Source organism: Bacillus sp. D48C, assembly GCF_053345735.1.
The window spans coordinates 12,405-70,075 of record NZ_JBKFAQ010000010.1; the positions used below are offsets into that span (position 1 = coordinate 12,405).

The following is a 57,671-nucleotide window of genomic DNA, read 5'->3' on the forward strand; positions in this document are numbered from 1 at the left end:
ACCCAATCCAAAATCTTATTATATTAGTGCTTCAGAAAGAAATTTTACTTTTTAAAGTATGTTACCAATGGACTTCCTAAAAACAACTTTTAGGCATAGCTTTATATTGCTACTATGATCTAAGTAAGTATATAGAAACTACTTTGATATCTATCTCATTATTTATATAGAAATATTTAAATTGAAATTCTTTATAACATATACCAAACTACTTTTCTATATCGAACTCGAAAATAAAATTTATAGGTTTTATCACTTCGTAAACTATTTTTTCTTTAAAATTAACTTTAAACACTACTATTACAATGTTTAACGCTTTAAAAACGCCTAGTGTTCATCCGCTAAGTTCGCCAGATAAACACCATAATAACGTTTGTTTAGCAGATATATATGAATCTGTAATTAATCCTGTTCAATTTTTATATTCAAATCAAATTTCATAGATTCTCTATTCTTTTAAAGGAGTGCTGCAGATACAAATAGAACATATACAACAAAAATACATATTTTAACTTGATATGTAGAGGGTTAATTTGCATACTAATTTTTTAGTCTTTTAGTTATAGTTATTATCAAAATAGCTAAAAACAAACTTATATAATAAAGATCTCAGTTTAAAACCGTCTTTCAATGCGTTACTACACCAAAAAACATCTAATCTTCCAATCTCATTTTTTTATCAGCTATTTTTTTATAAAAAACATTTAAATCGTTGATATAAAGGGGTTTAACGCATTAATAACGCCTAGCGTTCACATAATATCAAACACCAAAATAACACCTTTATAACGTTTATTCGGCTAACCATTTTAACTATTCAAGTATGTATAAGTCATATTCGTAATTAATCTTATTTGCTTTCTAATTTTCTCCCTCCTGATTAAAATGTATACCTCATTCCACTAGATATCCCTTGGATTCCCAAAATATATCATCAATAGTCTATCCGTAAACCATAGAAACAACATGATATTTTAAAAGGCATCTTCGACAAACGTATTCCTCCCACCAATAACGCCTTTTATATTTTACAGATATCCAAAAGATATCTAATACATATCTGAAAATACAAAAGATCAGAAATATCCCGAAATAACCCAACACATCTCGATTTATTATCTATTTTATATTTATTTTATATCTATCTTATATTTTAATTATATTTTTTATTCATAAACCTTATAAAACCCTTGTTGTTAAAGGTTTTATAGGTTATAATATATTTATTAGATATAAATTAGAAATAAATTTCATAGAGGTGATGTATAATGGCAAGTTTAAAAAGCAAAACTCTTCATATAGACATAGAAGGTGATATTGGGAACGATTCATTTAAAGGTTACATCAATGGTGAATACATAAAAATGAAAAATGTATATCAAAGTGTTTACTCAATGCCTAATGTTACAGAGACAAACATCCAAAAAAACGTAGTTAATTTAGTAGATAATATGTTCGTGAATATTGCTAGTAAATCAATTCGAAGATCCGGAATGTATTTCATTGGTAATCGAGCGATGTTAACAGGGAAAAATCCTAAAAACATGAACATTAAAGTAGGTCAAAAATACAATGATGATTTACCTCTAATTAATATGCTAGGATTAATTGCAAACAAATCAGTTCAACTTGAATGGGAACGCACAGAAGAACTACCACAATCAATTAATGTGACTGTCGACCTTATTTCAGCTATCCCAGCAAGCCAATGGACACCCGTAAACGCTAAACATTTAGAACAGCGTTTTACTAATTCAAATCATGTTGTAGTGGTTTATGTAGGAGAAGAGCAGGTAACGGTTAGCTTAACATTTAATAGTGCAAACATTACACAAGAGGGTGTTCCTCCGTTATTTGCAATTCTTGAAGGGGAAGAGGAGATGTTTACTGATTTCACTAAACTATATGCAAAAAAACTTGAAATCAAAAAAATTGACGGCTCTTTCTTTAAAAACAAAAAGATTCTACATTCTGATATTGGGGATGGAACAACTGAGTATATCTATACAGTTGGCGTGAACCCAGTAATTGATGCTTGTAGCGGTGAAAGACGTGGTGTCGGTCATGCTACAGAAGAAGCTGTAAAATTATTAAATCAAGAACGTGGCACAAACATTAAACGCCAACAATTCTCTCAAATTCTTCAAGATATAGATCATAAATACCATGAAGAGGCAACAACCCACTTTAATATTACAAAAGTGGAACAAGCTGAACTAATCCTAGAAGATACAGATGAAAAATATGTAAACAATACAGCCAGTGAAGCTGAAGTTTTATGTGTGTATGGTGGGGGAAGTATTACTTTTAAAGATGAATTATATAATCAATTATTAGAGTATTGTGAGCGAGTTGGAATGTACTTATTGTGGATTCCAGAGAAATACGCTGTAGATATGAATGCTAAGGGGATGCAAATTATCAAGAAAATTCTTTCTCGAAAAAAGGTGAAATAGTATGTCCGACAAAAAAAGAGAATCCTTCTTCTGGAACCTCAAGAAGATTGAGAATGAAGAATTCTTTAAATGGTTCGAGTCACAAAGCAATATAGCCGATTCTTTGTATAAACTTGTTTGCTATTTTATTGATAAACACGGTTTACAAGACGTGGCTGATTATAAGATACAGCAACAAATGCAAAAAGAAATTTTACTTCAAGATAAAGACTTTTTAAATGATGTTAAGCGTATACTTTTAAATAATTCAAACCTTACTATTCAAAAAGAAAGCCAAGCAAATGAAGAAGAGATAGCCGATTCAAATAGAATAATCTCATCTACTGAAAAGAATTCTACTTCTAAAGATACACATATAGAAAATGAATCAACAACTGAAAAAGCAGTACTAAAAGATGAATATGAAGATCTGGATACGGCCAATTTATTTGGTAACTAGCGTTATAAATCCATGATAAAAAGAGTCCCTAAAATAGGGACTCTTTTTATCATAAATTTAAGCTTTTTCTACATCTTATCAATAATAATTTGTCTTTTGTACCACTGATTTAATTTATCTTTAGCCGTGCCTGAAAGGCGTTTTGTTTTCTTATTATAAAACCTAGAAAGGGTAGGTTGTGATATACCTATTTCTTTTGAAAGTTCTCGCATTGTAATATTTTTATTCATATGGAAGTATGATATTTTTTCTCTAATTGAATTTTCATACTCATCAACATCTAAAGTGTTATTTTCTATTTTCACAGGAGACTCTTCTTGTATGATCTCTACTGTTTTTTTCTTCACTATTTTTTCTATTGAATTCATTAATTCTTTCGGCGGTAAAATTATTATACCTAACTGAGCATAATAGTTCTTAAACCAATTCTTCTTTGTTAACATTTCCTCTTTTAAATCTTCACTGTACTCCCAATGTGATATTACCTTTTCCTTCTCTAAATCAATAAGAACATTTTCTAACTGTTCACGAATACGATTTGGCTTTTGATTTTGATTTATACCCATGACAGCCAGTAATCCCTTATCTCCTCCTATAGAGTAAGGCCTTTTTAAGCTAGAGAACATTTGACGAATTCTCCATTGCCAAGTTAAATAACGAATCAATCTCTTATGATATTTATGTCTATAACTATTATATTCTAACGCTTTTTTTGATAATAGTGCCGTTGTACTACTAGAACCATATAAATAACTTGATAAGAAGCTCCCTGGCTTAATCCTGCAAGATTCTATCCCCATATATTCGTTAGTGTTAGTATCTCTCCAGAGTACCACAGAATCTAATACAAAAAGCCTTTTAATAACTTCTCGCTTTACTTCATAATGTTTACCTGCTTCAGCTCGATCATTTAATACAACTACCTCATTATCATCATTTAAATAGATAAAAATACTTGCTAAGGCAGCAATTCGTTTGGCAACCTTTATTTTATCTTCTGCTCGATAATATTCTGTGTTATTAGCCTTTGCTTTAGGTATACTACACATTTCTAATACCTGATTATATGAAAAGTCTATGAATTCATCAGGGGACTTTGCCTCATTTAACCATTGGATAGTAATTGCATCTAAACAGTCAGCAGTTAAATCATCCATATTACTCATTACACCATCAACCAATGTATTCCAACGAGCAGCTTCTTCAATATTTATTAATCTTAAATCTTCATCTTTATGTGAAGAAAGTTGTGCAACTCCACTACTATCTTTCGTTTCAATTGGATAAGATTTCAACTTTGTATTTTCATCTTCTTCAAATTGATTCTTTGCTATACCATCTCTTAATTTATAATAAACCGCAGAATTATTCACTTCATAGTAATTCTCGTGCTCTAAACTTGTATTAGATTCCTTTGGTTCTTGCACGGTTTCATTGTTAGCTCTTGAAAACTCTTGCTCCACAAATAATCCTATCGCCACATCAATTTCAATTTGGTAAGCTTCTATGTTGGTGAATATTTCCAAAGAGGAGATTCCCTTTTTTTGTTGCTGTTCAAGCCACTGTACAAGCATTGAAAATGATGGGGAAAAATAGTCCGAAGTTACGATCCTACTAGTATCTTCTTTAACTTCTAAGTAATAAGCATTCCATTTATACCACAATTGTTCATTATGTTTATAGATAGGTGCTGATATTACTAATGCATCTTTAAACAATTGTAGAACATTATCCATATACATCCTTCTCCTTATTTAATTTACAATTGAGAATGATTTAAACTTAAATCTATATAGCCTTATGATGTTCCTATTCATGAAAATAAAAAAGAATACAGTAAGTTCTATCCAACCATCCCTTAGTGATAATCTAGCACGTATGCTTATAACCACCTCTTTTACTGATTATACAAGACTGTATCCATTTGGAAAAGGTAAGACGTTATATGAAAACCAATATTTTTCAAGGGATTAGCTGAAACATGAAATTCTTTTGCGATATCATGTCCCTTTTGACTAAACATGAAAAAGCTAGGTTATTCATGTTTTAACAGTTTCGCTGTATATATGGTAAAACTCATTAAATTTTGCATACAAAGTGAAAATTTATAGCGGTATCATGTCCCTTTTGATTAAAACATGAAAAAAATCCAGCCTAAAATGTTTCATGAAATTAAACTATATATTTTTTCATAATCTTTTCTATCCTTGATACAAAAGGGTTTCTTCTATATTCAAGGTATGAAACAAGAAAATTTATAGCGGTATCATGTCCCTTTCGTGTTTCATAAATCCTCTTAAATCCCTTATATACCATACATTTATACCACATCTTCTCAAATTTCAGGGGATTATAAAACATGAAAATTTATAGCGGTATCATGTCCCTTTCTATCTGAAAAGATGAATCACTCCTAGCGGTATCATGTTCCTTTTATAAATGCCAAATTTCATATAAATCCCTTTAACATCAATGTTTATTAACGATTTTCATGTGAATTGTAATAAATAGAAATATGAAAATCCACAGCTCTATCATGTCCCTTATATTTTTGTGAAAATAAGCTTCCAATCCCATTAGAACAACGTTTATTAGCAGTTTATAACTCATTTTCTTGTTTATTCGGAACATGAAAATCCATAGTGATATCATGTCCATAAAAAAAATAGAACAAAACCCGAAACCCCTTGATATGAAAGAGATTAACGTACATTTCATTTTTTCATGTTTGCTCTTAAAGGGGCCCATTTCATCGAATTTTGATTTGCTATAATTAAAATCGGTATATTTTATATTGTACGGATATGTATATTTTAATTTGTATAGGAGGTGAAAAAGATGAGCAAATCATTTGTTATTCGTAATCAACGTAGTCTAGATGGACAATCTACTAATGCGGTTATAGTTACATTAAAATCTTGGCAAGCACTTGTTGATGCATTGGAAGGAAAATACTATAGCTATAAAGATACATACCTTGAAGATATTATTAATCAAATGTCGTATGAAGAACGTATTGCGGATATCGATGGATTTGTTGCACAAGCAAAGCCATCTTTTTCACGTCATACTATTTCAAAGACAATGGAAAGAAAACATAAATTGTACGGTATTACAAATGCAGATCTTGAAGTATTCCTTTACCTACATAAAAAATGCTATACGAATGGTATTATTCCAAACGTAACAGTACATATGCTTTGGGAAGACTATAAGCAATACAAAGAAGAATTGGCATGTATACAGCATTCTCAATTCTATATTGCATTAAAAAAATTAAGCCTACATAACATTATTACGATTGAAAATGAATTAGATAGTCGATACACAATTAAAATAACTCATTTTATGAATGAAGAAACAGAAAAAGCAAATCCTTATGTTTACATAAGTCCTGTAGTCTTTACAAAAGCTTTCTTTGAACTTTCAGTAGCATCTAAGAAGCTATTCTTAGATATTGCTATGCAACAGCATAGAGAAACTACATTAAAACGTTCTTTAGACAAACAGGATGAAAGAGGTAATAAGACTCACTTTGGTGGGATGTACCGCTTTCTACATAAGAAGTATCCACATCAAATTCGTGCAGTTATGAAAGAACTAACGACTGTATTGCCTTGTACAGGAACTCCACTATTCAAAATCTGTAAACTACAAAAAGGGGTTCAAAACAAGAAAAAATACACGACTTTATTTTTATCTATTCATTCAGACTTCTTATGTGGAAAAGAATCAGGCGAACTACAGTATCGTGATCCTTTTACTCCAAAGGTTACGTATGCCCGTAAAGCCCGATTTATTGAATCTACACTACAAGAAATGCATATTGGGGAATTTACACGAGACATGAATAAATTTATTCATGTACTTAAAAATACCTGTCATCGACAAATCCGTAGTGTAATACATAGTTTGCGTGACATGATTGATCGCACTGAAAAATATCCAAGTAAGTTAGTATATACACTGAAAAAATTATTGAATCAAACATCACAGTATCATATTCTTGATACCGCAGCTAAAGAAGGGGTTTATCCTCTTATTACACAGCACGTACCCGCAAAACAAAAAGAACAAGCTATATTTGATTTCGGATTGCATTTCTCTATGTACTCTCGCCGAAGCATCAAGAAGCTGTTCCGTAAAACATTTGAGTTATTAAAGAACAAATTTGCCGTACCTGTTACAGAGGAATCTTACCATCGTAATTATCTAAGATATCAAGAAGAAACATTATTTAGAAAATACGCTTATGAACAAGGTGCAAATCTAAATGCTTATATGGCTTTAGAAATAGAAATGCGTGAACTTTTAAAGATAAAAGGACATAAGGAACGCTTTATTCCTAGCGATGTACGTGAATTGTTCATTGAAAAGATAGATAAATTACCAAAAGAAAAGCTAAGGGTAATTGAAGTACCTGATAGCATAAATTTAATTACCTTTATACGTGCCTTGGAAAAGCTGATACGTACTGGAATTCAAGTAACATCAACTGAACAGGTATTAAAAGTAATGGAAGAAATGTAATCATTTTCAGCTCTCTATATTTGAAAAAAAATCAAAGTAGAGGGCTATTCGTGTTGGCTCTATCATTCAAAGTCTTTCTATTAGATACATTTATATACTTTTCTAAAAGATTCTATTGAAAATAGAGTCTTTTTTTATGCACTTCTATACAATAAAAGTTATTCATCCTTCTTAATTTCCACAATAGTAACTTGAAAAGGTATCCAATACCTATATAAATAGAGATTTTACTCTACATAAAATCATAAGAAAAATTAAATTTTTAGTGGATATGTTTATAAAAAGTATCATTTGTGAATAAAAATATCATACTATTGTTGCTATATAAGGGTTCTATAAGTAAATCTACTAAAATTCATCAAGTTTTATGTGATTAAATATGAATAACTGAATTAAGTGGATTAAATTATGATCATTGTGTATAGATTGTGTACAAATAACTACAAATTGGGGACAACTATCAAGAATATCTTCTTATTTACGGTTGAATAAATATACTTATCAGTGAATTATTTTTCTTCATTTTTTATGTAGGAATAGTGGTATTATTTTATGATTTTATGTAGAAAGGATGGTACAACAAAGTCTATTTTTACACTCCCATTACATACCATTTATGATTTTTTACAGTAGGGCATGTTAAAAACATTGTCATAGCAAGCTTTATTCTATATTTTATGAACCTATAAAAGTTTTATCTTTATATTTTTAATATATATAAGATATATATTTATATAAGATTTTAAGAAAAGGGGGAATATTTTAGAGAGGATTGGGACAAACAAAATATTTTTAAATAAAAAAATAATTTATATTATATATACTAATGTTTTCAAAATTTATTAATAAAAATTTCTAACTACTATACACATAAAATACTACTAGATAAATTACATATAAGTGTTAAGTGTCTTCTTTAGTATAGTTATCACAACAAAGAGATTTACATACTATAACAAATTAATAGTCCTTTACAAGAAGATGAATTACTGTTGCTTTAGGAAATTAATAGTTATAAACTTATAGGCAAAGTCGAGATCCTAGCTATAAGTTTGTAAAAATAGAGTATAAATTTATTATACTTTATTAAATTTTTTATACATGAATAGGAGTGATATTTATGCAACTAAAAAATGTAACACCTATGGGATTAAATGATGAGGTATTCAAAACAATTATTAATAAAACTGAAAATACATTTCCATCATTTTTTTTCATTAATCCGTCAGGTAATGTTGTCATACCAAAATATTTGAACAAGGATATATGTATGTATGCAGTTTTCGGTGAAACAATGGTTATAATTGATAATGAAATTGAGATATTAAGGCATCAACAAATATTGTATTTTAATGCTGAGGTGTATATTGAATTGAGAAATAATACAACTGAGAATGTAATTGTATATATTGATGGTGTAAATAAGTAATTATTGATTAGAATTATTATAAATATTTGTGAAACACTTCACAAAAAATACACAATAAAAAATAGTCATTTCATGTATAGTAGGAGTAGTTGAAAATTTCATATTATCATTTGTGAAATACTTCACATGATTTAAGGCTTTACTTAATAGGCAAGATGAAAACAATAAGTTCCAACATTTTAAATCTATTTTTATAGTGATCTGGAGGCTTTAATATGACAAACAAGACAGATGAAAAAGAAGTACAAGCAATGGTCAACGTAGTAATTAAAGATGAAAATGATGTACAAGAAGTTGTTAATACTTTAGTTGAAAATGGAAAAGAAGCACTAAAAGCACTAGAATCTTATACGCAAGAGCAAGTAGATCATATTGTTCATGAAATGGCACTATCTGGATTAGATCAACATATGCCATTAGCAAAGATGGCGGTTGAGGAAACTGGTCGAGGTGTGTATGAGGATAAATGTACAAAGAACATATTTGCGACTGAATATATTTGGCATAGCATAAAAAAAGATAAGACTGTAGGAATTATTCATGAAGATCCACATGAAGAAGTCATCGAAATTGCCGAACCAGTAGGTGTAGTTGCTGGTGTGACACCAGTAACGAATCCTACTTCAACAACTATGTTTAAAGCAATTATTGCAATGAAAACACGAAATCCAATTATTTTCGCTTTTCATCCATCTGCTCAGCAATGCTCTGTTGCAGCGGCTAAAATTTTAAGAGATGCTGCAATTAGGGCAGGGGCACCGGAGAATTGCATTCAATGGATCGAAAAACCTTCTGTTGAGGCAACAAAAAGATTAATGAACCATGAGGGGGTTGCACTTGTTCTTGCAACCGGAGGTGCTGGAATGGTGAAATCAGCATACTCTACAGGGAAACCGGCCTTAGGAGTAGGACCTGGGAATGTACCTTGTTATTTAGAGAAATCAGCACATGTAAAACGAGCTGTAAATGATTTAATTTTATCAAAAACATTTGATAATGGTATGATTTGTGCTTCTGAACAAGCAATCATTGTAGATAAGGAAATCTATAATAGTGTAAAAACAGAAATGCAAGACAACAATTGTTATTTTGTTACCGAAGAAGAGAGAATAAAACTAGAGAAGCTTGTTATTAATGAAAATACATGTGCAGTAAATAGTGATATTGTTGGGAAATCAGCACATTATATTGCTTCATTAGTAGGCATTAAGGTACCAGAAGATACAAAAATACTTGTAGCTGAAATTAAGGGAGTGGGTGCAGAATATCCACTATCACGTGAAAAATTGAGCCCAGTATTAGCTTGTATCAAAGCAAATTCACGAGAAGAAGGATTTAAATACTGTGAAGAAATGTTAAATTTGGGTGGCTTAGGGCATTCAGCAGTTATTCATTCTACAAATAAAGAAGTACAAAAACAATTTGGTTTAAGAATGAAAGCTTGTCGTCTTATTGTAAATTCACCGTCAGCACAAGGTGGGATTGGTGATATATATAACGCATTTATTCCATCTTTAACATTAGGTTGTGGATCATATGGTAAGAATTCTGTTTCCCAAAACGTAACAGCTACACATTTAATAAATGTAAAGCGTTTGGCAAATAGAAAAAATAATATGCAATGGTTCAAATTACCACCTAAGGTTTTTTTTGAAAAACATGCGACACAATATTTAGCTAAGATGCCAAACATTTCGCGAGCATTCATTGTAACGGATCCAGGAATGGTAGACCTGGGATATGTGGACACAGTTACACATTACTTACAACAGCATTTAAATGATGTAAAAGTAGGTGTTTTCTCAGAGGTAGAACCAGATCCATCAGATGAAACAGTATTCAAGGGTGCTGAGATGATGAGAAGCTTCAAACCTGATGTAATTATTGCATTGGGCGGAGGTTCAGCAATGGATGCAGCAAAAGGAATGTGGCTATTTTATGAATATCCAGAAACAAAATTCTTTGGAATCAAACAAAAGTTTTTAGATATTAGAAAACGTACATGTAAGTTTCCAACATTAGGGCAAAAAGCACAATTTGTTGCGATTCCAACAACATCAGGAACAGGGTCAGAAGTGACACCATTCGCGGTTATTACAGATAAAAAAAATAATATAAAATATCCACTTGCTGATTATGAATTAACACCAGATGTAGCGATTATTGATCCACAGTTTGTAATGACAGTGCCACCTCATGTAACAGCAGACACTGGAATGGATGTGTTAACACATGCAATTGAAGCATACGTGTCTATTATGGCAAATGACTATACAGATGGATTGGCCTTAAAAGCCATTGATCTAGTATTTAAATATTTACCGCGAGCATATAAAAACGGAAATGATGAAGAAGCACGTGAAAAAATGCATAATGCTTCTGCAATTGCAGGTATGGCTTTTGCAAATGCATTTCTTGGTATTAATCATAGTTTGGCGCATAAGCTTGGGCCAGAATTTCACATTCCACATGGACGCGCTAACGCAATCTTAATGCCACATGTAATTCGCTATAATGCCATTAAGCCGAGAAAACATGCATTGTTCCCAAAATATGAGCATTTTGTGGCAGATGAACGTTATGCATATATTGCAAGAACATTGGGGTTGCCAGCAAGTACAGTAGAAGAAGGGGTAGAATCTTTGGTACAAGCAATTATCAGCCTTGGAAAAGAATTGAATATTAATATGAGTATTGCAGGACAAGGAGTAAAACAAGAAGCATTTGAAAATGTTGTGGATGTCTTATCGGAAAGAGCATTTGAAGATCAATGTACACCAGCAAATCCGAAACTCCCATTGATTTCAGAATTAAAAGAAGTCTATAAACAAGCATATAAAGGTGTGTAATAAGTTAAGTAGGTATAACTTTTTAAGTTCATAGATTTTGTATTTGATATTTGTAAATATATTGTATATGGGTGTTAAGGGGAAATATATATTATAAACAGCATTGTTTTAAATAGAACATCTAACAAAAATGCTGCCTAGATGACCTGTATGAAGGTAAGATGGGAGTGTACAAAGCTATGTCTAATTATAAGAAGTTAAATCAAGTAATTGAAAAAAAAGAGGAATTAATATCGCTTGTTAAGCAGTATGGATTCACTCATGAAAAGGTAATTTGTTATAGTAGAGAATTAGATTTATTACTAGATGATTTGATGAAATCTAATAGAAATAATAAGTAAATCGAATTTATATAAAAAAGCAATAAAATATAAATATTTAAGATATTTTTAAAATAAAAAGCACTCTCCTATAAATAGGAGAGTGCTTTTTTATCTTAATTTCATCTATTTTAGGAGGGATTTTTTAAATGCTAAAAACTTATGCGTGATAAATCTCACAACATAAATGCACATATAATTTTACAATATAGTATGTAAGTTGATGGGAGGCTTTCTTTTTGATAAATCGTGATTATAATAAAAACCCATTTATTGTAATATAGGAGTTAACAAGAGCATGCGAATTAAAATGTCTACATTGTCGTGCTGAAGCTCAGCATTATCGCGATCCTTTTGAGTTAACATTAGAAGAAGGAAAAAAACTAATTGATGATATATATGAAATGGATAATCCGATGCTGGTTTTTACTGGTGGGGATCCATTAATGCGTTCGGATATATATGATATTGCTGAATACGCGGTGAAGAAAGGTATTCGGGTTTCCATGACCCCCAGTGCTACTCCAAAGGTTACTAAAGAAGCGATTAAAAAAGCAAAAGATGTTGGGATTGCTAGATGGGCATTTAGTATAGATGGACCAACAGCTGAAGTACACGATCATTTTAGAGGAACAGAGGGGGCATTTAAATTAACAATGGATGCAATTCATCATTTAAATGAATTAAAAATCCCTATTCAAATTAATACAGTTGTTTCTAATTATAATTTGAGTGTACTTAAAGATATGGCAAATTTAGTAGAAGCATTAGATTGTGTGTTGTGGAGTGTATTTTTCTTAGTCCCAACAGGACGTGGTAAAGAGAAAGATATGATTTCACCAATTCAACATGAAAGAGTGTTCCGCTGGCTATATCAGCTTAGTAAAACTGTTTCTTTTGATATAAAAACCACAGCTGCTCAGCACTATAGACGCGTTGTTCTTCAAGAAAAAATGAAGGGAATTAAAAAGATAGATCAAATTATTCAATATAGAGATGTATTGATGGAAGGGATGACGGACGGAGTTAATGAATTTGGACGCGCTCCAAAAGGAGTAAATGATGGAAATGGAGTTGTATTTATTTCTCATATTGGAGATGTATACCCAAGTGGGCTATTGCCAATTAAAACGGGGAATATTAAATCAACACCGATAGCTGAAATTTATCGAAACTCTCCTGTTTTTCAAAGTCTTCGTAATCCAGACAATTATAAAGGAAAATGCGGTGTTTGTGAGTTTCGATATGTTTGTGGGGGATCTCGTTCTAGGGCATTTGCGATGACGGGGGATTACATGGAAAGCGAACCTTTTTGTATATATGTTCCAAAAGCATTGCGGAAAAAGTGTAAGAATTGAGCATGTCTCTTTTTTTAACCTGTTTTATAAATTTTTTTATTGTATATTTCCAGTACTTATGAGCAGATACTTTCCGCTCATAAATACTGGGTTAGTGATGACTAATAATTGAAAAAAAGCAAGGGAATTATACTTATTTTAGGCGTATAATACGTTGATTTGAGCTTCCGCGAAATGGAAGAGTCAAATCTCTTTTTTTGATTTCAAATCTTCCATCAACTAAAACATCTCCATAATGTAACAGCTCAATCATATCTTTGTTTTGTGAGTTTTGTATCTCTTCTAGTGTATAGCCAGTGTAAATCCAAAGATTTTTGTTTAAACTTTTTACAGCCTTTGCAACTTCTTTGACCTCGATAGCTTGAAAAAATGGGTCGCCACCTGAAAATGTTACATCAGTTAGAGGATTTGTGGAAATTTCTTTTATAATTTCTTTCACACTCATCTCGGTACCATTATAAAGATTCCATGATTTGGGGTTATGGCAACCTAAACAATGATGCGGACAACCGGCAAAAAACACAACTGTCCGTAATCCTTCACCATCTACTACACTATCATGAATAATATTCATTACCTTCATTTATGTTTCACACGATCTGCTTCTTCACTACGCTTTGCATTGTTCCATTTTGACATGTCCCCTACAAGATATCCAGTAATACGGCGAATTCTTTCAATATGATGATCTTCTATATTTCCACAGCTAGGGCACTCATTTTCAATCACTCCATTATAGTCACAACATTTACAACGATCCACTGGGTGATTAATTGAACCATATCCTACTTCATACTGTGCCATTGCTTGAACAATCTGTTTTAAAGCCATTTGATTATGCGCTGCCGCCCCATCTAGTTCAATATACGTAATATGACCACCGTTACAAAGAGCATGAAACGGTCCTTCTAAACGTATTTTATTAATTGCTTGAATAGGATAATAAACTGGAATATGAAATGAATTTGTATAGTAATCATGATCGGTTACACCTGTAATAGTTCCAAACTCAGCACAATCCTTTTTGATAAACTTCCCTGATAGTCCCTCGGCAGGAGTTGCAATTAAAGTGAAATTCAAGCAATGTTCTTCTGTTGCTTGGTCCATCTTATTTCTCATAAAGGTAACAATTTCTTTTCCAAGTTGCCATGAATCTTTATCTTCCCCATGGTGTTTTCCTGTTAAGGCAACCAAGCATTCCGCAAGTCCAATAAAACCAAGGCTCAATGTTCCTTGCTTTAAAATCTCAGTAACTGAGTCTTCCGGTTGTAGTTTTTCTCCATTGCGCCAAATCCCTTGTGAATATAGGAATTGAAAATCTCTTGCCTTTTTTGTGCATTGATATGAATATCTTTCTAGCAATTGACGAATGCCAAGTTTGATATAATGATTTAACGATTCGAAAAATCCCTCTTTTGAATCATTTATTAAAGCCAATTTTACTAGATTAATAGAGGTAAATGATAGATTTCCCCTGCCAATTGCTGTCTCCTCACCATGAATATTAGACATCACACGAGTACGACAACCCATATAACATACTTCACTTTCTGGGTGCCCATTATAATACGCTGCATTAAATGGCGCATCTAAAAATGAAAAGTTAGGGAACAATCGCTTTGCTGTTGTTTCTAATGCAAGTTCAAATAAATCATAATTTGGATCTTTTTCTTCAAAATTCACACCTTTTTTTAACTTGAAAATTTGAATGGGGAAAATAGGAGTTTCACTTTTTCCTAATCCCGCTTGTGTTGCCTGTAGTAATTGTTTAATTAATAGCCTTCCTTCCTTTGATGTATCTGTTCCATAATTAATTGAAATAAACGGAACTTGTCCACCACCACGGCTATGCATACTATTGGAATTATGAATAAATGCTTCACATGCTTGATATGTATCGTTTTCTGTTTCTTTCCATGCAAACACTTCAATTTGTTCCTTTGTTAGCGGATAGTCTTTTAACTTTTTCTTATTTTTTTCAAATGTTTTCCTAACATATGGTGCTAAATCTATATCAAACATGGCAAGAGATTGCCCACCATGCTGCATATTTTGATTAGCTTGAAGAATAATAGACGAGAGTGCTAATGCACTTTTAATATCTTGTGGTTGTCTCATATGGCCATGTCCAGTGTGGAACCCTTTTTTCAGCAATTGTGCTAAAGGAATTTGTGAACAAGTGGTTGTTCCTGTTGCATAAAAATCTAAATCGTGTGGGTATAAAATATTTTGATTAATAGCTTGTTTTACTTGTTTAGAAAGCAAATGTTCCCTTACATAAAGTTTTACGCTCTCTGATGCAAATGTTCCCATCATTCCCATTGGAGATCGACCATCAACATTTGCATTTTCTTGCATTAAGTCTTGATCGTTACTGTTTATAATTTTATCAAAAGTTGTCCATAAAGTATTTTTTTGCTGTTTTACATTGTCTGAGTTGTTCATAAAATTCACTCCCGCTCAATATATAGTATCTAACATCGATAAATAATACTATATACAGTGCATTTCTGCAATGGTACTAATAAATGAAGTATGTAATCTTTTCTGTTTAGAAGAGACTAAATCTAGAAGTTTATCGTATTACCTTGCTCATAAAAAATAAAAAGATATAGAATGATTCAATTATTTATAGATAAAAATTCTTTTGTTTTAGGTTCAAAGAGTGAGGATATGAATAGAGAGTAAAAACACACTGAACAATGTTTTATTTTATAAAATAAAAGGTATAAAAATAAAATGCAGTGATTTCACTCACAGTATTTTTTTAAAACATGGTTTATCTTATAAGAGAAGAGTGAGTATGAGAAATTCATTATATTTTACTATTTGGGATGGGTATTCCCTAAATTGGTGGAGTATGATTACCAGTGGGGGGATTCTCTCACTGGTAAAGTTTTTTATCTATAAATTTAATGATATACATGCTAATTCTTATCATTCTTACGTAACATTTTGATAAAAAATTAAATGTGAGGTGTGGAAGAATGAAGTTAATTATTCCAAAGCAGCATGGAGCCTGGGGAATGCTGCTTATTCCATTTGTTTTAGGTATTTTAACTGGTAAATGGACATGGTATTATATACCTCTTTTGTTAGCGTGGTTTTTTGTGTATTTAGCTACATATCCCTTATTAATGTATGTAAAACAGCCGCGAAAGAAGTATTATTTATATTATTTTTTTCTTTACTTTGGTGAGGCTTGTATATGTACAGCTATTGCTCTTAGTTATGAATGGCGTATAGTTTACTTTTCTATTATTATGCTCCCGTTTTTTTGTATAAACATTTATTTTTCTAGCAAAAAAAATGAACGAGCCTTATTAAATGATGTATGTGCAATTCTTTTGTTTTGTATAGGGGGCATTATAAGTTATTACTTCACAATGAAAACAGTCGATAAAAATATATTGATAATAGCGACTATAACATTTTTATATTTTATAGGAAGTACGTTTTATGTAAAAACAATGATACGTGAAAAAAAGAATCCAACGTATCGCATTCTATCATGGTGGTACCATTTATTACTTGTGATTGTTACGCTTATTTTATCACCAACGATTACCATTATTTTTATCCCAAGTTTGATACGGTCTATAGTACTGTATGGAAGGAATATTTCAATCTTAAAGGTGGGGATTTTAGAGAGTATAAATGCTATTTACGTTTTTATTACAACAATAATAGTATTTAAATATTTTATCTCGTAAAGACTAATAATGATTTATATTGCTTATATTATATTTATATATAATATTGTATTAATGTTTTCTTCAATACTGTATGTAGAAAGGAGTGTATAAATAATGACTTTTTACCAAAAATTAATGCCGTATTATGATGAAATTTTTCCGGAAAATGAAAAACAAGTGAATTTTATTGCTTCTTATTTACAAGAGGGGGACTCCGTAATTGATGTAGGTGCGGCAACAGGGAATGTGGCTAATGCATTAGTTGAAAAAGGAATGATTGTAACTGCGATGGAACCAGAGAAGAAAATGGCTGATAAAATTTCTGAGAAGGCTATAACCCATAGGGGAAGACTTTTTGTAAATACACTTAGAATGCAGCAAATAGACGATGTACCTGGGATATTTGATGGTATTTATTGTATTGGAAATACGTTGGTTCATTTAGACAATGTACAGGAAATTACTGATTTTATTCAAAGCTCTTTTAAAAAACTTAAGAAAAATGGAAAGTTCATAGTTCAAATTGTAAACTATGAAAAAGTATTAAATCAAAAAAAATTCATATTTCCAGTAATTAAGAAAGAACATTTCTCATTCAAACGAGATTATGCAATAGAGAGAACAAAGGTGCTATTTACTGTAACATTAAATACATGTGGTGAAGAATTCTCAAATAGTATAGAGTTATATCCAATTACAAAAAAACAATTACTTCCCATATTAATAGATTGTGGATTTGAGTCAGTAGAAACTTACGCTAATTTTGATAAAAAAATATATTCACTTGATGGTCCGGCATTAGTAATTGTAGCAACAAAATAAATTTTAAAAACACCTGAGTAGAAAGCTGTTACTCAGGTGTTTTTTTATTAATTTTTTTAAAATGTGATTCTAGTCCTCTTTTAATTATAAAAAAGTTTATATAATTCAGTGGTAAATCGAATCTGATTGAGGAGGAATTGAGTTATATGTGCAAAGAAATTCAGTTAACTAAAGATATATATTGGGTAGGAAAAGTTGATAATAGAGAAGTTCCATTTCATCGTTTAATCTTAGCAAAAGGAACAACTTATAACGCGTACTTGCTAAAAACGGAAAAACCAACAGTGATTGATACAGTTGATATAGAGTTTGGAAGAGAATTTGTAGAATCATTAAGTAAATTAATTGATCCACAAGAAATTCAGTATATCGTAGTGAATCATACAGAGCCCGACCATTCAGGGGGATTGGCAGCATTAGCATCAAGAGCTACTAATGCAACGATTGTATGTACAGAAATTGCAGTACCAGAAATACAAGAGATGTATAAGCTGCATAATCGAAAGTTTTTAATAGTAAAAGACGGTGATACATTAGATATTGGTGGAAAAATATTAACATTTAAAGAAACACCATATCTTCATACTGAAGAAACAATGATTACCTACTGTGTAGAGGATAAAATTTTATTTCCTTGTGATATTTTTAGTACTCATATAGCAAATGACGAGATTTTCAGTGATAAAGCGAATGTAGATATTACGGAAGATTTTATTGGTTATTATAATGCCATTATCCATCCACATAGAAGATATGTAAGAACATTAATAGAAGCTCTAAAAGATTTGGATGTACAAATGATTGCACCATCTCATGGCTACATTTTACGTCAGGATATACAGAAGTATATTAAATTATATGCGGATATGAGTAGAGATACGAATCAAGATAAGAAAGTAACAATTGTATATACAACAATTAAAAATAATACAAAAAAAGTGGCAAATATTATTAAAGAAACTTTAGAAGCAGATAATATTCATGTAACAGTATTTAACGCTGATAAATCAAAAAAATCAGAGGTTTTAAAGAGTATTCAAGAAGCAGATGCAGTCTTCATAGGATCTTCAACTAGATATGCAGATATGATTGGTAATTTAGAAGAAATTTTAAAAGAAATGACAGAAATGAACCTAGAAGGAAAAATTGCAGCTTCATTCGGTTCATATGGTTGGAGTGGAGAGGCAATTGAAGTGATACAAGATTACCTCAATGAAACAAATATGAATGTACAAAGCACATCAAAAGTTATCCAATCTACAGGTATGACTCATGTTGAATTTCCTATTCGGATTAGATTCTCTCCAAAAGATGAGGGGAAAGTAAAGAAAATCCAACATGCAACAACATTTGTTACAGATTTATTATTGAGTTCTATTTAATAGAAAAATGGAGGTGAAAACATGGAAAAGAATTTTGTTATTATTGGGAGTGGTGTAGCTGCTGTAAATGCAGCTAAAACTATTAGAGAGTATAATAAAGGATCAAATATATTTATTTTTGGTGAAGAGCCATTACTACCTTATAAAAGAATTAAATTATCAAAGGATCTGTATTCAGATTTACACAGTGAAAAAGTGTTAATTAAAAAGAAAAAGTGGTATCAAGATAATCACATATCAGTTTTTATAAATACAAAGGTGGTAAAAATTAATACAGATGAGCAATTTATTGTTACATCCAATGAAGCGGTATTTTCTTATCATAAACTATTAATTTGTACAGGAGCGAATAATAGAAGATTAGAGATAAATGGAATTAATAAAAAAAATATTTTTACTATTAGGGACATGAAAGAAGCAGATGAGCTTAAAGGTCATTTAGAGGACAAAGAAAGTGTTGTGACCATTGGTGGGGGTGTACAAGGGTTAGAAACAGCATGGTCTATTCTGAAAGCTGGTAAAAAGGTATCCATTGTAGAAGTAGCTCCTTTATTAATGAGAAGACAATTAGATACAAAATCTTCGCTTCTCTTGAAACGAAAAATTGAAAAGGAAGGAGTAAAGGTGTATTTAAATACTTCTATTGATTCTATTCTCGGGAAAGAATCTGTAACTGGCATAAAGATGAACGACAATTCTCAAATTAATTGTGATAGTATTGTTTACTCAATTGGCGTTACTCCGAACACTAAACTTGTACATGATACGGCTATTAAATTAAATAGAGGAATTGTTGTGGATGAGGAGATGAGAACAAATATAGACTCCGTATACGCTGCGGGAGATGTTGCAGAAGTAAATAATGAAATTGAAGGCTTATGGGGGACTGCCTTGGAACAAGGAAGAGTAGCAGGTAGTAATATGGTCTCTAAAACTGCTATTTATAAAAAAGAAATTCCAACTACTATTTTTAACGCATTCAATGTATCTTTATTTTCAATTGGAGTTGTTAATGAAGAGCAATGTGATACAACAATTGTTGAAGAAGACGGTAAGGAGAAGTATACAAGGTTATTTATTAAGGATAATAAAATAGTCGGTGTGATTTCATTAGAAGGAGTTGCGGCATCTATTCCTTACAAATCTGCGATTGAAAAGCATGTATCGTTAGAAGGAATAGATTTATTAAATACAAACATAAGTGAAATAATGAGCAAGTTAAAAGAAAAAATATAAAGCTGTACAAAAAGGAGAGGAAATCATGAAAAAATACATTTGTTTACCATGTGGATATATTTATAACCCAGAGGTAGGGGATCCAGATGAGGATATAGAACCAGGAACAAGTTTCGAAGATTTACCAGAGGACTGGGTTTGTCCTGTGTGCGGAGAAGATAAAAATCATTTTGCACCAATAGATGAATAAGAAGGAAAAAACAATGAGAATACTGCACAGTATTCTCATTGTTTTTTATATTTTTGAATGTGATTCTGGTCACAGAAATATTCTTTGAAAAATCCTATAATAGTTATGTAGCAGATACTTATACCGATTCAGCCATTCTCGGTACACTCTATAAGGCCCTGACGCCACCCTTTCTCCTCAGGGCCTTATTTTTTCTATGCCATATTCAAAATATGTTTATGTAGATAGTGTATATCACTGTCTACATAAACATATAGTTGTGATTTGGGTCACTGCAATTTTTGATAAAAATGTCTATAATAATCTTGGATATCAGTATATTTTTTATTCTATATTTAAAGTAAGGTGAGAAAATATGGACGATAATCATAAAAAATCAAGAGAGCTTTGCCCAAGAAAAGTACTAATTTTTAAGACCCTTTCCGAAGAGGAAATTAGTAATATAGCTTCAATGACAAAACATAGGAAGTTTAAAAAGGGTCAGCCATTAATTCTTGAGGGAGATAAATCAGATACATTATTTATTATTAATAGTGGACAAGTAAAGCTATGTACATTAACTCTTCAAGGGAAAGAGCAAATATTGCATATACTAACAAGTGGTGAATCCTTTTGTGAATTAAATATATTTAATTATGATGAAAAAAGTAATTTTAGTGCGTATGCTATAGAAGATACTCATATCTGTATGCTAAAAAAAGAAAATATGGATTATATAATGGAACGAAATCCAAGTATTGCATTAAAGTTGTTAAAAGTTGTCACAAAACGTTTAGCTAAGATAGAGAATTTAGTGCAAAATTTAGCGACAAACAATCCTGAAGTTAGAATTGCTCATATACTATTGGAGTTTTGTGATAAATATGGCAAAAGTACAGAGGATGGAATACTTATTAACTTGCCATTGACACGAGAGGAATTGGCAAATTATGCGGGGGTAACAAGAGAGACTATTAGTCGTAAATTGAATAAGTTTGAAAGTTTAGGGCTCATGGCCTCTGTTGGAAATAAGAAAATAATAATAAAAAATCAGTTAGCTATTAGAAGACTTATCAGTTTCTGACAAAAGACCCCTTTCTCAGAATATAAAAGAGGAGTTATTACAAATTAGTAAGTATTTTAATTATATGAATTCTTAAAATCATTATATATGAGTAAAACACGAAAAAGGGAATATGTGTTACCAATCGGTTTAATTGATAAGGTATGAATTTTTTGAGCCGCAAAATATCACATGCCTTATAATCAAACTTAAAAAATAAATTTCAAATTATTTTATCTTATATTTTTGATTTATGCGAGGGACACACCTTAGGTACCACTCCAATGGTATAGATGTGTCCTTTAATTTTATATAATTAAATAACGTTAGTGATTCTCGTGTAAACTAGGGATTATTATATAATAATTATATAATGAGAAATTAGTAATTTAAAGTTTATCTCAAATCTTATAGCTCTGTGTTTTTTTAAGGAATGATAGTTAGGGCTTGTCTGCCTAATTGAACCCATGCTTCTTCAAAATCCTTCTTATCAATTCTTTTATTTTTTTCCGTATCTAATGGATCATTAATGTATACATATTGATTGGTGTATCCAGTTAGTAAAACACTATGTTGACGGTATGTAACCTGTCTCTCACCCATATTTGTTTTCCAAGTACGAAATTCATAATCAGGTAGTTTGCGAAAGCTCGCGTTTGTTAAAATCCAAACAGGGTGTTCTTTATCAATTGCTTTATATAAATCCTCAGGATTACTTCCGGTTAAGTCTATAATACAATTCTTTGATATGTATAATTTGGCTAACTCTAAAATCGGCTTAATATGCACACCTAAACCAGGCATATCTATGTCATACATATCTCCAACAAATCCTTCGTCCATATTTCCCATCAATCCATTGTTTTGAAAAGGTACATATTTAATATTTTCAGCTAACTCTAATTTATCAACGGATAGACCGTTAAAATTTAAAAGCATTGCTAAACTTGTAACTTCGCATCCACGTTCTAATTCTGGATTTTGTAAAATCAAAGGGACTTCTAAAGGATTATTCTCTTTAGAAGATAGTTTTTTTTCATCAATTTTAACAAGTTTATCCATCTCATATGTTGTATTTTTAACGCTATTATTTTCACCTTTATGGACTAGAGTTATTATACATAATACCGTGCATAAAATAATTAATAGATAAATACTTTTGTGTCGTTGCATTTTAATATGTCTCCTTAATTAAATTAATACTTTAATTTAATACGTAACGGGGTTGCAAATGTGTCAATATTACAGTGTTCTCTTTAACACGTTTTCAAAGGTTTAAAACTCTTCTTAAACAATTATTAAGAAGAGCTTTTTAGATAAAAGTTATAAAGAATTAGTTTTAATTAACTAAGAAATTATGCAAAAAGAGTATTTGTCTGTACATTTGTTATATGCTCGGCTAATACAGTAGCTTGTGCGTGGAGGGGGGCTGGAAATCCTAATGTAATACCATTGTGTTCAGTGCATTCACCAATTGCATAAATTAATTTATCATTTGTTTGCATAAACTTATTAACAACTATGCCACGTTTAACATATAAGCCAGCTTTTTTTGCTAAATGTGTATTAGGTCGCCTACCAATAGGTATTACAATTAAATCGTATTTTTTAATAGTGCCATCTTCGAACTGGATCCCCTCTGCATAGTCTGTACCTAGGATTTTAACCGTGTTTTTTTCCATGAGAAATTGAATCCCTTTTGCTTTTAGCTTGTTACATAGTAATGAACAAGCCAAGATATCTTGTTTTGCCATTAAGTGTGAACTGAAATGAACTACGCGGACGTCTATTCCAAAATCAAATAATTTTTGTGCAATTTTTAGACCGAGCATGCCATTACCAATAATAATAGCTTTTTTTGCATGCTTCTTAATATTTAATAGAAATTGAATTTCTTCAGTTGTTCTAAGTTTATTTACTCCCAATAATTGCAGTCCTTTAACGGGAAAAATAAAAGCAGTAGATCCTGTTGCAATGATGAGTTTATCGTAGAAAACAATACGGCGTTTATCTGTAACAATGACCTCGTCCTCACGATCAATTTCTATTACCTTTTCGTTTGTAAAAAGCTTAATATTATGTTGTTTGTACCAATTATATTGCTTTTGTATTCTATTTTTAATATCTAATTGTAATGAAATAGTGTTTATTTGATTGTAGAGAGGATAGAGTTCATCACTGAAAATAGAAATGCTATACATATTAGGATTTTGTATTAAAATCTCTTCAATACAGCGTAAACTAGATATACTATTACCGATTATTACTAAGCGTTTTCGTTTTCTCATATCAATTTCTCCTTCCGATTGTGAAGTGTTGAGCAAAGATGTTCGTTCATATTATAACAATTTTAAAAAGCAGATTGCTTGATATATAGTTTATTTTAAAATATGTCACAAATTATCTTTATTCGGGTAATGAGATACAAAGATGATCCCATTAAACTCATAGGTTAGAGGAAATTTTAAAAATGTTACTAAGATATTTCAGATGGAAAATGTTGAATATGTTTGCTGCTAGTAGTATTTCTTCAATTTTTAAAGAATAACGCATACAAACACACTGTAACCTTATAATTAAAGTTTTTTTATGTATAAATGCGAATAATTTCCTGATAGATCACTATACAAGTAAGTAAAAATTAAGATGGAGTGCTTTTCCTAAACATGATAAATTAAAACTTTTTATACCAGATTAATTATTCTTTTATTCTATATTCACTAGGTATATTCGTGTATTATGCACCTTCTAGGATTTAGTGAATATAGCAGATTGCACATCATTTGAATCATTTTGTAAAGTGAGTATGTTTATTTTGTGAAATATTGAACAAAATCTTGAAAGTAAATATTGAAACATGTAGCTTATTCTTAGGATTATTTATAATAACCATGAACTAAAGGAGTGTGTAATTTTATGTTAGAACAAGGGATAGCTGATGCTATAAAACTTGCACAAAAGAAGAAACAAATATTAGATATAAACCCAATACAATATTTTGTTCGTGCATTACTAGCCGGCATCTATATTGGATTTATTATAGTATTATGTTTTAAATTAGGGGATTTTTTTCACGTTGTAAATTCACCTGCAACTTATTTAAGTGCTTCTTTATTTTTTGGAATTGCACTTATATTAATAATATATGGTGGAGCGGAATTATTTACTGGGAATACAATGTATTTTACAATTTCGACCTTACGAAAAAAAACAACGGTCTTAGATACTTGTCGTAACTGGGGTGCTTGTTTTTTAGGTAATCTGGTAGGTGCAATATTTTTTGCGTTATTATTTTATGGTACTGGTATTTTTGATCAAATTGAATATGAACATTTGATAAGTAATGTTGTTGAAGTAAAAATGAATACACCGACAATACAGCTATTTTTCAAAGCTATTTTATGTAATTGGCTTGTTTGTCTAGCATGCTTCCTTCCTTCTCAAGTAAAAGGGGATACAGCAAAAATAATTGTTATGATGTTATTGGTTTTTACATTCTTTTTATCTGGATATGAACATAGCATTGCAAATTTATCGCTATTTGCAATCTCCCTGGTATCGCCACATCCCAATACTATTTCTTTTAGTGGGGCTATTTATAATTTAATTCCAGTTACAATTGGAAATATTATTGGTGGATCTGTATTTGTTGGCATGGTATATCATTATATAACCCAAAACAACCCTACAGCTGAACAGAAGGGCGATTTAGTTGAATCTCAATGTGAGGAAAACATCCCATTACAAACACAAATAAAAATTTAAGCTACTAATATAATCATTTTCGTATAAAAATAACATAATTATTTTGAATGTTATTTTTATATCAGTTGGCCTAATTAGCCGCAAATACCGTTTTAATAATTCTTTTAAATATATTTTTTTCTTTTATAAAATATATTATTTGTTTTTGTTAGACATATAAGGGAAGGGAAATATACAAAAAACATTCACAACTTATGTGACCTAAATTTGTTAATATAAAATGCAAGATCACATGTCGAATTTATTACAGAAAACTCTAAAAAATTAGTGGGAGGTTTACTAGAAAATGAATTTTGAAAAAGTTTGTTTGGTATAGAAGTGCTTTTAGGGGGGATTGCTAAAATAGGTGAAATAACCTTCGATATACAAAATAAAAATTTGCAGTAATTAGATTTGAATGAAGATAATATAAGCATGAATGTCATTATGAAAAGTGATAATCCGTTAGTGAATCTTAATAAAAATGTAAGCGTTAACAATTTTATTTAACTAGATGTATAAACTAGATTTTTCACAGAATATCAAAGAATCTTTGAAATGTAGATAAAGAAAAATTATCTTATCTAGTGAAGCTATACATAATATTTTTTTGAGTTAAATAAGAAATAATGTTGGAGCAATATTTGCTGGAAATACATATGAAAAGGAATTTAAGTTTAACTATGTGGTATTGAACATTAATGTATTTCGAGTTCATTATTTGTTTATTCAAAATCAATTAAATCTCTTTTTATTAGAATAACAACAATGCACAAAAACATAACATAAATAGTGAGGGATCTATAAATGAATAAAAATATTAATCGTGTAGTTTTAATTGGTACAGGGGCCGTAGGGTGTAGTTATGCATATTGTATGATTAATCAGGGGTTGGCAGAAGAATTCGTTCTTGTAGATGTAAATGAAGCAAGAGCAGAAGGAGAAGCAATGGATTTAAGTCATGCAATTCCTTTTTCACCATCACCAACAAAAGTATGGAAGGGTAGCTGTGAGGACTGTAAAGATGCACAAATTGTTGTAATAACAGCCGGATTGCCACAGAGACCAGGTGAAACACGTTTAGACTTAGTTGAAAAAAATACTAAGATTTTTAAAGAAATTATACGTAATGTCATGTCAAGCGGATTCGATGGTATTTTCTTAATTGCAACAAATCCAGTGGACATTTTAACATATGTAACTTGGAAAGAATCTGGATTGCCGAAAGAACGCGTAATTGGTTCAGGTACAACACTTGATTCTGCACGTTTCCGTTACATGTTAGGAGAATATTTTGAAATCGATTCTCATAATGTTCATGCTTATATAATTGGTGAACATGGTGATACGGAGCTTCCGGTTTGGAGTCATGTGTCAGTTGGCGTTCAAAAGCTACAAACCATTTTAGAAAATAAAAGTCAGTATAATCAAAGTGACTTAGACGAAATTTTTGTTCGTTCACGTGATGCGGCCTATCATATAATTGAACGTAAGGGAGCAACCTGTTATGGAATTGGAATGTCTTTATTACGTATCACAAAGGCAATTCTACATCATGAAAATAGTGTATTAACAGTATCTGCATACCTTGAAAATGAATATGGTCATAATGATGTATATATAGGAGTTCCTGCTGTTATAAATCGTCAAGGTATTCGGGAAATTATAGAAATTGAGTTAAATGAGGAAGAAAAGTTTAACTTTAATCATTCTGTACATACATTAAAAGAAACCATGTCACCAATACTATAAGGTGAATTTATCTTATTATATTATGTCGGATATATAAATGCTTGGCAAAAGTTTAAATGTATCTAATCTAATGTAATCTGAAATTAAATACTATAGAAAAATGTTTGTTTAAACTGAAATACAGTACTTTCGCCTTGTAAAGAATCATTTTATAAACATTATTAAGAAGTTAATGGCCTTCATGATATTAGTTCATAACATATCAAGATTGAACATTTTTAGAATCAACATAACTATTTATAGCTAAATATGTTATGTCTTTCACAAAGGATTGATACCTTTTTGGTATACTTTCTATTAAGGCACTAAATGCAGACAAATTTGATTAAATAAAAAGCACTTTTTTAAAAATTTAAGAGAGTGCCTTTTTATTTATTAATTAACATTAGCAATCTAATACATACATTAATAAGAAGAGAGCGGTCCCTGTGTGCATCTGGCTACCGTTTAATTACATCCTTAATGGGCATTTATAAAACAATAAGCATACAGTAGGAAATGTGAAAATTAGGGGGATAATGGAGCATACAAAGTTGGCAATAAACCGTAGGGAAAGGAGGGAACGAGATGAGAAATTTCTTTGAAGAAAAATATACAAATTTAGAATTTAAAAGGGAACTAATAAATATTATAAGTAAAATCAGTGAATATAAAGGAGAAATATCAGCATATCAAACTCAAAAACCAGAGATCTTTAATCTTTTGGAAAAGAGTATATCCCTACAATATATTAAAACTTTTCCTAATATATATGACAAGTTTACATTCTCAAATAAACAGTTGAAAAAATTTGTTTCTAATCATGTTAGCCCTCAAACATTGGAAGAGGACGCTTTATTTTGTTATTGCAAAACATTAGAACTTGTGCAAAAAGAAAATCACAAACTGCCTATTAAACCACAAACAATTCAAGAACTGCATTTCCAATTACTGAATTATTCAACGTCTGAAAGTGGTAATTGGAGAAAAAACGAACTTGTATTATCGTGTATTCCAATGTTAAATAATCAATCCAAATTAAGTACAGTTGTTTTATATGATATGGTTCCGCAATATTTGTATCAGCTATGCGAACAATATAATACATTAAGGGCTAAAGGGAATTTTCATCCGCTCCTACTGATTCCTCAATTTATATTAAATTTCCTATGTATTTATCCATTTAATAAAGGGAATGGCAAGTTAGCAAAAATATTAATTCAATGGTTATTAATTGAAAGTGGATATACATTTGTAAAATATACATGTATAGAGAAATATTTTAAAAAATATGAATCAGATTATTATGATGCTCTGTATAAATCTGCAGCTAATTGGCATCAAGGAGATCATAATGTAGTTTTCTGGATGAAACTTTTTTTAAATATTGTTTTAGATGCATATGAAGAATTAGGTAATTTAATAAAAAATTGTATAAGCACTCATACTAAAAGAAAAAGAATTGAGAAATACATAGACAGGCAAAATCATCCTTTTACTAAAGAAAATATTCGAAACATGCATCCAGACATAAGTGAAAGTACTATAAATAAAACATTACACGCTTTAAATTCACAGGGATATATTAAATTGGTTTCTAAAGGTAGGAATGCAACATGGATAAAGCGTAAATTAACTTAGGGTAAAAAACTAGAACACTGGCAAATAATAAACAAGGAGAACCCAAAAAGGGTTCTCCTTGTTTATTATTTGTTAGACTAATGTATCTTTTAGAAGGATAAAGAAGTAAAATAGACTATTTATTAATTGCAATCTAATCATAAAATTTTGTATCACATCTTTAAGAAAGACTGGTCTACTCGTTATGATTTTCTAAACCAAATTGTACCTTTTTACGCATAGTGTAATAAATAGGGAGGCCGAGTGCTGTTAGACCTATTCCACATAAAGCTAGTAGAGGTTGAGTGAATAAGGTATTAATAACAATGAACAATCCGCCAATAATAGCAACTAATGGTATAAAAGGATATAATGGAACTTTATAAGGTCGTACAAGATCAGGTTCTCTTTTTCGTAAGATAAATACAGCAAGGAATGTCATTGTGTAGAATATCCATATTACAAATACCAACATATCAGTAAGAGTATTGAATCCGCCGACGGCCATCATAATAATTGAAATAAATAGCATAAATAGACCAGAATTATAAGGGACCCGACTATTTTTAGATAGTGTAGCAAACCATTTACTAAATGGTAGTTTGTTCTCAATAGCCATGGCATAAGGAATTCGCATTCCTGTCATAATATAACCATTAATCGTTCCAAATACGGAAATTAAAATGCCAATGGTAACTAGTTTTCCTCCCATAGCTCCAAAAAGAATTGTAGCTACTTGAGAAGCGGGTGTATCAGTACCTGCGAGCGATGTGGCAGACATGACCATTAGAAACGCGACATTAATTAATAAATAAACAACCATTACTGTTGATAATCCTAATACGATTGCTTTAGGTAAGTCTTTTTTAGGGTTTTTCATTTCTCCAGCAATATTCCCTACATGAATCCATCCATCATAGGCGAACATTGTTGCGAGTAAACCAGATCCAAGGGCAGATATCATAGATTTGTTCGGCCCTGCCTCAATTGGAAAAAGCTGAAAAGTAACGTCACTTTTGTGTAGTAATCCAAAAATAATAATCAATGCTAATGGAACCAATTTGCATATAGTCGAAGCCATTTGGATTCCACCAGCTGCTTTAGCTCCTAAAAAGTTCATAAGAGTTACAAATGTTGCTGTGATAATTGCAATTGCGATAATTAGCATTTTGTGTTCATTAACATTTAGGCCAAATAAACTAACCGTTTGTGTCCCGAAAATAATAGCAAGAGCTGCAATATTTGCAGGGAAGTATATGACAGTTTGTGCCCAGCCAAGCAAGAAAGCAGTTAAGTTTCCATAAGTCCTCTTTAAATATGCCATCATTCCCCCCGTTTCAGGAATAGCGGCAGATAGTTCAGCAGCAGTTAGTCCTGCGCAAACGGTCAAGATACCACCAATTACCCATGCAAGTAATCCTAGGCTAGCTGTTCCTGTTACTCCATATAATGCAGTGGGCTTGAAAAATACTCCGGCGCCGATAACGGTACCAATAACTGTGGTTAATGCTGCAAAGAAACCAATATCCTTTTTTAGTTGTTGTTGTGACAAAATAATCACTCCCAATTAGAAAAATATATAAATTCTCTTATGAATTCTTTATCCTGTTTGTTAAATTATTTGATAGTATATCCTGTATCCATACAAATAGCCGCCCCTCATCCTTACCAGCTAGAGAATTTGAATACATTTCAGATACTAAATAAAAAAGAAATTAAACGTATAAGTAAAGAAAGTTTAATTTCGCCTCAAATCATGTGAAAATTTTCACATGATTTGAGGCGAGTAAAATTCAATGAATTATACATTAAAAGAAATTCTTTAATTTAACCCGAAACATGAAGTTAAAAACGAGATTTCTTTTATATGAATAATAAGAATAAATGAGGTATTTTAATATTTTGATATAGTAAAATGGTAAATCGAAATTCAAAAGAGAAGATATATTCTTGTGAAGAATATCACAAAGTATTGAGGGATTCAATCATATTTTCGATATAAAATATAGAAAATCAACTAAATAAAACATTTTGTGAAATGTTTCACAAAATTGTTGACCTCTTACTTTTACTAATGGTATCTTGTAGGTGCAATCCAATGTTATAAATTAAATTATATTTGAAAAATATTGTAAGGATGAATATTTAGAATCTTATATTTATCTGACAATAATTAATTTAATTTATAACTCACTCTAAAAAAGGATGTGTAGATATGAAAATTGGTGTAGTGAAAGAGATAAAAAAAGGGGAAGCTCGTGTAGGGATGACTCCAGAAAATGTTCAAAAATTAGTTTCAGCTGGAAATGAAGTTTTAGTACAAAAAGATGCTGGATTAGGTTCTGGTTATACAAATGATGAATATATAAGTGCAGGAGCAAGCATAGTAAATCAAGGCCAGGCATGGGATGTTGATATGGTAGTAAAGGTAAAAGAACCACTACCTGCAGAATACCATTACTTTAAAAAGGATCTAATCGTTTGGGGCTTTTTACATCTGGCTGCGTCGAAAGAGTGTGTAGAAGCAATGAGAAATGCTGGTACTACTGCGATTGCTGGTGAAACTATTAGTGAGGATGGAAATTTAGCATTATTAAAACCTATGAGTGCAATTGCTGGAAGACGTGCGGTATTTATGGGAGCTTATTATTTAGAAAAACAACATCAAGGAGAGGGGATTTTATTATCAGGTATTGAGGGAATCCCAGCCGGAAAAGTTGTAATCCTAGGTGGAGGGAATGCTGCAACTAATGCCTGTGATATGGCAATTGGAATTGGATGTAGTGTTACAATCCTAGAGGTTAATCAAGAAAGAATTGCATATTTAAGAAAGCAATACGCAACAGAAGAAGTAAATATAATTGAATCTAATACTGAAAATCTAGAGCGAACGATTAAAGAAGCAGATTTATTTATTTCAACAATTTTAATACCAGGATCTCGCCCTCCTAAAATTGTTAAAGAGTATATGGTTCAATCTATGAAGCCAGGAAGTGTCATTGTGGATATCGCAATAGATCAAGGTGGTACAGTAGAAACTATTGATCATTATACAACTCATGATAATCCTGTATTTATTAAACATGACGTAATTCATTATGCAGTACCAAATATGCCTGGTGCCACCCCACGTACTTCAACTATGGCGTTGGCAAATGGAAATATTGAGTATTTATTAGCAATTTCTAAAGATGGATTAGAAAATGCAATTCAAAATAAATCATCATTAGCATCTGGGGTAAATGTATATAAAGGTATTATTACCTACGAAAATTTAGGTATGACGCTAGGTTTGGACTTTAAAGAATTGAAAGAAGTGTTAGTATGATTACCAAAAAAGTATTGTTAGATATCACTGACATTAAAAAAGCCAAAGAAATTCTTGATGTAAATGCCCGAAAAACACCTTTGGTTAAATCTTTCTATTTAACTAGTAAAACGGGTGGAGAAATTTATTTAAAGCTGGAAAACATGCAGTTAACGGGTTCATTTAAATTTCGTGGTGCATTTAATAAAATTTCCCAACTAACAAATGAAGAGAAAGAACGTGGTGTAATCGCTTGTTCAGCTGGAAATCATGCACAAGGTGTTGCATTATCTTCCCATTTATTAGGAATCAAAAGTAAAATTGTGATGCCAACCTCTGCACCGCAAGCTAAAGTGGATGCGACGAGAGGATATGGTTCTGAAGTTATTTTATACGGTGATACATTTGATGATGCAAAAGCGAAATGTGAAGAAATTATAAAAGAAACAGGCGAAACATACCTACATCCATATGATGATGTAGAAGTAATGGCTGGCCAAGGGACAATTGGGTTAGATATTCTGGATGATATGTGGGATGTTGATACTGTTATTGTACCTATTGGTGGAGGAGGAATTATTTCAGGAATTGCTGTAGCGCTGAAATCATTTAATCCTTCCATTAATATTATTGGGGTTCAAGCAGATAATGTTCATGGAATGAAAGCTTCTTATGATGCGGGGAGAATTTTAGAACACTATGAAGCACCAACAATAGCGGATGGTTGTGCGGTAAAAATACCAGGAAATTTAACTTTTGAAATTGTAAAAGACCTAGTAGATGAAATTGTAACTGTATCGGAAGAAGAATTAGAAGTAGCGATGAAAGACTTATTGCAACGCGGAAAGGCTGTCGTAGAAGGAGCGGGAGCGTTAGCCACAGCTGCACTTCTGGCAGGCAAAGTTGATAAATATGTACAGGGTAAAAAAGTAGTAGCGGTTATTTCAGGTGGCAATGTGGATTTAAAACGTATTTCAACTGTATGTGAGCATTTCTTTGTTGCCAATGAGGTAAAATAACGATTGAATAATCTTATAAAATAAAATTATTTTACTTAAGGGGAGCTAGGAGACGATATCTTAGCTCCTTTTTTAATAAATGGAGGCGTGTGTTATGGCCAATTTATTTAGGAAAAAATCAGTAAGGAAATTATTAGAAGATGGTGAAAGTAAGACTTTGACAAAAACATTGGGAGCATTTGATCTTACCATGCTAGGGATTGGTGCAATAATTGGTACAGGAGTACTTGTATTAACTGGATTAGTAGCCGCAAGAGATGCGGGTCCAGCAGTTATTTTTTCATTTATGATTGCTGCAATTGTTTGTGGGTTTGCAGCCCTATGTTATGCGGAAATCGCATCTGCTCTTCCAGTCTCTGGTAGTGTATACACCTATTCATATGCGACGATTGGTGAGTTTGTAGCCTACTTAATGGGATGGACTTTATTGTCTGTATATATAGTTACAACTGCCGCAGTAGCGGGTGGATGGACAGGCTATTTTCAAAACTTATTAAACGGGTTTGGGATTGAGATACCAAAATCACTTTTAACAATTCCAACACAAGGTGGAATCGTTAACTTACCAGCAGTAATCATTACTTTGTTATTAACTTGGTTATTATCAAAAGGAACGAAAGAAAGTAAGCGAGTGAATAACGCAATGGTATTAATAAAAATTGGTATTGTTGTTTTATTCATTTCAGTTGGTATATTTTACGTAAAACCAGAAAACTGGATCCCGTTTGCACCTTATGGTATAAGCGGAATCTTTGCCGGAGGAGCTGCAGTGTTTTTTGCCTTTTTAGGATTTGATGCGTTAGCAACGTCTGCTGAAGAAGTAAAAAATCCACAACGTGATTTACCGATTGGTATTATTGCTTCGCTAGTTATTTGTACAATTATTTATGTTATAGTTTGCCTTGTTATGACTGGTATGGTTTCTTATAAGGAATTAGATGTACCAGAAGCAATGGCCTACGTATTAGAAGTTGTAGGACAAGATAAAGTAGCGGGTATAATCGCAATTGGAGCTGTAATTGGTATTATGGCTGTAATTTTCGCTTACATTTATGCAACAACACGTGTATTCTTTGCGATGAGTCGTGACGGTTTATTACCAAAATCGTTTGCGAAAATTAATAAGAAGACAGAAGCACCAGTATTCTCAACTTGGTTAACAGGTATTGGTAGTGCTTTAATTGCTGGATTTATCGATTTAAAAGAATTATCGAATTTAGCGAATATTGGAGCGTTATTAACATTTGCGATGGTTGGTGTGTCAGTTATTATTCTTCGTAAAACACATCCAAATTTAAAACGTGGTTTCATGGTACCACTGGTACCAATTTTACCGATTATTTCAATAACATGTTGCTTATTTTTAATGGTAAATCTACCTTTAAAAACCTGGGTTTATTTCGGCATTTGGTTATTTATAGGGATAATAGTATATTTTATGTATTCTAAAAGACATAGTCAATTAAACAAACTATAAATGAGATATATTAGAGACAAAGGTTATCACGACCTACATGTTTGAGCAAGTAGGATCCTTCTCTTTTGGGAAGTACCTTTTCTTTTTATAAAAAGTTCAATTAAAAGAACTTGAAAGTTTATGTTATACGTAAAAAAGCGAATCTATTTTCAAAATAGATTCGCTTTTTTATCTCCTAATAACTTAAAAAATTAAATTGAAATAGAAAAAGGAATTAATTATTCGGATGATAGTAAATGTCTTAGTGATTTCAATGTATATATGACAAATCAATTTGTATTTATTTCCTTGATAGGATTTTACATAATATTAATTTTTTGTGAATTATTAATCTGAAAATAATTTGATTTAACGTAGTATTCATACGAAATGAATACCTTTATGTAATTTATTTGACTTATAAGATAGTTAAGAATACCAAATCAAAACATAAAAGCTCATTATTGATTGATATTTTATAAAGTTGTATTAATATGTGTCATAAAATAATATCAAAATATAATTATAAATAGAATAAGGGAGGACTATGTAAAAAAGTAATAAATACAAGTTCATGAACTGTTTTTGCACGTAAGTACATGCTAAAGAAACCAAAACTATTAAATTGATCAAGGAAATGAGAGGGAGATACTATGGGGAATAAATCAAAGTATAAAACCAAAAGAATACTAGTAGCTACTGCAACATTAACTATAATTGCTTCTGGAATGGCTTCTTCATCAGATGTCTTTGCAGAGGAAACGCAGCAGCAAAAAAATTTATCGACATCACTGCAAAGTGAAAAATCAGTTAAATCAGAAAATAGAACATTTACAGTCCCAGGAAAAGGGGATGTTGAGGTACTGAAACAACAGGAAAGAAAAAATATGGCATTTAGTCCATATGAACCAACTGGTTTATATGCAAAGCCAAATGAACAAATAACGATTAATGTAGAAGGTAATCAAGATATTCAGGTATATATTGGAACGTATTCGTATGATGCTTCTTGGAGAGAAGATTCTAAGATAAAATCATTTACATTAAAACCTGGTATAAACACAATCCAATCTCCAAATGGGGGGATGATTTATTTTTATAATAAACAACAAGGTGGTACCATTCGAACAACAATCACAGCAGGTGGAACGATTACGCCTTTCTTTGAACTAGGAAAGCATACGAAACAAGATTTAATAAACATGCTGGACCAGTATCCTAATGCACATGCAGTGGAGTTAAAAGGCGAACGTGTATTAATTACGGCCAGCCCTGCACGTGTTAAGAAATATTTGTTGGGTTCTAATACAGATCCTGTACAACTCTTGAAAAAGATGGATGAAGCTACTCGAATTCAAGACAAAGTAGCTGGATTATCTGAAGAACAAGTAGATAAACATTATGTTCATTACGTAGAAGAAAATCATTCTCCTGATTATTATATGTATGCAACTTCTTATCGCACAGCATATGTAGGAGATGCAATCCAATACGTGTTAGATATTAATAAATTTGTAACAGATGGCTGGGGCCCTTGGCATGAGGCAGGACATTTGAGACAACAATCGCCCTGGAAGTTTTATAATATGACAGAAGTGCAAAATAATATATACAGCCTTTCTGTAGAAAAAGCATTTAACCAACCATCCAACTTAGAGAAAAGTGGAATTTATCCAAAAGCATTTCAATATCTAGAACAAGTGAATAAAAATTATGATGAAATTAGCGATGTTTTTGTAAAGCTTGTTATGCTTTGGCAACTACAGTTAGCGTATGGAGAGGATTTCTATCCTAAATTGCATCAATTGTATAGAGATATGCCTTCAAGTGAACTTCCACAAACTGATGAAAATAAAAAACAATTATTTATGATTTCAGCATCAAAAGTAGCCAAACAAAATTTGATTCCTTTCTTTGAGCAGTGGGGATTACGTCCAAATAATGATACCATTCAAAAAGTAGCTGCATTAGGATATTCAATTTTAACAGCAGAGATTTGGAAGGGTACGGATTCTAATCCAATTAAACCAGATAAGCCTAATGTAAATAATATTTTAGAAGGAAACCAGTTTACATGGTCGCTGAAAGGGATTGGAGATTTTGAATTTGCAAAAGTAAATTTAAATAAATCAACAGAAGAAATGCAAATAGATCTAAAAGCAGGTGTACCACATAACTACTTTGATAGTACATATGCAAGTATTAAAGTGCAAAATACATCAGGTAAAGTGGTATATAACAAAGAGATTTATGGAAATAAGCAACAAAATGCTGAGCAAGCCAAAGTTCCGGTAAAAGTAGGAGATTATATTGAATTAACACATCTAGAAGGTGTACATAGAGCTACTATTACAAATGTGGAAAAAAGTATCCAGGAAAGTTTTGGGAACAAAGTGGTGTATGAGATTACAAAAGAGGGATTGAAGAAAGTAGATAAAATTGTTAATCCGGAACCAGATACAGAAGCTCCCACACAGCCACAAGGATTATATGCAAGCAACCTTACTTCTAACAGTGTAGAGCTAAAATGGAATCCTTCTACAGATAATATAGGTGTAAAAGAATATCAGGTATTACGTGATGGACAATTGATTCAAACCGTACAAGGAACGACATTTATTGATCAAAACTTAACAGCTAATAAGGAATATAAATATGCAGTGAAGGCTATAGATGCAGCTGGAAATACATCTATTCAAAGTGAAATGCTTCCGGTAAAAACCAAAGATCAAAATGTATCTTATGAAACATGGGATCCAAAGAAGGCATATACAAAGGGCGATAAAGTAGAACATCAAGGAACAGTGTATGAAGCGGTTCAAAATCATCAAGGAAATGGTGACCCGAATTGGATATTTGCGTTATCTTTATGGAAAGCACTTACAATAAAATAACATGTAAGAATCAGATGTGAAGATAGAATAACATAAATTGGGGCAGTATTTTAAAGGTTTACTGGATGTTGCTTGAATTTTGATAGATTTCACTACAAAAGTTAAATTATAGATTTATATATTATATAAAAATCTTAACCATTATACGCATTAAAAAATTCTCAAGAGAATATAGATCGGCGGGTATAGTATGAACATATTCAAAGGGTTTCTAATTTCATCAATTGCAATGACCACATTTGTAGGAACAGATCTAATTCTACAAAATAATAGTATTCATAATAAAGTTTACGCTGAATCTTATAATGTCACATATAAAGAAAGAGATTCACAGGAAGAAAGATTAATTGTAAAGTTTAAAAATCAAATTGACTTACCTTATGAAGATGGTATTGAAAAACGAATAAAAAGTGGAGATTATGATAACAATTTAAAGAAGTTATTTTCCGAAAATACAGAACTTACTTTAAATCGTCTGTTCTCATCTGTAAATCCGATAGAGATTGAAAAGTTATCAGTACAATCTAAATCAGTTGCTAATGAATCAGCTAATAATTTATTAAACTATTATATTGTACAAGCTCCTAATAACATAGAAATAGAATTATTACTGAAAAAATTTGAAACATCTCCTCTCGTAGAGGAGGCTTATATACAAGAAAAACAAATTTTGACACCCCCTGAAATACAGTTACCAAATTTATCTGTTAATCCGTACGATGATCCTAGATTTAAAAATCAAGGATATCTTGAAGCGGCACCAAAGGGAATTAATGCCCCGCATGCTTGGAGCATTAAAGGTGGTGATGGGAAGGATACAACTTTTGTGGATATGGAATATGGATGGTTATTGAACCATGAGGATTTAGTCAATAAAAATATTAAGCTTATGTCGGGACAAAATATAAGCCAGCATAGAGCTCATGGTACTTCTGTATTAGGAATTGTTTCATCTGAAGATAATCAAATTGGAAATATTGGAATTGCACCAAAAGCAAATGTAAAAGTAATATCCCAGATCAGGGATAATGGAATTTATAATACGGCGGATGCTATTTTAAGTGCTGTACATAATTTACAAGCGGGAGATATTCTTTTATTAGAGGCACAAGCTTCGTATGATGGGTATGGGGATAAATATTTACCTGTAGAAGTACATCCAGATATTTTTGATGCAATTCGTGTTGGTGCAGATAAAGGGATTATTATTATAGAAGCTGGCGCAAATGGTTCAAACGACTTAGATAATTTTAAAGATCGTAATGGAAAAAAGATCTTAAATCGAAATAGTCCAGACTTCAAGGATTCAGGTGCTATTATGGTTGGGGCGGGATCATCAACTGTTCCACATAAACGTTTATGGTTTTCAAATTATGGAAGTCGATTAGATGTATATGGATGGGGAGAAAATGTTGATACAACATCAGCAAATCCAAATCAAAATACTACAAATTTATATACATCAACATTTAGTGGAACATCAAGTGCTTCACCAATTATTGCCGGGGCAGCAACTTCGATTCAAGGTATTGCTAAAGAACATCGAGGTTCTCCTTATACACCAGCCGAATTAAGAAATATTTTAAGTAATCCAAATACAGGAACACAATCTCAAGATCCTTGGAATGATAGAATAGGTGTTTTACCTGATTTAAAATCTATATTAAATAACTTAGGTTTTAATTCAGATATACCGAACTCTTCTAGTATTTTAGAAGGAAAGCAGTTTGCATGGTCACTAAAAGGAATTAGTGATTTTGAGTTTGCAAAAATTAATTTCAATAAGTCAACAGAAGAAATGCAAATCGACTTAAAAGCAGGCGTACCGCATCATTATTTTAATGAAACGTATGCGAGTATTAAAGTACAAAATGCAACAGGAAAAGTAGTATACAATAAAGACATTTATGGAAACAAACAACAAAATGCTGAATCGCAAAGAGTTCCAGTCAAAGTAGGCGATTATATCGAGTTAACACATCTAGAAGGTGTACATAGGGCTACTCTTACAAATGTAGATAATAGTAAACAAGAGAGCTTTGGAAAAAAATCCATATATGAAGTTACAAAGGAAGGCCTGAAGAAAGTAGAAAAAATGCCAGAAGCAACAATTTTAGAAGGAAACAAGTTTGCGTGGTCATTAAAAGGATATAGTGATAGAGAATTTGCAAAAGTAGATTATGATAAAACGGTAGAAGAGATGAAGGTAAAACTAGAAGCAGGTGTACCACATTCCTACTTTGCTAGTACGTATGCGAGTATTAAGGTCCAGAATTCTTCTGGCAACGTCCTGTACAATAAGGAAATCGTGGGAAATAAACAACAAAATGCTGAAAGTCAAACTGTGCCCGTGAAAATAGGGGATTACATTGAACTTACTCATATAGAAGGGGAAGCAACAAAGGAAAAAACGCGAGCAACTTTAATTAACCTTGAAAATAACAAAAATGAAACCATTGGAAAGACAGCAAGATATCAAGTGACAAAAGAAGGCCTGAAGAAAGTAGAAAAAATGCCAGAAACAACAGTTTTAGATGGAAATCAATTTACCTGGTCTTTAAAGGGGTATAATGATCGAGAAATCGCAAAAGTAGAGTATAACAAAGCAACAGAAAAAATGCAGATTAAATTAGAAGCGGGTATCCCTCATTCCTATTTTACTAGTACGTATGCAAGTATTAAAGTTCAAAACTCATCGGGCAATATATTGTACAATAAAGAAATTGTAGGGAATAGACAACAAAATGCTGAAAGCCAAACCGTTCTAGTTAAGGTAGGGGATTATATTGAGTTTACTCATATAGAGGGAGAAGCACAGAAGGAAAAGACCCGTGCCACACTTACTAATCTTGAGAATAGTAAACAGGAATTTGTAGGCAAGAAAAAAACATATCAAGTTACTCCTACAGGATTATTAATAAAATAGATAAAAAGGATGTCTAAAAAAATAGTGTTTTTTAGACATCCTTTTTTATTATTAAAAAACGTTAATTATTAATAGTGATGTAGGATGAATTCTATAGCCCCACTAACTATTATATATACTCAAAAAATCAAGTTATAGCTAATGTTCCAAGGATTGACACATCTATTCTTAGTTAATCATGTTATACTTTTCACAAATGAAATGCTACAATATCAAATCCTAGTTTTATGACATCCTTCTGTTGCCACAGTTTATAAAAGGTCAATTCCAATGGGATTGACTTTTTATAGTTGTAGCACAAAGTTATAAACGCCCATATTTATTATAAGATAAATGTTGTAATTTCACGTACCGCATTTATGAATGTATAAATAATTACAATAAATATTATTCTATATGTAGCTTTGCGATATGTAATTGTTAAATAGATAATATTTAACCTTCTCGTGATATTTTAAATTAAGGTTAAAAGAAAGGAACGTAAAATAAAGTAATTCGTTAATATATAAGGATATTAATAATAATTTGTGGGAAATTGAAGAACTAAGGTATATGATTGTGATTTTTTTCACAATCATATACCTTAGTTCTTCAAAATTATTTCAAAAGAGGTTATAAACAATGAAAAGAATTATAACACTGAGCACTTGTAAACTGCAAGATACTATAAAACATGGTGGGTGTGGTGCATGTCAGACATCTTGTCAGTCTGCTTGTAAAACCTCATGTGGAGTTGCAAATCAAAAGTGTGAAAATACAATAAATAGGAAACAAGAAGTATAGTATTCAATTATATTTTATTTAGGTGGCAATCTTTATGAAAAAGGAGTTTGGTTATCCAGTATGATTCATCAATATAAATTAAATGGATACAATATCGTGTTAGATACTTATAGCGGATCCGTACATGTCGTTGACAATCTTGCTTATGAAATAATTATGCTATATCAGAATACTCCTATGGAAGAAATCCTGTCAATAATGCAGGAAAAGTATAAATATGATTTCCACGTTTCCAAGAAGGAAATTCGAGAAACAATTGCGGATATTGAAGAACTAAAAAGAGATGGGAAGCTTTTTACCGAAGATGATTATAGGGACCTTTCAATTGATTTGATAAATCGTCCCACTTATGTAAAAGCTCTTTGCCTTAATGTCGCGCATACATGTAATCTGTCGTGTGAATACTGCTTTGCTAGCCAAGGAAAATACAATGGAAATAGAGCCATAATGAGTTTTGAAGTTGGAAAAAGAGCCATAGATTTTCTATTAGAAAACTCAGGTAATCATCGAAATCTCGATGTTGATTTTTTTGGTGGGGAGCCACTCATGGCGTGGAAAACTGTCAAACAGATTGTCGCCTATGCAAGAAATAAAGAAAAAGAGTACAAAAAAACTTTTCGTTTTACCTTTACTACAAATGGTATGCTGCTTAATGATGAAATTACTGAATTCTTAAATCAAGAAATGCACAATGTTGTATTAAGCCTTGATGGAAGAAAAAAAGTTTATGATTATCTTCGTAAAACTGTCAATGGGAAAGGTAGCTATAATCATATCGTTCCAAAATTCCAGGAGTTTGTTGAGAAGCGTGGAGATAAAGAATACTATGTACGTGGAACCTATACCCATAATAATGTTGATTTTACCAATGATATTTATCACATCGCTGACTTAGGTTTTAACAAAATCTCAATGGAACCTGTTATCTGTAATCCCCAAGAACCATATGCGCTCTGTGAAGAAGACCTGCTGGAAATTTACAATCAGTATGAAATTCTCTCGAAAGAAATGCTAAACCGTGAGGAAAAAGGAAATGGTTTTACATTTTATCATTACATGCTCGACCTTTCAGAAGGTCCGTGCGTTCAAAAGAGAATTTCTGGTTGCGGTTCAGGGACTGAATATCTAGCTATTACCCCGTGGGGGGAGATATTTCCTTGTCATCAGTTTGTGGGAGAAGAAGAATATAGTATGGGGAATATATGGGATGGCATTATAAAAGCAGAGATACAGTCTCAGTTTAAGGAAAGTAATTGCTATTCAAAACCGGAATGTCAGGAATGTTGGGCACAGCTTTACTGTAGTGGCGGTTGTCCAGCTAATACAATACATGCAACGGGTTCTCTTAAGGGAACACATGAGTTCAGCTGTAAAATCTTCCGAAAGAGAATAGAATGTTCTATGATGGTTAAAGTAGCTCAATCCATTAGAGCTATGAAGAAGGAAGAACAAGGCATGGTTCAGTAAATAAAAAAGTGCACAAGTGTTGTTATAGCATAAATTTATAAAGATAGTTACAAACAAGAATTCTTTAGTCCAATTTAGAATAAATGAGTTTAAAAGAAGATAGCCATTTGTAATGGCTATCTTCTTTTGTAAAAAATATATAATTTATTCAATTATTTTTTCGATAACAGGCATAACAGCGATTGGTGGAATAGAGTGAGTCCATCCTACGGAAAATATATTTAGTTTTTCACCTATGCTATAGTTATCCTTGCTAGTAATAGGAACACGTAAAATTTTATTCTGAGAAGCTAATTCCCACCAATTATTTTGATAAGAAAGTGCCTCCTCTTTTGTATTAGTGTCAGCTACAACTAAATAATTATCATCTGCTGAAATAACATAACCAGTAAAAGGTATCTGTATTCTTACTTGTTCTTCCTTAATAGGAGTAGGATTACTTATAGAATCTGCGGAAGTAGGAGTTAATCCGAAAACTAATCCACATCCTAGCGTCAGAGTGGTAACCACTGTTACTAATTTTTGTTTTTTTGAAAACATAATATAAATCCCCCTTATATTTTATCCGTACACCATCACCTTTCTATTTTTTATATAGAAAGCCTTTTTATATCCCTAAATTTAACAATTATGTCACAAATAATCCATTGTTTTTTCAAATGTGTATTATTTAAAGATAATATATGTTATAATTCACCAAATTAACTATTAATTTTACCTCTATCTTCTAGTGAATATATATTTTTGAAAAGAATGATAGCGCTATCTTTTGTAAATGTTCCTATTTGCATGATTACCTAATTTTTATGTACAATAAAGAAAAGAGAGTTTCTTAGACAGGAAGAGGAAAGTCATGACCAAGTCATTAGTAAATTTACGAATTGATTTTGCTTTTAAGCAATTATTTGGGACAAGTGGTAGTGAGGATATTCTTATCACATTTTTAAATGCCATGCTAAAGAATTCATTAGAATCACCTATTATGTCACTACAATTAGAGGATCCACATTTACATCGAGAACACGAGGATGATAAATTATCAATTTTAGATGTCTCAGCCACATTAGACACAGGTACTAAAGTAAACGTAGAAATTCAGCTGAATAATAATCACGACATGATTAAACGAAGTTTGTATTACTGGGGTAAATTATATACTTCACAGTTACAAAAAGGGATGCCTTACAGCTCTCTTAGTAAAACAATTACTATTAATTTGTTAAACTTCGTACTTTTTCCCGAATATGAGGAATTTCATACAACGGGAAAGCTATGGAATGTACAACAGCAAAAGCAGTTTAGTGATGATATAGAGATTCATGTTATAGAGCTTCCTAAACTAATGGAACAATGGCGGGAAGAGAAAGTTAATCCGTGGGAAGATTCATTTGTTCGTTGGCTGTTATTACTTCCGGCAAATGAAGATGAACACTTAACTCAAACATTGGAGGACATTGCGATGAATCAAGATCCGATTTTACAAAAAGCAATGAATAAGTGGGAGCGAATGAGTCAAGATTCGACATTCCGACAAGCCTATGAAGCGAGGGAAAAAACCCTAATGGATGAAGCTGCAAAGTTTGCTCACGCAGAGGAGCAAGGAATCAAAAAAGGTATTGAAAAGGGTATTGAAGAAGGCAAAAAAGCCGAACGTATACAATTGGTATGTGGTATGTATAAAAACGGAATGTCTGTAGAGGATATTGCCAAATTTACGAAGTTACCTATAGAAGAAATAAGAGAAATTATCCAATTATAAATAAAAAAGAACACCTACAGCATTTGTAGGTGTTCTTTTTTATGACCAATAATGTCCGGAGTATAATTATTAGTTGATGTATCGTCAGGAAAATAAGAATTTACAACATTAAATATCTTTTAAAAAATTTACATGGATTCTACTTTAAATACATGCTCTATATTCCATCATAATATTGTTAATAATTGTTTGGACGGGCAATATCTCTTTGACTTCATTTACTCGTGCACCTGCGAAAACAAGACCATTTTCACAATCACCATCCATAGAGGTTATCAAAGAAACTAGCGTGCAGAAACGATAAGAACAGTTTTTTAAGCAATTTATACACTTTTTTATTTTTATCTTTTTATTATTATCAGCTATTAATTTAGTAAAGTTATTTTTAACCGCACGACCTTGGAGCCCGACAGTTGTTTTGACTAATATGGTATCTTCTAATCGAGCATTTATATATTTTTCCTTAAAGGATAGTGGTGCGTCACACTCATTACTTGCAACGAATCTTGTACCCATTTGCACACCAGATGCACCCATTTTTAAGGCATGAGCAATATCTTTTCCAGTCATAATTCCTCCAGCAGCAATTACGGGAATTTCGACTGCTGCAACTACTTCCGGTAATATATCGAATAAAGGTCGTTCGGTACCCAGATGTCCTCCTGCTTCATGCCCCTCTACTACAACAGCAGCCGCACCTAATCGTTCAGATAATTTAGCAAGTTTGGCTGAGGAAACTATTGAAATAACTGGTATGCCGGCATTTTTCCCCCAAGTATACATATCTCGTGAAATGCCAGCACCAGATATGATGAAATCAACTTTTTCCTCAATGGCTGCTTTCATTTTTTCAGCAAAATCATTCATTGCAAAAAGGACATTTACTCCAATATAACCAGTATTCCGAATCTTTTCTTTCGCCTTCCTAATATGCATTCTCATTTCATCTATGGAAATACCAGTTCCTGATATAATCCCAATTCCTCCAGCATTTGCAACTGCAGATGCAAGTTTACTTAATGAAATGCCTACGCCCATTCCTCCCTGTAGAATTGGGACCTTTGGCATCATATGCCCGATTTTTAATTGTGGAAAGTTCAAGTAAATACCCCATTTCATTAATGTTATTAGAGTAGATCTGTTAAACCCCTTCAGTTTAACACGGTGTTTGGAACAAACACAGGAAATTAATACCTACTACTAGTAGTTTGTGATGTTTTTTGGTGATTTTCACAAAATGTTCGAATAGTGCGCTATAAATTTTAGAATAATATCAAATGTATATTAAGGCTTCTGGATAAAAAACAACGAAATTTAGATTTTCTAACAAAAAATGTTATTAAAAAATTGATTTGTCAAAAATGAAGTGGGATGTAATCATTAATTATTTTAAGCGGGAATATGAACAGAGCTAAATAGAAGTTTATATGCTTTTTAATAAAAGTAATTTTTGTATTATAAGTGTTAAATAATCAATAGTTGTAAAGGAAAAAATCTATGTTTTTAGTAATCTACACGATTGGATTAGAGACAATTAGATGTGTAGTACATTCTAGAAGTTTTAAATATCAATATTCCAAAAATCTTGATAATCAATATGCTTATCAAATTTTTTTAGTATTCTAATGATTTTAGTTGCAGATGTTAAAGTGGGAATACGATCCTTTTTATTTGCTAAATCACTTATCAGAGATTTACTTAATCCAGTTCTTTGTACAAGCCATTGTTGTTTGATTCCTCTGTGATCTAAATACTCACCAAATGAAGTTCTTTTTTTTCCTAGACCAAACATAAAGAATCCCTCCTAATTAAGAATGATGTATAAATAGCTTGTACAAAATTCCATAAATTTAAACTTTTGTCCATAAATATGGAATTATAATTTAGAACAAAGCATAGAATAATATAAATAAAATGAAAAAATATGGAATAATTTTGAGGAATCTAGCATTCATAGTAATAGCTACAAGTTGCTGATACACTATCCTAATGGCAACTTGTTGCAAAGGGTATTACTAAAATAAAAAAATCTGAAACTCCTTACGTCAGAAGGATTTTCAGATTTTTTCTTTTTTAGATCTTTAATTTATAGATACGTATTTTATAGATTATTATGCATAATATGGCGAATGAGTAGAATGGATTATCTGCTTATATAGCTTGATCGACCTTGTCACTAAGCATATAAATCTGTTTTAGATATGATGAAAGGAAATACTGACAAAAAATGTGAAATCTGAAATCAGTCATATCTGGTCCAGTATACTCACCACTTTCTACCCAGCTGTTAAGTTATCAGTTTGTAGTGAAAAAAGTACAGTCAGCCAGTTTGTGTAACAAAAAATATTTCTATCCCGTCTACAAATGGTTCATTAATATACAATTCAGGGATCATACTTATATTACAAACACTATGAATACTTTTTCGTTTCATAAATTCTCTTCCGTTAATACACTTGCAAGTGTATTATTTTGGATCTTTATGTGTCAAATGAATAATGTTTTTATCTGAATTTTCTTCACCATATTATGTTTGGGTTGCCATACCCAACATAATATGAAAAATCTCAATCTCATTTTTATAGGATGAAATGAGATTGAGACTCTTTTGTTGTTTATTTGCTGGATAATGGAATGGTAACCAAAAATTCTACGCCTTGTTTGGTATTATTTATAGAATATGTGATAAAAAGGGATTCAAAAATTTGTTTTACAATATATAACCCTAAGCCACTCCCTCCCGTATTTCGATTTCTTGACTTTTCGATTCGATAAAATGGTTTGAAAATATGTTGTATATCTTCTTCTTTTATTTTGACACCTGTATTGATAACTCGCATTTGGATGTTGTTTTGTTTAGAATCCTGTGTTAACTTTATATAGACTTTTTCATTATACGGTGAATACATAATCGCATTATGAATGATGTTTTTACAAGCTTTTTCTAAAAGAACATAATCCGTATAAACAAAAATGTCAGAATCGACTTCTTTTATTATTTGAATGCCTTTTTGAGAAGCAAAAAATTCGAGGTTTTTTGTGATTGTATCTATTGATTTCGAAAGATTTACTTCTTCCACTTGAAGTTTAAAGGTATGTTGTTCTAATTTTGACATGCTTAAAATTTCGCGAACCAGTTGTTCCAGACTTTCAATTATTTGATAATTTTTCTTTAAATATTGGTCACGATTTTGATAAGGGCCGATATTATATATCATCCCTTCTAAGTATCCTTTCATAACAGTAAGAGGAGTTTTTAATTCATGTGCTACAATAGCAAAGAATTCCCTTCGCTTAGTTTCTAATTCTCTTTCTTTTTCAATATCACTTTTTAATTGCTGATTCGCTTTTTGTAAATCAAAAATTGCCTGTTGTAAATTTATGGACATATCATTCAAGCTATTGGACAATTCCCCTAATTCATCCATAGAACGAACCTCAATTTTTTCGGAGAAATCCAAGTTTGCCATCTTTTGTGCACCTTTATTAATATAAATAAGTGGTTTAGTAATAAACCTTGAATAGAGATAAGCACTTCCTAAACCAATAACCAGTACAATGATACTAATATAGGGTAGAAAACGTACTAAGACCTGTGAAGCTTCATCAATTGGCTGAAATGTTGCGAACACCACAAGTGTTAAGTTAACATCTTGGAATTGTATTGGCTTGCTAACCTCATATGAATTACGAGGATTATCTAAACTCCTTGCTGGTACTGTTTTAACAAAACCTTTTGCTTGAGTACCGCCTTGAATAGTACCCTCTTGAATAGTACTTTGAAGAAAAGCAATAGAAGGAGAATAAATAAGTCTTCCCTCATTATTTTGAAGGTAGATCACCGCATTATTTTTTTGTGCGTATTCATCAACAAGTGGTATTGCATTTTGAAGCGTAAGATCTTTAGATTTATCAATTATTTCTTCGATTCCCGTTTGAAGCTGATCTGTTTTGTATTGCTCATAAAATTTAGGGAGAAAGAAGTATAAAGTTACATAAATCAAGGTTGCAAAGGCTAACAAAATGAGGGATGTAGTCATAAAGAGTTTATAGGTAATTCTCTTCATCTTCATGATTTTTACAATCTTATTCATCAATTTTATAACCAATGCCCTTTACTGTTTTAATATAGGGTATATCTAATTTTTTTCGTATGTTTTTCATATGCGTATCAATCATTCGTGTGTCCCCGGCATACTCATATCCCCAAATTTTTTCTACGATATTATCTCTTGTGAGTACCTTTTTTTCATTTTGAAGTAGTAGTTGCAAAATTTCAAATTCTTTTGTCGTTAAGGGAACTTCAACTTTATTTACATATACTTTATATGCATCGCCATCGACATGTAGTTCTCTAAATACAAAATGATTATCCGTACTTTGATTATTACTTCTTCTCAGTATTGCTTCGACTCGTCTCATCAAAACATGGAAAGAAAAAGGTTTCGTAATATAATCATCGATTCCAAGATCAAATCCTTTCATTTGATCTTGTTCTTCTTCTAGCGCAGTTAGCATAATAATTGGTATATTTGACTGATTTCGAATCATTTTGGCAACTTCAAATCCATTCAGGTTTGGCATCATCACATCTAGAAGAATTAAATCGAAGGACTGCTTATTAAATTGTTTCATGCCCTCTAATCCATCTGATGCAACTATAACTTTATACTGTTGTGTCATTAAAAATTGTTTGATTAATTCTTGTATTTCTTGATCATCTTCTACCACCAGAATGTGATAGTTCTTCATAATATCACCTCTTGTAGTCATTATAACCTTCCAAACTGGAGTTGATGTGGAGACGTATTAGAAATACTATAAAAACTTCATAAGAAAACTACATGTATTTCAAATTAGCTCCAGATGCATGAGATAGTTTATATACATAGCAAGATAGAGGGAGGTAATTAAGATGTCACTAGAAGCAAACATCATTCTTTCTTTATTAGATGTACAACTGTGGATGGCCCCTCATTCGAATAATAGACGCATAAAAGAGAAAAAACAAAAATTGAAACCAGCACCGGGCTTAAACAAATACACAAGTGTAAATAAAAGAAAACTATATAAGTCTAGTGAACAAAAATAGGGAGGATTAAATTGATTCTCTCTATTTTTGTATTCCATAATTAGGTACTGAAAATCTTTACTATAACTCTAGATTAGCTCCATATAGAATACAGATTAAGTTTGTATGATACATGTACCAAATAGAAAGGAATGATACATGATGTTGACGACTTACACAATCTATCAAATTTTATCCCTTCCTTCTTATTTACACACAAACCTATTACCATTCATTCTCACGAGAATGCTAGAATCTAAGTTTATAACAAAAGAATAAATAAGCTAATGGATGTTTATTGTCCCTTGTTTCCACTTTTTGCAAAACACCTGTATAAACACGTATCCTACTTTGTACATTGAATACTCTATTTGTTGAGAGCCGAATAGGCTCTTTTTTTAGAGACAAGATCGAAGTGGGTTTGAATATCGTCATACATATATTCATAGGAAATTTCAAATATAATGTTACCCCTACGAAAAAACAGTTGATTTATGTTTAAACATGCCTAAAGGTGAAATTTTCTTTTTTTGAAATGGTGATTCTTAAATATTACATTCATACATCGTATTTCAAATATTAAGATAAAAACATTCAATTGTAAATTAAAGGAGAAAGGGATGTTCACAATGGGACACGATGATACAAATCAAACAGAAAGCAATAGGAATAAAGTCTATAAAAAAACAGAGTATTTTTTCACAGGAATAATTGGTGCAGTGATTGGTGCAATTACCATTGGATTGACCACTCCTTATATAAATGAAATCAAAGGAAGTGCAGGTCAATCTTCTAAGCATAACGAAGTAAATCAGGCTACGCCGATCTCTTACAAACCAGAAGATGTGAGCAATCCTCAAAATATGATTGAATCTGCAAAAGAAGTTGTCGTAGGTGTCATTAACTATAAACAAAATGCAGGTTCATTTAATACGCAAAATCAATCAGAAGAAGCTGGTTCGGGATCAGGGGTCATATATAAAAAAACGGCAATAAGGCTTTCATTGTTACAAATAATCATGTGATAGACGGTGCGAATAAAGTAGAAGTGAAATTGAATAATGGTAAAAAGGTTCAAGCTAAAGTAGTAGGGACAGATTCATTATTAGATTTAGCGGTATTAGAAATTGACGGGGCAGATGTAAAAAGAGTCGCAACACTTGGAGACTCAGAAAAAATTCGTACAGGGGAAACGGTAATAGCTATTGGGAATCCATTGGGGTTAGAAGGTAGTGTAACAAAGGGGATTATTAGTAGTAAGGAACGAGAAATACCTGTTAGTACTCTTGGAGATCAACAAGTTGATTGGCAAGCACAGGTAATTCAAACAGATGCAGCTATTAATCCTGGGAATAGTGGAGGAGCTTTGTTTAATGAACAGGGTGAAGTCATTGGAATTAATTCAAGTAAAATTGCACAACAAGCTGTTGAAGGAATTGGATTTGCAATTCCAATTCATATAGCCAAAACGATCCTAGAGTCTCTTGAGAAAGATGGAACAGTTAAACGTCCGATGATGGGTGTACAGTTATTAGATGTAGAGAAAATGACAGATTCTGCACGCAATCAATTAAAATTACCAAAAGAGATATCAAATGGTGCAGTATTGAGGAATATCTCATACCAATCACCAGCAGAAAAAGGTGGATTGCAACAATATGATGTTGTGATTGCATTAGATGGACAAAAAATAGAAAATGTCGTTCAATTCCGAAAATATTTATATAAAAAGAAAAAATTGGGGGATACAATTAAAGTAACAGTTTATCGAAATGGTGAAAAACTAATAAAAAACGTGAAATTAGCGGATTAAACAAGTGCCGCTTAAAAATATAGCCACCTTTCGGTGGTTTTTTATATGTGCTTTTTGTGTGGGTACTAGATATATCAGAGGTGGTAAACGTCATGAAGCAAAAAGAATGTCTACATTGGTATTCCATGGAGGAGGCTAATTTTTCTAGCGATAGTATCTCATCTTGTACTGTAGGGGTCATAAATAAAGGGAGTTATCCCGTGTTTGTATTCCTTCCTCAAGTTAATTGGTTGGTGACTAATATTTTATACCTATTATTATTCCGTTTGTCCTCATTCCACATTAAATGGACTGACTCTTTACCAATGTTCAAAATCGATTACATATTTTAATTTGTGTTCCAGCTTTTCTTGACTATATTAACGAATCACTACATATGCACTCCAGATAAGCCCTAATATCTTTAGATAATCTACTGAATATCTTCATATAAACTCCAGATAGTGTATTTAGAATAACAACTATCAAGGAGGTTAGGAAAAATGAATTTTATAAAACGCGCAATTCTCAGTATGAAAAAAAGAATAGGAACATCATTAATTTTGATGGCGGTCTTTCTGATTGTTACAAATTTAGTGTTGGCAGGATTTGCAATCCAAAATGCATCAAAAAAAGCTGCGGATGCAGCAAGAAAAAAATTAGGTGCAGATGTCACTTTAGGTCTTGATTTTGATAAATTAGGTCAACAAGCTAGGGAAACTGGAGAGATGCCTAAACCACCAAAGCTTAACACAAAAGAAGCAGATCAATTAGCTAAGTCCAAGTATGTAAAAGATTATAATTACATAACCAATACTTTCGGAATTTCGGATGGATTTAAACTAGTAGGTGCCTCAGAAGGAGAAGACGAAGGAAAAGGTCGAGTTGGAATGGTGGCAGCAGCGGGTGGATCAGGTTCGGGCTCAGAAATAGATATGAATTCTTCTCTTTTAATAGAAGGAGTTCGTAAAACTGTATTACAAGAAACTTTTAAAAATGGAAAAAGTAAAATCATTGATGGGAAACCAATTACAGAAAAGATGAAAGATCAGAATGTAACTTTAATGGAAAAACGATTAGCGGAACAAAACAATTTGAAAGTAGGAGATAAGATTAAAATTCAATCAGGGGATAAGAAGCAAACTCTTGAATTTGAAATTATTGGTATTTATGAAACGAATGAGCAACCAATGGGTCAGCATGCTCCTCCTATGATGGATCCAGCTAATAAGCTATATATGCCTTACTCTACTTTAAAAAAATTAGAAACCGATGACGGTATGGGTAATAGTATTCAAGCCGTGTACTTCTTGAACGATCCACAATACATTGATGGATTTAAAAAAGAAGCAAAAAAATCTGATATTGATTTTAATTATTTTAAGTTAGATGCACATGATTCATTGTACAAACAAATGATTGGTCCTATCGAAAATATCGCTTCTACTTCTCAAATGATTATCTATATGGTATCTATTGCAGGTGCAATTATCTTAGGATTAATTATTATGTTATCGATTAAAGCACGTCGTAAGGAAATGGGAATTTTATTGTCCATTGGAGAGAAAAAATGGAAACTGATGGCACAGTTCGTAGTAGAAGTAGTATGTATCGCTATTTTAGCATTTGGATTATCTCTAACAACAGGAGCTAAAGTTTCTCAATTCGTAGGGGATAATTTACTTTCGAGTGAAGTTGCTACAGCAGGTGAAGAAACAGACACTTCACAAAATGGAACTGTAATGGTGGCTGGACCAGGCGGAACTGTACAAAATCAAAAAGAGGATCCAATAGATAAAATTAATGTAAGTGTAACAGGAGAAGACGTAGGAAAAATGGGAGGGATTGGACTAGCTATTGCTATATTAGCAACTATTTTGCCAGCATTATCTATTCTACGCTTAAATCCAAAACAAATCCTTTTAAAAGATGAATAAGGAGGCTCGATATGGAGACGATTTTACAATTTAAAAACTTAGATTATTATTATGAAAGTAACGGAAAAAAAGTAAAGATACTAGATAATGTTAATTTTTCTTTTCAAAAAGGGCATTTCTACACGATTTTAGGACCATCTGGATCTGGTAAAACCACCACGCTTAGCTTAGGTTGTGGGCTTGATATACCTAAAAATGGTTATGTACTTTATAATGGCAAGGATATTCGAAAAATTGGTTTGGATCGATACCGTAATCAAAATGTATCCGTAATTTTCCAATCCTATAATTTAATTACCTATATGACTGCCATTCAGAATGTACTAACGGCAATGGAAATTACAGGTGTAAAGGTGAAAAATAAAAAAGCAAGAGCATTAGAATTATTAGAGAAGGTAGGACTCACAGAAGTAGAAGCGAAACGAAATGTCTTACAACTAAGCGGTGGACAACAACAACGTGTAGCAATTGCCCGAGCATTATCTTGTAATGTTGACTTATTGATTGCGGATGAGCCGACAGGAAACCTTGATGAAGAAACAGCAAATGACATTATTGATTTGTTCCAGGAGCTCGCTCATCAAGAAAATAAATGTGTAATTGTTGTAACGCATTCACAGGAAGTTGCAAAAAAATCGGATCGAGCTGTTTATTTAAGTCAGAAAAAATTAGCAGTGAAAGATGCACCTAGCATCTAAAAAAGAAATACCACGACTAGAAGAGTGTGTACGGTATGGGAATCGTGAAAATGATAAATAACTAGTTAATTATTTTCCGAAAAAATATATGATTAATTTAAAAAGGAATGGAGATAAAAATCTCCATTCCTTTTTAGATAGATAATTAAACCTTATTTAACAGCCTCTTTTAAAGCTTTTCCAGCTTTAAATCCAGGTACTTTTCCTCCTGGGATATGCATTTCTTCGCCCGTTTGGGGATTGCGCCCAGTACGTGCAGAACGCTTACGTACTTCAAATGTACCAAATCCAATTAACTGTACGGATTCCTCTTTTTGAAGAGATTGTGTAATTTGATCTAGGATAGCTTGTACAGATGCAGTAGCCTCTTTTTTAGTAAGTGATGTTTTCTCAGATACTTGGTTAATTAGTTCGGTTTTATTCATTATGAACCTCCATTAAATAATATTTGTTAATTTAATTTTATAGTATAGTAGGTTTTCAAGAAAGGGCAAATTTTATATAAATATAATATTAAAAAGTTGAAGATACTTTTACAGTTTTGTATAGGGGTATTAGGTGTTTTTACTTTGAAATCTATACTATATAAATAGTTAAATAAGGGGAATTGTATTGTAGAGAAGATACAGGCACCCATTTGTAAAATTATAAAATGAAATAAAAATTAATTAATTGAAGTAGTATCACCTAACTATAAATTTAAAGGTAAATAGACTCAAACGAAAAAATTCACACCTTTTAATTGAAAGTATGTGAATTTTTTGTTTTGGGTGCTTAAAATTTTTAAGTCAATGATTAAACATCGTAAATTGAGTCATATATTAGATTTCTCAGCAATATTAAAAACATATGGCGTAAAGATTAAAAAGAAACCTAGTATCACCATCAAAGAATTTAATGAAAATAAAGAAGAATCGTTAATCAAAGATGATTCAAAAATAATTACAAAAGTCATACCAGTTCCACGCAAAATAGATTTAAAAAAAAGAATTTGTCATCATTTCAAATGATTTCAATTGCAAATTTTCAATTGATTTAACTACTTTGGTTTTCATGTTTAATCCTTCTTTCTAAAAAATAGGGTATATACTATATTTATTGTATTCCTGGGTGTTTTTAAATTCAAATTTTTATGGAATTCAATTTTGTATAACAAATCAGTAGGTATTAGGAAGCGGGGTAAGTTGCTTTATCTGTAGGAGGGAGCTGAAAGGTATATATTTTCTTTAATTTAATAATTTAGTTTTTTAGAAAAAGAAGAACGCTTTCTATTAACTAAATTCCCCTAATTTCGGTTTGCTTGATAGTAATAGAAATTTCTCATTAATATGGGGAAGAGATTTTGGCTTTCTTGTATGAAAAGAACTTTGGATTGATATATAACTGGCTTATTCCTATTTTTTAATTAAGGACTATCTAAGTTTTATTAACTTGATGGCAAACGGCTGTCGCCATATTTTTATCCAACTAACTAGAACAGGTTATCTTGCAAAGAAAAAGGAAAGAATGGGCATAGCTAATTAAAGTATAATGATTTACTTAAAACATATGGGGATGTTTTATTAGGGTGATATTAAATAAGATTGACAAATATAGACTACAAATGTAATCTGAATATAAGATTACATTTGTAGTCTATATTTATTTAATAATAAACCTATTTTAAGTAATTTATTCCAATGTTAAAATAGTGTTTGAAAATTTAAGATTACAAATGTAGTATCGATATTAGGATTACATTTGTAATCAAAGGAAGGAGGAAATTGGAAACGTGAAAAAAATACCTAAGATATCTGAAGCTGAGTTAGAAGTAATGAAAGTCCTTTGGTCAAAATCTCCACAAACGGCTAATGAAATAATTCAAGCTCTTGAAGGACAAATGGATTGGAATCCAAAAACGGTTAGAACATTAATTAATAGGTTAGTGAAAAAACAAGTGATTTTTTCTCAGCAGAAAATAGGAAGAACGTATATGTATGGCCCTTTGATCTCACAAGATGATTATTTACAAGTAGAAACTAAATCTTTTATTAAACGTTTTTATGGTGCTGCTTTAAAACCTTTACTTGTTAATTTTTTACAAGAAGAAAAGTTATCTTCCAAAGAGATCGATGAGCTCAAACGTATTCTAGATGATAAAAATAAAAATAATCAAAAGGAGGGAGAATAATTGTAATGGATATGTTAATACATACGTATCTCTCTACTCTTTTTGATTGGCTACTAGAAACTACCATTATGGCTAGTATATTGGTAGGTTTTATCTTATGTGTCAAAGTTCTACTAAGGAATCAATTAACAGCAAGATGGCATTATGCATTGTGGTTAATTCTGATTGTAAGACTACTTTTACCTTGGTCACCAGATAGTTCTTATAGCCTATACTCCATGCTTTCACATGGATATGTAACTTCTACTTCTCTATTTCAGAAGGAAGCAAATGTTTCTGTTTTAAAAGTGATGAATGAACCTGCGAAGTATACTGTTAATTCAAGTGATTACAATAAATCACCAGTTAAATCGGATTCCAAACACATATCAATGTATGAAATATGTTTATATGTATGGATGCTAGGTGTTTTTTGTTTAGGGACTTTAACACTAATTGCAAATAGACGTTTATATTTATACATACAAAAGCAACCAATTATAACAGATGAAAGAATTTTAAATATTTTCGAAGGTTGTAAAGAAACGATGTCTATAAAAGAGAATATTCCTTTGCAATTAGCCGGAAAGATTGCTAGTCCGACACTCCTTGGATTTAGAAAACCTAGAATATTATTATGTGAGCAGCATATACAACGATTAAATGATAATCAGCTACGGTTTATTTTCTATCATGAATTAGCTCATTTTAAACGTAGAGATGTTGGGGTTAATTGGCTTATGCATCATTTGCTTATACTAAATTGGTTTAATCCAATCCTTTGGTATGCCTATTATTCAATGCGCGAAGATCAAGAAATTGCATGTGATGCATTGGCTCTTACCTTTATTGATTTGGAAGAAAGAATCGAATACGGGCATACAATTATTACATTATTAGAACACTATTCAAATTATTATCAAATGCCTAGTTTAGCAAATCTAAGTAAAAATAAAAAAGTATTAAAAAGGAGAATTCTTATGATAAAAAAATTCAATAAAAAATCGTATCGTTGGTCAGCTTTAGGATTGACAGCTGTATTAGGTATATCTGCTTTTTCTTTAATGAATGCAAGTGCTGAGGAGCTTAAGAGTGAATCACAGGTCACAAAAAATAAAATTGAACAAGCCGCTAAACCAGAAGAAATGAATAATCTTGAAAAAAGTAAGGCGGAAGAGGTCACAAACCAATTAGAAATGGACAAGCTTGAAAAGAGTAAGGCAGAAGAAGCCGCAAAACAATCAGAAATGGACAAGCTTGAGCAAAGTAAAAAGAACACAGATATTTCAGAAGCAGCAGTACTTAAACTTACCGAGAAACAAAAGCAATATCTTAAATCTAACGGTCTTCCATTGAAGCAAACTTCTAAAGAATCTGAAGTTACGGGACGTATGTTAGTTTCTCTAGTGAAACCTATTGATAATGGAGATGGAACGGGATTTCAGCCAGACCATGTTGGAGAAGTTGATATAATTCAAGCAGATGAATATCAAAACAAATATGGTAAAGAAGATTATGTAGCATTTGCTGCATGGGAATAAGTCTATTTATATTACCAACAACCTAAGAT

The 57,671-nt window shown here is 31.5% G+C and carries 40 protein-coding genes and 2 pseudogenes; 30 read left to right on the forward strand and 12 right to left on the reverse strand.

What is annotated here, in order from left to right; translation table 11 throughout:
- Window positions 1-1,268: 1,268 nt before the first annotated feature.
- Complete coding sequence (locus tag ACLBXA_RS21405) at window positions 1,269-2,456, forward strand: ParM/StbA family protein (RefSeq protein ID WP_277489842.1); 1,188 nt, start codon at window positions 1,269-1,271, stop codon at window positions 2,454-2,456.
- Window position 2,457: 1 nt separating this feature from the next.
- The gene (locus ACLBXA_RS21410) at window positions 2,458-2,895 is read left to right on the forward strand and encodes a hypothetical protein (protein WP_001280893.1); all 438 of its coding nucleotides are present in this window, start codon (window positions 2,458-2,460) and stop codon (window positions 2,893-2,895) included.
- Window positions 2,896-2,963: 68 nt separating this feature from the next.
- Here ACLBXA_RS21410 and ACLBXA_RS21415 read toward each other — a convergent pair whose 3' ends face one another.
- Window positions 2,964-4,631, reverse strand: a complete 1,668-nt coding sequence (locus ACLBXA_RS21415) for a helix-turn-helix domain-containing protein (protein ID WP_000370965.1) — start codon at window positions 4,629-4,631, stop codon at window positions 2,964-2,966.
- A 1,102-nt stretch (window positions 4,632-5,733) separates the two neighbouring features.
- Here ACLBXA_RS21415 and ACLBXA_RS21420 point away from each other — a divergent pair.
- The 5 genes and pseudogenes from ACLBXA_RS21420 (at window position 5,734) to ACLBXA_RS21440 (ending at window position 13,381) form a co-directional block, all read left to right on the forward strand.
- Window positions 5,734-7,425: a hypothetical protein gene (locus ACLBXA_RS21420; protein ID WP_447617442.1), complete on the forward strand. Its 1,692-nt coding sequence runs from the start codon at window positions 5,734-5,736 to the stop codon at window positions 7,423-7,425.
- Window positions 7,426-8,545: 1,120 nt separating this feature from the next.
- Window positions 8,546-8,854, forward strand: coding sequence for a hypothetical protein (locus ACLBXA_RS21425; RefSeq protein ID WP_001176240.1), 309 nt, complete (start codon window positions 8,546-8,548; stop codon window positions 8,852-8,854).
- A gap of 251 nt (window positions 8,855-9,105) precedes the next feature.
- On the forward strand, window positions 9,106-11,703 hold the full coding sequence (adhE, locus tag ACLBXA_RS21430; RefSeq protein WP_447617498.1) for a bifunctional acetaldehyde-CoA/alcohol dehydrogenase: 2,598 nt from the start codon (window positions 9,106-9,108) through the stop codon (window positions 11,701-11,703).
- 179 nt (window positions 11,704-11,882) lie between these two features.
- Window positions 11,883-12,044: a Spo0E family sporulation regulatory protein-aspartic acid phosphatase gene (locus ACLBXA_RS21435; RefSeq protein WP_002099070.1), complete on the forward strand. Its 162-nt coding sequence runs from the start codon at window positions 11,883-11,885 to the stop codon at window positions 12,042-12,044.
- A 218-nt stretch (window positions 12,045-12,262) separates the two neighbouring features.
- A pseudogene (locus ACLBXA_RS21440) lies at window positions 12,263-13,381 on the forward strand (TIGR04053 family radical SAM/SPASM domain-containing protein).
- Between the two features lie 133 nt (window positions 13,382-13,514).
- Here ACLBXA_RS21440 and nrdG read toward each other — a convergent pair.
- Both nrdG and ACLBXA_RS21450 read right to left on the reverse strand, forming a co-directional pair.
- A complete protein-coding gene (gene nrdG / locus ACLBXA_RS21445; RefSeq protein WP_000867051.1) occupies window positions 13,515-13,964 on the reverse strand; it encodes an anaerobic ribonucleoside-triphosphate reductase activating protein in 450 nt (149 codons plus the stop codon).
- The gene (locus tag ACLBXA_RS21450; protein WP_098311513.1) at window positions 13,961-15,826 is read right to left on the reverse strand and encodes an anaerobic ribonucleoside triphosphate reductase; all 1,866 of its coding nucleotides are present in this window, start codon (window positions 15,824-15,826) and stop codon (window positions 13,961-13,963) included. Before ACLBXA_RS21450 ends, nrdG begins: the two co-directional genes overlap by 4 nt.
- A gap of 542 nt (window positions 15,827-16,368) precedes the next feature.
- Between ACLBXA_RS21450 and ACLBXA_RS21455 the strand changes: the two genes are divergently transcribed.
- From ACLBXA_RS21455 to ACLBXA_RS21480, 6 genes are all read left to right on the forward strand, one after another.
- Window positions 16,369-17,094, forward strand: coding sequence for a YwiC-like family protein (locus tag ACLBXA_RS21455; protein ID WP_097853200.1), 726 nt, complete (start codon window positions 16,369-16,371; stop codon window positions 17,092-17,094).
- Between the two features lie 96 nt (window positions 17,095-17,190).
- Complete coding sequence (locus tag ACLBXA_RS21460) at window positions 17,191-17,898, forward strand: class I SAM-dependent methyltransferase (RefSeq protein ID WP_447617443.1); 708 nt, start codon at window positions 17,191-17,193, stop codon at window positions 17,896-17,898.
- A 146-nt stretch (window positions 17,899-18,044) separates the two neighbouring features.
- Entirely contained in the window at window positions 18,045-19,280 is a 1,236-nt protein-coding gene (locus tag ACLBXA_RS21465) for an FprA family A-type flavoprotein (protein WP_447617444.1), read from the forward strand.
- Window positions 19,281-19,301: 21 nt separating this feature from the next.
- Complete coding sequence (locus ACLBXA_RS21470; RefSeq protein ID WP_447617445.1) at window positions 19,302-20,516, forward strand: NAD(P)/FAD-dependent oxidoreductase; 1,215 nt, start codon at window positions 19,302-19,304, stop codon at window positions 20,514-20,516.
- A gap of 25 nt (window positions 20,517-20,541) precedes the next feature.
- A complete protein-coding gene (rd, locus tag ACLBXA_RS21475) occupies window positions 20,542-20,706 on the forward strand; it encodes a rubredoxin (protein WP_000759866.1) in 165 nt (54 codons plus the stop codon).
- Between the two features lie 355 nt (window positions 20,707-21,061).
- The gene (locus ACLBXA_RS21480; RefSeq protein ID WP_000342564.1) at window positions 21,062-21,769 is read left to right on the forward strand and encodes a Crp/Fnr family transcriptional regulator; all 708 of its coding nucleotides are present in this window, start codon (window positions 21,062-21,064) and stop codon (window positions 21,767-21,769) included.
- Window positions 21,770-22,174: 405 nt separating this feature from the next.
- Here ACLBXA_RS21480 and ACLBXA_RS21485 read toward each other — a convergent pair whose 3' ends face one another.
- Together ACLBXA_RS21485 and ACLBXA_RS21490 are read right to left on the reverse strand one after the other, a co-directional pair.
- Entirely contained in the window at window positions 22,175-22,921 is a 747-nt protein-coding gene (locus ACLBXA_RS21485; protein ID WP_277489862.1) for a C39 family peptidase, read from the reverse strand.
- A 182-nt stretch (window positions 22,922-23,103) separates the two neighbouring features.
- Window positions 23,104-24,036: an FAD-dependent oxidoreductase gene (locus ACLBXA_RS21490; RefSeq protein WP_277489863.1), complete on the reverse strand. Its 933-nt coding sequence runs from the start codon at window positions 24,034-24,036 to the stop codon at window positions 23,104-23,106.
- A gap of 628 nt (window positions 24,037-24,664) precedes the next feature.
- Between ACLBXA_RS21490 and ACLBXA_RS21495 the strand changes: the two genes are divergently transcribed.
- The 3 genes from ACLBXA_RS21495 (at window position 24,665) to ACLBXA_RS21505 (ending at window position 28,864) form a co-directional block, all read left to right on the forward strand.
- A complete protein-coding gene (locus tag ACLBXA_RS21495) occupies window positions 24,665-25,513 on the forward strand; it encodes a formate/nitrite transporter family protein (RefSeq protein WP_000893013.1) in 849 nt (282 codons plus the stop codon).
- 786 nt (window positions 25,514-26,299) lie between these two features.
- Entirely contained in the window at window positions 26,300-27,244 is a 945-nt protein-coding gene (locus ACLBXA_RS21500; RefSeq protein WP_001038829.1) for an L-lactate dehydrogenase, read from the forward strand.
- Between the two features lie 567 nt (window positions 27,245-27,811).
- Complete coding sequence (locus ACLBXA_RS21505) at window positions 27,812-28,864, forward strand: Fic family protein (protein WP_447617447.1); 1,053 nt, start codon at window positions 27,812-27,814, stop codon at window positions 28,862-28,864.
- A gap of 175 nt (window positions 28,865-29,039) precedes the next feature.
- On the opposite strand, the gene ACLBXA_RS21510 is transcribed toward ACLBXA_RS21505, so the two are convergent.
- Window positions 29,040-30,395, reverse strand: coding sequence for an APC family permease (locus tag ACLBXA_RS21510; protein WP_097925525.1), 1,356 nt, complete (start codon window positions 30,393-30,395; stop codon window positions 29,040-29,042).
- 663 nt (window positions 30,396-31,058) lie between these two features.
- On the opposite strand from ACLBXA_RS21510, the gene ald reads away from it, so the two are divergent.
- The 7 genes from ald (at window position 31,059) to scfB (ending at window position 42,695) form a co-directional block, all read left to right on the forward strand.
- Window positions 31,059-32,171: an alanine dehydrogenase gene (gene ald, locus ACLBXA_RS21515; RefSeq protein ID WP_071714106.1), complete on the forward strand. Its 1,113-nt coding sequence runs from the start codon at window positions 31,059-31,061 to the stop codon at window positions 32,169-32,171.
- Window positions 32,168-33,169 (forward strand): bifunctional threonine ammonia-lyase/L-serine ammonia-lyase TdcB, encoded by a 1,002-nt coding sequence (gene tdcB, locus ACLBXA_RS21520; protein WP_029442949.1) that lies wholly within the window; start codon window positions 32,168-32,170, stop codon window positions 33,167-33,169. Before ald ends, tdcB begins: the two co-directional genes overlap by 4 nt.
- A gap of 94 nt (window positions 33,170-33,263) precedes the next feature.
- Window positions 33,264-34,646: an amino acid permease gene (locus ACLBXA_RS21525; protein ID WP_061660510.1), complete on the forward strand. Its 1,383-nt coding sequence runs from the start codon at window positions 33,264-33,266 to the stop codon at window positions 34,644-34,646.
- A 632-nt stretch (window positions 34,647-35,278) separates the two neighbouring features.
- Window positions 35,279-37,519 (forward strand): M60 family metallopeptidase, encoded by a 2,241-nt coding sequence (locus tag ACLBXA_RS21530; protein ID WP_277489871.1) that lies wholly within the window; start codon window positions 35,279-35,281, stop codon window positions 37,517-37,519.
- 190 nt (window positions 37,520-37,709) lie between these two features.
- A complete protein-coding gene (locus ACLBXA_RS21535) occupies window positions 37,710-40,445 on the forward strand; it encodes a putative mucin/carbohydrate-binding domain-containing protein (RefSeq protein WP_447617448.1) in 2,736 nt (911 codons plus the stop codon).
- A 621-nt stretch (window positions 40,446-41,066) separates the two neighbouring features.
- Entirely contained in the window at window positions 41,067-41,228 is a 162-nt protein-coding gene (scfA, locus tag ACLBXA_RS21540; RefSeq protein WP_000821353.1) for a six-cysteine ranthipeptide SCIFF, read from the forward strand.
- A 60-nt stretch (window positions 41,229-41,288) separates the two neighbouring features.
- Window positions 41,289-42,695, forward strand: coding sequence for a thioether cross-link-forming SCIFF peptide maturase (gene scfB, locus ACLBXA_RS21545; protein WP_277489876.1), 1,407 nt, complete (start codon window positions 41,289-41,291; stop codon window positions 42,693-42,695).
- Window positions 42,696-42,839: 144 nt separating this feature from the next.
- On the opposite strand, the gene ACLBXA_RS21550 is transcribed toward scfB, so the two are convergent.
- Window positions 42,840-43,235, reverse strand: a complete 396-nt coding sequence (locus tag ACLBXA_RS21550; RefSeq protein WP_277489878.1) for a DUF3221 domain-containing protein — start codon at window positions 43,233-43,235, stop codon at window positions 42,840-42,842.
- A gap of 313 nt (window positions 43,236-43,548) precedes the next feature.
- Here ACLBXA_RS21550 and ACLBXA_RS21555 point away from each other — a divergent pair, with 313 nt between their 5' ends.
- Window positions 43,549-44,454: an Rpn family recombination-promoting nuclease/putative transposase gene (locus ACLBXA_RS21555; RefSeq protein ID WP_000167466.1), complete on the forward strand. Its 906-nt coding sequence runs from the start codon at window positions 43,549-43,551 to the stop codon at window positions 44,452-44,454.
- A 144-nt stretch (window positions 44,455-44,598) separates the two neighbouring features.
- Here the strand turns inward: ACLBXA_RS21555 and ACLBXA_RS21560 are convergent, their stop codons facing one another.
- The 4 genes from ACLBXA_RS21560 to ACLBXA_RS21575 all read right to left on the reverse strand — a co-directional run bounded on the left by ACLBXA_RS21560 (window position 44,599) and on the right by ACLBXA_RS21575 (window position 49,206).
- A complete protein-coding gene (locus tag ACLBXA_RS21560) occupies window positions 44,599-45,573 on the reverse strand; it encodes an NAD(P)H-dependent flavin oxidoreductase (RefSeq protein WP_277489882.1) in 975 nt (324 codons plus the stop codon).
- Window positions 45,574-46,015: 442 nt separating this feature from the next.
- Entirely contained in the window at window positions 46,016-46,246 is a 231-nt protein-coding gene (locus ACLBXA_RS21565) for a helix-turn-helix domain-containing protein (RefSeq protein ID WP_000467338.1), read from the reverse strand.
- Between the two features lie 823 nt (window positions 46,247-47,069).
- On the reverse strand, window positions 47,070-48,527 hold the full coding sequence (locus ACLBXA_RS21570) for a sensor histidine kinase (protein WP_277489940.1): 1,458 nt from the start codon (window positions 48,525-48,527) through the stop codon (window positions 47,070-47,072).
- A 13-nt stretch (window positions 48,528-48,540) separates the two neighbouring features.
- Window positions 48,541-49,206, reverse strand: coding sequence for a response regulator transcription factor (locus ACLBXA_RS21575; protein WP_277489885.1), 666 nt, complete (start codon window positions 49,204-49,206; stop codon window positions 48,541-48,543).
- Between the two features lie 163 nt (window positions 49,207-49,369).
- On the opposite strand from ACLBXA_RS21575, the gene ACLBXA_RS21580 reads away from it, so the two are divergent.
- The 4 genes and pseudogenes from ACLBXA_RS21580 (at window position 49,370) to ACLBXA_RS21595 (ending at window position 53,952) form a co-directional block, all read left to right on the forward strand.
- The gene (locus ACLBXA_RS21580) at window positions 49,370-49,546 is read left to right on the forward strand and encodes a hypothetical protein (RefSeq protein WP_000050958.1); all 177 of its coding nucleotides are present in this window, start codon (window positions 49,370-49,372) and stop codon (window positions 49,544-49,546) included.
- Window positions 49,547-50,145: 599 nt separating this feature from the next.
- Window positions 50,146-51,338: pseudogene (locus tag ACLBXA_RS21585) on the forward strand (S1C family serine protease).
- A 482-nt stretch (window positions 51,339-51,820) separates the two neighbouring features.
- Window positions 51,821-53,254, forward strand: coding sequence for an ABC transporter permease (locus tag ACLBXA_RS21590; protein WP_029443197.1), 1,434 nt, complete (start codon window positions 51,821-51,823; stop codon window positions 53,252-53,254).
- 11 nt (window positions 53,255-53,265) lie between these two features.
- Window positions 53,266-53,952, forward strand: coding sequence for an ABC transporter ATP-binding protein (locus ACLBXA_RS21595; protein ID WP_000447832.1), 687 nt, complete (start codon window positions 53,266-53,268; stop codon window positions 53,950-53,952).
- A 152-nt stretch (window positions 53,953-54,104) separates the two neighbouring features.
- On the opposite strand, the gene ACLBXA_RS21600 is transcribed toward ACLBXA_RS21595, so the two are convergent.
- On the reverse strand, window positions 54,105-54,377 hold the full coding sequence (locus ACLBXA_RS21600) for an HU family DNA-binding protein (RefSeq protein WP_001043921.1): 273 nt from the start codon (window positions 54,375-54,377) through the stop codon (window positions 54,105-54,107).
- Between the two features lie 1,346 nt (window positions 54,378-55,723).
- Here ACLBXA_RS21600 and ACLBXA_RS21605 point away from each other — a divergent pair.
- Window positions 55,724-56,122: a BlaI/MecI/CopY family transcriptional regulator gene (locus ACLBXA_RS21605; RefSeq protein WP_029443199.1), complete on the forward strand. Its 399-nt coding sequence runs from the start codon at window positions 55,724-55,726 to the stop codon at window positions 56,120-56,122.
- An 11-nt stretch (window positions 56,123-56,133) separates the two neighbouring features.
- A complete protein-coding gene (locus ACLBXA_RS21610) occupies window positions 56,134-57,642 on the forward strand; it encodes a M56 family metallopeptidase (RefSeq protein ID WP_447617500.1) in 1,509 nt (502 codons plus the stop codon).
- Window positions 57,643-57,671 lie beyond the last annotated feature (29 nt).

Bases quoted from the DNA above. Each gene is read 5' to 3' on its own strand.
- scfA (WP_000821353.1), top strand. From the start codon at position 41,067: ATGAAAAGAATTATAACACTGAGCACTTGTAAACTGCAAGATACTATA.
- nrdG (WP_000867051.1), bottom strand. From the start codon at position 13,964: ATGAAGGTAATGAATATTATTCATGATAGTGTAGTAGATGGTGAAGGA.
- ACLBXA_RS21590 (WP_029443197.1), top strand. From the start codon at position 51,821: ATGAATTTTATAAAACGCGCAATTCTCAGTATGAAAAAAAGAATAGGA.
- ACLBXA_RS21500 (WP_001038829.1), top strand. From the start codon at position 26,300: ATGAATAAAAATATTAATCGTGTAGTTTTAATTGGTACAGGGGCCGTA.
- ACLBXA_RS21610 (WP_447617500.1), top strand. From the start codon at position 56,134: ATGTTAATACATACGTATCTCTCTACTCTTTTTGATTGGCTACTAGAA.
- ACLBXA_RS21405 (WP_277489842.1), top strand. From the start codon at position 1,269: ATGGCAAGTTTAAAAAGCAAAACTCTTCATATAGACATAGAAGGTGAT.
- ACLBXA_RS21450 (WP_098311513.1), bottom strand. From the start codon at position 15,826: ATGAACAACTCAGACAATGTAAAACAGCAAAAAAATACTTTATGGACA.
- ACLBXA_RS21470 (WP_447617445.1), top strand. From the start codon at position 19,302: ATGGAAAAGAATTTTGTTATTATTGGGAGTGGTGTAGCTGCTGTAAAT.
- ACLBXA_RS21560 (WP_277489882.1), bottom strand. From the start codon at position 45,573: ATGAAATGGGGTATTTACTTGAACTTTCCACAATTAAAAATCGGGCAT.
- ACLBXA_RS21535 (WP_447617448.1), top strand. From the start codon at position 37,710: ATGAACATATTCAAAGGGTTTCTAATTTCATCAATTGCAATGACCACA.
- ACLBXA_RS21580 (WP_000050958.1), top strand. From the start codon at position 49,370: ATGTCACTAGAAGCAAACATCATTCTTTCTTTATTAGATGTACAACTG.
- ACLBXA_RS21505 (WP_447617447.1), top strand. From the start codon at position 27,812: ATGAGAAATTTCTTTGAAGAAAAATATACAAATTTAGAATTTAAAAGG.
- ACLBXA_RS21485 (WP_277489862.1), bottom strand. From the start codon at position 22,921: ATGCAACGACACAAAAGTATTTATCTATTAATTATTTTATGCACGGTA.
- ACLBXA_RS21600 (WP_001043921.1), bottom strand. From the start codon at position 54,377: ATGAATAAAACCGAACTAATTAACCAAGTATCTGAGAAAACATCACTT.
- rd (WP_000759866.1), top strand. From the start codon at position 20,542: ATGAAAAAATACATTTGTTTACCATGTGGATATATTTATAACCCAGAG.
- tdcB (WP_029442949.1), top strand. From the start codon at position 32,168: ATGATTACCAAAAAAGTATTGTTAGATATCACTGACATTAAAAAAGCC.
- ACLBXA_RS21465 (WP_447617444.1), top strand. From the start codon at position 18,045: ATGTGCAAAGAAATTCAGTTAACTAAAGATATATATTGGGTAGGAAAA.
- ACLBXA_RS21455 (WP_097853200.1), top strand. From the start codon at position 16,369: ATGAAGTTAATTATTCCAAAGCAGCATGGAGCCTGGGGAATGCTGCTT.
- ACLBXA_RS21595 (WP_000447832.1), top strand. From the start codon at position 53,266: ATGGAGACGATTTTACAATTTAAAAACTTAGATTATTATTATGAAAGT.
- ACLBXA_RS21565 (WP_000467338.1), bottom strand. From the start codon at position 46,246: ATGTTTGGTCTAGGAAAAAAAAGAACTTCATTTGGTGAGTATTTAGAT.
- ACLBXA_RS21495 (WP_000893013.1), top strand. From the start codon at position 24,665: ATGTTAGAACAAGGGATAGCTGATGCTATAAAACTTGCACAAAAGAAG.
- ACLBXA_RS21420 (WP_447617442.1), top strand. From the start codon at position 5,734: ATGAGCAAATCATTTGTTATTCGTAATCAACGTAGTCTAGATGGACAA.
- ACLBXA_RS21410 (WP_001280893.1), top strand. From the start codon at position 2,458: ATGTCCGACAAAAAAAGAGAATCCTTCTTCTGGAACCTCAAGAAGATT.
- ACLBXA_RS21425 (WP_001176240.1), top strand. From the start codon at position 8,546: ATGCAACTAAAAAATGTAACACCTATGGGATTAAATGATGAGGTATTC.
- ACLBXA_RS21530 (WP_277489871.1), top strand. From the start codon at position 35,279: ATGGGGAATAAATCAAAGTATAAAACCAAAAGAATACTAGTAGCTACT.
- ACLBXA_RS21480 (WP_000342564.1), top strand. From the start codon at position 21,062: ATGGACGATAATCATAAAAAATCAAGAGAGCTTTGCCCAAGAAAAGTA.
- ACLBXA_RS21435 (WP_002099070.1), top strand. From the start codon at position 11,883: ATGTCTAATTATAAGAAGTTAAATCAAGTAATTGAAAAAAAAGAGGAA.
- ACLBXA_RS21490 (WP_277489863.1), bottom strand. From the start codon at position 24,036: ATGAGAAAACGAAAACGCTTAGTAATAATCGGTAATAGTATATCTAGT.
- adhE (WP_447617498.1), top strand. From the start codon at position 9,106: ATGGTCAACGTAGTAATTAAAGATGAAAATGATGTACAAGAAGTTGTT.
- ACLBXA_RS21555 (WP_000167466.1), top strand. From the start codon at position 43,549: ATGACCAAGTCATTAGTAAATTTACGAATTGATTTTGCTTTTAAGCAA.
- ACLBXA_RS21570 (WP_277489940.1), bottom strand. From the start codon at position 48,527: ATGAAGATGAAGAGAATTACCTATAAACTCTTTATGACTACATCCCTC.
- ald (WP_071714106.1), top strand. From the start codon at position 31,059: ATGAAAATTGGTGTAGTGAAAGAGATAAAAAAAGGGGAAGCTCGTGTA.
- ACLBXA_RS21460 (WP_447617443.1), top strand. From the start codon at position 17,191: ATGACTTTTTACCAAAAATTAATGCCGTATTATGATGAAATTTTTCCG.
- ACLBXA_RS21415 (WP_000370965.1), bottom strand. From the start codon at position 4,631: ATGGATAATGTTCTACAATTGTTTAAAGATGCATTAGTAATATCAGCA.
- ACLBXA_RS21575 (WP_277489885.1), bottom strand. From the start codon at position 49,206: ATGAAGAACTATCACATTCTGGTGGTAGAAGATGATCAAGAAATACAA.
- scfB (WP_277489876.1), top strand. From the start codon at position 41,289: ATGATTCATCAATATAAATTAAATGGATACAATATCGTGTTAGATACT.
- ACLBXA_RS21550 (WP_277489878.1), bottom strand. From the start codon at position 43,235: ATGTTTTCAAAAAAACAAAAATTAGTAACAGTGGTTACCACTCTGACG.
- ACLBXA_RS21525 (WP_061660510.1), top strand. From the start codon at position 33,264: ATGGCCAATTTATTTAGGAAAAAATCAGTAAGGAAATTATTAGAAGAT.